This window comes from Epilithonimonas zeae (assembly GCF_023278365.1).
Lineage (GTDB): Bacteria > Bacteroidota > Bacteroidia > Flavobacteriales > Weeksellaceae > Epilithonimonas > Epilithonimonas zeae_A.
The window spans coordinates 634,385-692,055 of record NZ_CP075338.1; the positions used below are offsets into that span (position 1 = coordinate 634,385).

Below are 57,671 nucleotides of genomic sequence, written 5' to 3' on the forward strand. Positions count from 1 at the left end.
CATAGCAGATTGTCCGGCATTCACAGAAGTGTTACCACTGATTTGACTTACCAAAAGATCTTTGTCAGGTACAGCGTCAATTCTTACATCATCAACTGCCCATCCATTGATAAAAAAGTTACTGCCATCGTAACGGAAGGCATATTGTATTTGTGTTGCATTTTCAGGAACTGTGATAAAGTAAGTGAAACGATCCTGTGGAATGTTAAGTGTCCCTAAAGGTTTTTCCCAAAGTGTTTGCCAGGTTTGGCCACCGTCAAATGTCACATCCGCTCCAATAGTTTCCCCTGCATCGCCAAGGAAATTAATTAGATATTGATTGTAAGATAAAGCCAGTCGCTTATGTCCTGCGGTATTGATCACCGGCGAAACCAATCGGCTCAAACCGACCTGCATCCCGTAGGTCATATAAAGTTCGGGGGCTGTTCCGCCTGATATCTGCGAATTATTGATAGACCAGCCCGGTGGTTGTTCTGCTTTGATTTCCCAACCAGGCGGCAGACCACCAGCAGGATAAGAAAAGCTTTCTGTATAAATCGTCTGCTGAGCAGATGCCAGACCTCCATAGAAAAGATAAGCAGGAAGGACTGAAAGCAAAGTAAAAATTTTCTTCATAACAATAATGATATGTGGTTAATGATTACAAATTAACTCTATTACTAACATTAAAACAATTCGTGATAGTTGCTAAATTTCAGTAGGTCAGCTAAGTACTGGTACTTAATTTTATCCTGAAGCCTTAAAAAAAACACCAATTTTCAGGATTTAACGCCATATTTGTATGATGCATTTGAAATGCTGAACATATGAAACGGTCCTATATTCTTACTTTACCCAGTATCCGCAAGCTTATATCTCTCAGCAAAATTATACTACTGCTGATTCTATGTCTATCCTGTGAGTATAAGAATAATAAATCAAATGACCATCAAGAAAATTACGACAGTCAATTTAATGAGATACATAAGCTCGTTTATGAGAACCCATCATTAGCTCGCCGAAGCGCTTCACAGATTCTAAAACAAATTTCTAAAGAAAATGTTGAGGCTAAGGTTATATGTCTGAAATACATCGGTTCGTCTTATGCATTTGAAACACAGTATTCAGAAGCGATCACATATTACAAAAAAGCATTATCGTTTGCAGAGAAGTTAAATTTCTATTATGAAATCGGCAATCTAAATAACAATCTAGGTACCATTTATAATGAATTTGGGAACTATAGAGCCGCATATATGTATTTTGTAAAGGCTCTTCAAAATTATGATTTGTCTGGACACAAAGAAAAAAAAACAGGAACACTTAACAATATTGGATTAACATACCTTAATCTTAATCATTACGATAAAGCGTTGGGTTATTTTAAAAAAGCCCTCAACTCAAGCACGATCAATAATGATAGCATCCTTACCGCTACCATCCTCAATAATATAGCGATATGCAATTTTTCTAAAAAGGATACCAATAGAGGAATGAAAAACCTTCGGCAATCAATACTATTATCTGAGAAAGCTCATAACCTATACGGAACTTGTGTATCTTATCAGATTATGGGCAATACTTATTTATCACTGAATGAAAAAAGCAAAGCTTATAATGCCTATTCAAAGAGTGTTGTAATAGCAAAAAACGCAGGCCTTGTTCATCTTCTTGCCGTCTCCAAAGTGGGGCTGGCCAGACTTGCGTTATCTGAAAATAATACTGCTAAAGCCAAACTATTAGCTGATGAAGTTATGGCGGTATCTGAACAAAATAACAGCCAGTCTCTAAAAGCAGATGCTCTTCAGCTTTTAGCTAGTATTTATGAGAGTAGGAAAGATTACAAAGAGAGCCTGAAGTATTTCGAAGCGCATACGAAACTGAAGGAAGAGATGACTAATAGCTCGATTGTTAATCAGATCTATGATGTGGAAGTAGATTATCTCAACCAGCTCAATCAGCTTCAGACACTAGAGCTGGAAAAGAAAGAGCTCGCTATCAGTAATAAAAATATTATACTGCTACTGATGTCTTTGGTATTTATGATTATTTTTGGAGGGCTCTATTTTCTATACCGTAACCATCAGAATAAGCAGAAAGTAAAACTTCAGGAAACCATCATCGAGTTGAACAGGCGAAAATCCAACGCGGCACTTGAAGCTGAGATCAGAGAAAGAAAAAGAATTGGACGTGAGTTGCACGACAGTCTCGGGTATCTGTTATCTTTAGCAGGTCTTAATGCCAGTGTTTTACAGAAACGCAACGATATTAATGAAATCAAAAAAAGTGAACTTATTGCAGCTCTAATGGAAAGTATTAATGAGGCATTCGATGAGGTAAGAAATATTTCCCACAATCTGGCTCCATCACTATTATCAGAACAAGGCATCAAAGGTGCTTTAAAAAATATCGCAGATAAGGTTAACCAAAGCGGTAAGATTAAAATGAGTTTTGATACCTTTGGTCTGCAGCAGCATTTAGATGATCTGATAGAGAATATCCTCTACCGTACCATTCAGGAAATAGTGAATAATACTATCAAACATGCGGATGCATCTGAATTATTTGTTCAGGTTGCCAAGGACTCCCATCAGATTACGCTGATCTCTGAAGACAATGGAAGAGGATTCGATGTTGAAAAACTTGAAGACGAAGCAAGTTTTGGGCTGGCACATATCAGATCGTGGATAGAAAACTTAAACGGTAGTATGCATATTGATTCAAAAATAAACAGAGGAACAATTATTAGTATAATGATTCCCATAAACATTGAATAACACGTATGGCAGATCACACAATAAAGGTTTTGATAGTGGACGATCATCAATTGATGATCGAGGGACTCAAAGTACTTCTTGAAGATGAATTATGGATCAAAGTAGTCTCTGGTGCAGCATCAATGGATGAAGCAATCAAAATTTTAGAGGAGCAGCAGGTTGATATTATTCTAATGGATATCAATATGCCTGAAATATCGGGAATAGATATGACCAAGAAGATCAGAGAACTCTACCCGGCAGTCAAAGTTATTGCTTTAACCATGCACGAAGATATTTCAGTTATTTCAAAAATGATCAAGGCTGGTGCTTCGGGCTACATTCTAAAAAGGACGAATATGCAAGAGGTAGTTGATGCTATTAGAGCGGTTCATCAAAACGGTCGCTACCTTAGTGCCAGTGTCCAGCACGTCATAATGGATAATCTGATGAGTCCCGAAGAGCTTTTAGATGCTGCTGAAGAAGACAAGCCTGTATTGTCGTCCAGGGAACTGGAAGTACTTCGACTAATTGCTAAAGAGTTTAGTAACGAACAGATTGGAGAAGCACTGTATATCAGTGAACGGACTGTAGAAGCACATCGGAGAAATATCTTTATCAAAACAAAAACCAAGTCTATCGTAGGATTAATTAAATATGCACTTAATGAAGGGCTTGTGGAATTGGATTAACAACTTAGGCTAATAAATTAATAACTTTTTAAATTTTTAATTACACAATGAGTGAGAAACAAAATAAAAAACCAGTTAAACTATGTTATGAACATATCGGTGGAAAGCTTGGTGAACTTTTACTGGAACGGTTTATAGCCAAGGGATGGATTGAAAAAGCTGATCCTAAAGAGAAAAATTATTTAATCACTGCAATAGGAGAGATTGAGTTCGCTAAACTAGGCATTGATCTATCAAAAATCAAATCATAACCCTTGACTTCACCTGACGATAACCTACAATTCCGTTTGGTAGAAGCCGACCAAGCTATTTCTGATTTTGTCTACTGTTTTTCGGCCTTCCATAACATAGCGGCAATTGAAGAAGGCATTATTATTCCTAACGGTAAGATAGACCTGGTATTGTCCCTTGATGATAAAGGGCAATTCCATATCAGTCTTTTAGGTCTGGAAACTGAGCCGAAGATGACACCGAAGCAGACGTTTACCAAATTCTTCTCTATCAGTTTTGAACCGTTGGCGGTTGAATACATCCTTCGAACTGAGGTTGCTGACCTGCTTAACAGCGGTAAGAAAATGCCTGATAATTTCTGGGGATTCACAGCTGAGGATCTTTCTGACTTCGAGGTTTTCTGTTTAAAAGCATCCCGCGTCATCACCTCTCTCATTCCTAATGAAGTAGATCAGAGGAAACAGCTTCTTTTTGCAGAATTACGGATGGCAAATGGAGAAGTTAAAGTAGGAGAAATTGCAGAAAAGCTGGGTTGGAGTTCCCGACAGATCAATCAATATTTCAATCGTTTCTTAGGCGTTTCATTAAAAACCTACTGCAGAATTCTGCGCTTTCAGTCTTCATTGCGACACATCTGGGAGGGTGAATTATATCCGCAGCTAAGCTACACAGACCAATCCCATTTTATCAAAGAAGTAAAAAAATTATCCGGCGTATCACCGAAGGAACTCAGCCGTAATGAAAATAGCCGATTTTTACAATTTTTAGTTTACGATAAGAAATAGCTTTGCCGGAAAAAGTAACAAGATGCTATTAGAAAATAAGAAAGTTGTCATTATCGGTGCGGGTCCCGGAGGTCTTACACTTGCAAGACTTCTCCAACAAAAGAATATTAAAGTCCAGGTTTATGAGAGAGATTATGATAAAAATGCCAGAGTAAAGGGTTCGCCATTAGACCTGCATCAGGATTCGGGACTGGCAGCACTGAAAGAAGCTGGTCTTATGGAGGCGTTCCAACAAAATTTTCTCCGTGGTGCAGACCGTGAAAAAATTATGGATCAAAACTCAGAGATCCACTACAGCGACCATCACCATAAAAAAGAAGACGATTTTAATAATAAATATTTTCGTCCCGAGATTGACCGCGGCGTGCTTCGCAGCATTTTACTTCAATCCCTAATGCCGAATACTGTCGTGTGGAACAGTCATTTTATCTCGATGGAACCTCAGGACAATGGTTGGCTACTTCACTTTAAAGATTCTGCTTCAGTTTACGCTGATTTGGTAATTGGTGCAGACGGTGCTAACAGTAAAATTCGCTCCTATATCACTGATATTAAACCTTTCTATACAGGTATTACAATGCTGGAAGGACATATTGAGGATGCTTCCCGCAATGCACCTGTTATTAATACACTTTTGGAAGGGGGCAAAATTATGGCATTTGGCAACAATCAAAATCTTTTGATGGGACAGAAAAGTAATGGTGATATAGGATATTATGCCAGCTTTAGAGCACCAGAGGATTGGAGAAGACATAATGGAATTCTTCATTATAACAACAATGAGGTCTTGCAGTGGTTTCAGTTAGCTTACAGTCAGTGGAATCCTATCTGGGAACAATTATTTACTGCTGCCACACCGCCGCTTATTCCAAGACCGATCTATTGCGTGCCATTGGATCAGTATTGGGTTGCTAATCATAATGTGACCGTTTTAGGAGACGCTGCTCACGTGATGCCGCCTTTTGCAGGCGAAGGCGTTAACATGGCTATGCTTGATGCTTTGAAATTGAGCCAATTGCTGACTGCAGATGCTAAAACAAATATGCTGGAGACCATTGCTGCTTACGAGGAAGAAATGAGAGCAAGAACATCTGTTATAGCTCAAGAATCCCTTCAAAATGGAGAAATCATGCATAACGAAGATGCCCTGAAGTCCATGGTTGAAATGTTTTCAAGGCATTAGATATTTGATGATTTTGTAATTATTATTCGACATTGTTTTGTATTTCTCGGCAACGTTGATGTAATGTATGGATTTTTTTGAATCTGATTTTCCTTCTTTTAGCTTAGTTAAATTATTCAAATTAGGACATCCTGAAGAACAATTTTAGCAATTTAAAATTAGTCGCCTTATCGTGTAAACTTAATAGAATGCTACTCGGACTATTTGTTAAAAGATATTGATAATTATTTGAAGCTATTAATACATCATTAATGTTGATAATGCATCTCATTACAATTAATTGTATTAACAGAATTTAACTGTCTGATAAAAGAGATTCACCCGCAATTTTATTCTTTTTATTAATAAAATAAGCCACAAAAATATTGGGAATCCAACAGAGCCAGGCAACAGTAATGTATGAAATTGAATTATCATCGGTTATTTTTACTAAAAGTGGATACCATAGTCTCAAAGTAACGGCAGCAAAAGTACAGGCATAACTGTATATCATAAGCTGTTGGTGGGCTACTATATTTCCTTTTCTAATTGCTAAAAAAGCTGTAAGCGTCATTATAAACCAGACCAATCCTAGAGATATGAATCCCAATGCCGCGGCAGCACCTTCATTGGCATAAAATCCCAGATAGATTCCTGAAAGAGAACCTATCAATGCAGAGGTAATGTAGATTTTCCCCAACATTCTATGTAGTTTCAAATGTTTATTTCGGAATTTGCTGCCGAATTGCGTCCATCCGATCAGTAATGAAAGACCAGCGAAAATAATATGCAGGAAAAATGCAGCTTTCCAAACTAAATCAGCAAGAAGCTCTGGCGCTTTGGTGTGTAAGAAAGTATTTTTATGATCTACAAAAACATAGGTCAAAGGATAGGCACCAATCATAAGCGCAAGAATACAATTCAGGATAAACAGTAGTTTTCTCATATGGATTTCTAAAATTTCTGTAAAAGTCAGGATTACAGGTGATCAAAGTGTTCCAAAATGAAAGATGATACCTATTTTTGATAATTTAAATATAAAATAATCGGTATTTTGTAGGAAATAGTCTCAGGAAATAAGCTTCTGATCTTTTAAAAATTCTCGAGGTGAACAGCCTGTATATTTCTTAAAATTTCTATTGAATGAGGTTTTGGAATTGAATCCGCATTCGAATGCCAATGTCAGAATTGTAAATTTTTGATTTTCTGGTAATACAACGATTCTTTTAAATTCTTCGATGCGGTAGCGGTTGATGTAATCGTAGAAGTTTTTATTTTCGACAGAGTTGATGGTTTGTGACAATACATTGGGATGAACATCGAGTAGTTTTGCAATATGATTCAGATTGATTTCCGGATCTTTATACAGCTTCTGATCATTCATCATAGAATTTAATTTTTTGTAAACGCGTTGTATCGTTTCATCACCTGCAAAATTTTTCTGGTATTTTGGATATTCAACATCCTCGTCAGTATTTAAATTCTCATCGTTCTTCTTGTCGAGTACAGCCGGATTCAAAATACCAACTTTACTGATTCCAAAATAAGCGGCCAATACTACAAATAATACAACGAGGGAAAAAATAAGGATCTCACTTTTTATGATAACAGCCACCCAGATCGTCGATATCCCGATAATGAGGTAATATCCCCAGTTAAGATTGATTTTTTCGGTGTTGGAAAAAATATTTGATATCTGTCTCTGATATTTTTTTATCGTCAATGTACTCAAAATCACATAAAAAATACCTGACAAAGCAATTATTACGCTTATTATGGTACGCAATACTTTGTAAGAACCTCCATTATGTCGGTAAATCTCAATCTTATCGTGGGATGACATCAGAAAAAAATCAATCAAGAAAAAGTAAGTAATCAAAACAGGCGCAAGATGAAGAAACCACATTTTTCTTTTGGGATAATTTCCTGTAAGACAACTGATATACAAATATAGCATTGGACCGTGAACCAAAGGCAAAGGTATTTCTAATCCAAGGAGATAAGGAAATCTAATGTATGAATTCGAAAATATAAATAAAAAACAGATCAGATGGATCCCGATTAACAGGAACCACGCCGAAAGAAGATAATCTGCCAATCTTTTCTGAGGCTTCCCCAATAATAGAAAACAGGCAAAAAAAGCAATCAAAATTCCGGCTAAATAAAATAGTTGGGAAGAAAAAGATTCTACATCGAAACCCATTAAATTTAAAATGAACTGAAATATATTCATTTTAAATTTAATGAGAAAATGAAAACAAAGCTTCCTTATTTCATATCACTTTCCCAATCGTGTTTCTGAGTATAGTTTTAGGATATAATTTCAAATTTGGCATTGATATATTTTGAATGGAAACGTTATTTCTTTTATTTTAGGGGGATCAAAGATTTAAATGCTCTTCCATATGACTAAAAAACTGTTATTTATTTTGATGTTAAGCTTAATGTTTAGTTTACAGTCCAAAGCTCAAAACAAAGCAATAACTCCATCTGATCTACTGACGTTTCAGGTAACTGCCAAGAAAACGGTCTATAAAGGTAAAGACGCTTTAGCCTTGGAAATTCCTGGCCAAGCCATTGGAGACAATACATTAGCGATCTTGAAAGACATCGATTTTCATAACGGTATTATTGAAGCTACAATTTCCGGGCAGCCGCTTGCGAATGCGGGAGAAACGGCTCGTGGGTTTATTGGAATTGCATTCAGGGCAGCTTTGGATGCTTCTAAAATGGAAGTTTTTTATTTGCGGCCAACCAATGGAAGGGCAGAAGATCAGATTCGTAGAAACCACTCCAGTCAATATATTTCCATTCCGGGATTTCCTTGGGAAAAATTGAGAAAAGAAACACCGGAAAAGTACGAATCATACGTAGATATAGTGCCTGCAGAATGGATCAAAATAAAAATTGTTGTAAAGGATGATACGGCAAGGTTGTATGTTAATGGTGCTTCTCAGCCTACCTTGATCGTCAACGACCTGAAACAGGGGAAAGATGTTCGAGGAAGTATTGGATTATGGATAGGTCCCGGAACTTTAGGATACTTTACAGATGTTAAAGTGATCAAAGAAGATTGATATATATGACTTACAAATTCAAAATACATATCAAAAAATCCCCGCACTGATAAAAGTACGGGGATTTTTCATTTATTAAAATCTTCAAAATTATTCAGAACGGAATAAATTATAAATTTTCTTCCTGATTTCACCATTAGGACTTACCTTATAAATTTCTTGTAGCAAATCCAAAGTAATCGGTTTTTTAGGATATTGATTATGGAAAAGAAAACTTTTAAGTGCTGCATTTACCTTGTCTTCGCCAATTAGTTCGCATAGTTTCACCATAACCACCGCACCTTTTGAATAAGAAATATGCGTATTTTCACCGCTCACTTTGTATAGCGGCTGATTTTCAGATAAGCCTTTTTCATTATCAAAAATCTGTTGATGCACTTTTACTCTTTCCATCATTTTTTCTTTTCCGTGCATCTTTTTGTAGATCATCATTTCGGTGTACATCGCTAAGGTTTCAGTCAGCATCACTGCGCCTTCTCTGTCATCGGGATCGATCTGGCTGTTTCCCCACCAGAGATGCGAAAGTTCGTGCCCTGCAAGCTCATTGATGACATCCTGATTTTGATCAGCTTTAATATTGGTGTGGAAAAGCATATCTTCCGTCATAAAAATAGATGAAGGATAAGCGGTAGCTGCAAAACCTTTCGTAAAAGAAGAAACTTCCGCAAAGCTGATGGTTTTGAAGGGATATTTTCCAAAATTCTGTGTACAGTAATCCAACGTAATTTTTGCATTTTCAAGTAAATGATTAACGTTTTCCGAATGTTTTTTGTTATAAAAAATATTGATCGTAATGCCTTTATAAATCAAGCTTTTCACCTGATATTTTGCAGAGGAAACAGCAAAACGAAACGGAATTTTATTCGATCTGTAATGAAAATAGTTTCGGTTATCTTTACGGTAATGTTGAATCAGATCTCCGGTTCCTACAACGGTCTGGTCTTTTTCTGTGGAAACGGTCATATCCAGATTAATGAAATCTTTTTTGAATACTTCAGGAGCTTCTAATTTTTTTAATTCCGATCGTTTTCCCAGTTTAAATTCTGCCCGTTTTTCTTCATCTTCAATTTCATTATCAGCTTGATATCCGAAAGTTGGAAAATATCGGCTGATTCTCATAAAAGAACCATTTTCTATAATGGAATTGAAAGAATCGTGACCATTGACGGCAGACCAGTGATAGGAAATTTTAAAATCCAGACTGGCAGTTTCTCCAGGCTTTAAAGGGTTTTTCAAACCAATTTCAGTTACTTGCTGAGTAATTTTTCTTGATTCGTAAGCTGTATTGAAATGGGCTGATTCTATTTGAAGATCAGGATTGAAATTAATCAAAATCTTGTCAATAGGTTGATTGGTTTGATTTAACAACCTATATGTTCCATTAATCTTATAAGAATTTTCAGATGGATAAAGCTGTATTTCGGTGGTCACATCAGTAATGGTAGGTTGTGCAAGATCTTTATAATGTTTGAATTTCCTTTCATATTGAGCCGATTGTACCATCTTTTCATCTCCGTTTTGAGGAATATAGCCTTTCATAAAAACATTTCCGGCAAAAGCTCCAACAGATAATATAAAAACTGTGAGAATGAGTTGTTTTACATTCCATTTTTTTGTTTTGAAGCTTTTATTAATCAGCCAAAAACAAGCAATTAAACTTAGTCCGAACAGCAATCGTTCTGCAAAAGCTGACGCGTAAGGTCCGTATCCGTTAAAATCGCTGTAAACGCCTTTGTAATCTGAAAATATTCTCAATAATGGAATGGATATGATTTTTTTCGAGACAGGTCCTGCGAATGTAAAACCCACAAGCACAGAAATTCCCAGTGCTACAAATCGATTTTGGATATTGTCATTGATCAGCAAAATAAAAGCTGAAAAAAGGATCAGTGGAAAAGTATTAAAAAGAACGGTTCCCAAATAGGCATTCCAATCGATGTGAAAATAGCTGTAAATGAATTGAAATATCAATCCTTCGACAATTAAAATGAACGTAAGAAAGAAAAATAAGACACTGATGGAAAGAAAATGTCCGCCGAGTTTATTTTTAGAAAAATAAGTGCTTTTCTCAATCAGTGAAAACCCCGATGAATGGCTTCTCCAGTACAAATCATTAATAAAATAAATGGCGATCAGCATTCCAAATAGATGGAAATTTTCCGAAATGGTAGTCGACATCAATCCTGAACTTGCATATTTTTGAGGAAGACGAATTCCCTTTTCGATTTCAGCGTACATTTCCATTCCAACAAAAAATAAGAGTAATATTGAAATGGCTACAATAGTGATACTTTTAAAAAGGTAAATGAGGTCGATTTTTGCAAATGATAGTACGGATTTTATATCAGAAATAAATCCAAAAGAAGATTTCGCGGTTGTAAATGGTTTTAAATTTTTATTAAAAGAAATACTTGCGACCTTGTTTTTGCTTTTATTTTTGTTTTGGGAAGGTGGAGAGAATGAAAACAGTTTGTAAGTCAATACCAAAAGTAACATTGAAATAATTACAAAAACGATTCTGTTGATCAATAAAAATCCGGTAAATGGTACAATCAATTCATTCTTTTGTTGAGCCGATAACGTTCTTGCTTCAAAAAAATAAGATGAAATTCCAAAAGGGTCTATCAATGCTGATAATTGCTGTGTTTGCAATGATTGCGGTAAACTTCCTGCCATAAACGGCGAATTTGAAAAAACGAGGATCACCATATAAAGAACGTAAAGAAACAGTCCGCCGACAACAACCAGAAGTTTTTTCTTGGTGGTAAATGAAATGAAAAATAAAAAGCTGCAGACTACAATACAATTGATTCCTCCGAAAATAAGAAGAGGGTAGAAGTAATGCCAAAAATGAAAATGTTGCTGAATTTCACTTCCTGTTCTTAGATTTTGTCCGATTATAAATCCGATCATTAAAAATATAAAACTGAAGAAAGTCTGCAGAAAAAAATTAAGAAATTTTCCCTGCAGATATGTTCGTTTCGAAAAAGGATACGAGAAAATGAGAATATCAAATTTCGAATCCCAATCTTTAAAAAGCACCTGAATGGCAAAAATTATGGCAAAAAAGATGATAACCAGACTTAATAATCCTGTCATAAAACCAATTGTGTACGGAGAATTTAAATAAATTCCTTCTCCAACGGTAAGATTGAACTGATTTCCACAGAAAATGCCGATTAACAGGAGAATTAAGGTAACGAAATATGCAGACCAACGCTTGATTGTACGTTTGGCCTCAAATAAAAATAAAACATTCATAACTATGGTTTTTGAGTAAGCGTATGGAAATAAACGTGTTCCAACGATGGATAGACTGCCGTAAAATCTGAAAGCGGTAGTTCCGAAAACGCAGTGATATATAATTCTCTTTCAATCAGTTGTTGGCTGATGATCCTGTAATTGGATTGATAATCTTCCAGCTGATCTTTTTCAATTGGTTTTGACCAGATCTTATTTTCCAGCTCGGAGATCAGTTCGGTTGGATTTCCCTTTGTGAGAAGGTTTCCTTTGTTGATAATGGCTACTTCTGAACACAGATTCCGGACATCTTCAACCAAATGTGTGGAAAGAATCACGATCACATCATTGCTGATTTCGTTTAGTAAAGAATTGAAACGGTTTCGTTCCTCGGGATCCAGACCAGCGGTGGGTTCGTCAACTATAATGATCTTAGGATTTCCCAGCAAAGCCTGTGCAACACCGAAACGTTGCCGCATCCCGCCGGAAAAGGTATGGACTTCCTTATTTTTAAAATCAGAAAGATTGACTTTTTCCAATAGGTTTAGAATTTGGTTATTCCGTTCAGAATTATTGCTGATCCCTTTCAATAAAGCTATATGTTGTAAAAGATCATACGCAGATACTTTGGGATAAACGCCAAAATCCTGAGGCAGAAATCCGAGATTTTGTTTAATATGATCCGGATTTTCAGAAACATCGATTTCGTTAAAAATGATTGTGCCCGAAGTTGGTTTCTGCAGTCCAACGATGGTTTTCATCAATGATGATTTTCCGGCGCCGTTGGGTCCCAATAAACCAAACATTCCGTTTTCTATATTCAAAGAAATATCTTTAATAGCTTGAAAACCATTTTTGTAGGTGAGGGTTAGGTTGTTAATTGTTAAAGTATTCATAGGCTTGATTTTAGGTCATAGAATTCCTGGCAACGTTTCCATTGCTTTTAAAATTGTGCGTAAAAAATGTTGGTGGTAAAGCTAATTGACTAAGGTCACAAAAGCTTTTAATATTTAATTTATTCTTCTTTATACTCCAGAATATCTCCTGGCTGACATTCCAACGCTTTACAGATCGCTTCCAGTGTATCGAAACGCACACCTTTAGCTTTTCCGGTTTTTAGAACAGAGAGATTGACATTACTAATTCCTATTTTTTCTGCCAATTCTTTACTCTGCATTTTTCTCTTGGCAAGCATAACGTCTAAGTTGATGATAATCGGCATTTTATATAAATAGATCTTGTTCGTTTTGTAAATGTAAACCCTGTTTAAAGATATTGGCAAGGAAATAACAGAAAATTCCCAGCATAAAGTGGATAAAAACCAATCCCCAAATGATGCCTTCCACTTCTACAAAAAAACTTGCTATAATAACGATGGGTAAAGGACAGAAAATATTGTAGATGTAAAATCTTTTGAGGTGTATGATATTTCCTTCAGTAAATAATTTTGACTGAAAGAAAACCTTAAACACCTTTGCCGACAACCAGAAAAAGATTCCGTATGTTAATAGAACAAGCAAAAATGACAGGATGATATAGGGATAATTATTTTCGATGTTCAGAAAAGGCTGTTCTGTAAATGGGTAATTAATATGCAGATACAGATTTTGTTTGTAAGTCGTCACTGCAAAACCAGTCAACAGGCAAAACACCGAATATACAAATGTGATAAGATAACCTGCAGATAATACAATACACAGGTAATACAGGATTTTTGAAATATTTTTACTTTGATTCATAAGATAATCAATTAAATTGTTAATGCAAATATATAATTAATTATCGTAAAACATTAATTAATTAAAATTTTATTTAATAACATAAGCACCAAGCTACCATTTTCGATAAGTATAGATATTTTGGAAAAACTGAATTTTCTTTCAGGTAATGAGAAAAAAGCTAAAATTATTTTGGAGTTACTATGTTTAAAGTACAATCAACCAAAAAGAAAAAAGACTAAAACCTAAATGAGACTTCAAATCATTCAATACGATGAAATCTTTGTTGTAGCAAAAATAGTTGATCTAATACAAAATCGTTTACTGAAGCAATTGATCCATTATCGTATTTGAAAGCTGGTTCAGATCGCCTTGTGACTGGTCGGTCAGGATATTGGTAACCAGAAAAATTCCGGCTTTCTGGTTAGGATAAAGCGCGATCCAGGATGAATGACCTAATGTTCCGCCGTTGTGATACAGCATTTTTTTATTTTGATCATAATTATAAGTATTCCAGGCAAAGGCTCTTCCGTACTGTGGATTTCCTGCTAAACGATTCATAGTCTGTTTGACCACGGAATCATCGCTATCTAAGTACATTTTAATGTAATTAAGTATTGAGCTTGTAGAAGATTTCAGACCACCTGCATAATTATAAAATCCATTAATTAAAGGCATTGGAATCTTTTGACTGTTTTTGCCCAATGAGACATTCGATCTATCATTATAATCTACTTTGAATAAAGTGTTATCTTCATGAGACCGTGAAAAAATATATTTTTTAACCAAATCTTCAAAAGATGATTGATATACACTCTCCAATATATAACCAACCAATTGGACACCGGCATTGGAATAATGGTAGTTATTTCCTGTTTTGTCAATCAGGCTTAAAGTTTTAAGTCGATTAAAAAAATCATCTCTGGTAAAATGCTCAAAGCAGGATATCTGCTGTCCAGTTGTCTGGTCAGCAATATTACAGTTAATGGTTGGCGGAAATCCAGCAGTATGCGTTATCAAGTGTTTTAAAGTTATCGGAGTATTTTGCTCCAATTCCAAATCTGGGTATGATCCCTTCAAATATTTTCGTACATCGGTTTCTAATGATACTTTTTTATCCTGAACAGCTTGAGAAAGGAGTATTCCGGTATATGTTTTGGTTATTGAACCAATCTCATAAATTGTCTTGTCGTTAGCCAGCCTGCCATTCGACAATTTCCCGAAATGAAATTGATATGATTTCCCATTGACATAAACAACACCTGACAGATTTTCGTAGTTTTCTTTTAGGAACGCAGATGCTTCTCTGTTGATAGTTTTTTCAATCAGTTCCTGAGATATTTGAAGTGCTTCTTTTTGCGCTTTTACATCTTGTTTGCAACCTAAGAGTATGATGAAAATGAATAGGCTTATTGTTTCTTTCATGGTTAATTACTTTACGAGGATAAGACTTATTCTTAAAACTCTTGAATGAAATAAAATTTAAATGTTATTAGGAAGTAAAATTAACATTTAAAAATTAACAACATTTTATCCGAAATTATAAGTTATGACAGTCTCAAAATAAACTTTCTTATCCCTTTTTCTTAGTATATTACGTCCATAATTTCGGAATTTAAAATTGAAAAATATATTAGTAAGGAACCTAATTCTTTTTTTATTTTAAAGATACCTTATTGATTTGTGGCAAAATAATCAGAATAATAATTATTTGAAAAATAAACTTGAAGAAATATTAAAGTTCAAAACAGATGCGAAATATATCACTTTTTATTGCGATGAGCTTAGATGGGTACATTGCACAGCCAAATGATGACTTAAGCTTTTTAAAAATTGTAGAAAAAGAAGGAGAAGATTATGGTTATGCAGACTTTATTGCCAATATTGACACCATAATTATTGGCAGAAAAACCTATGATTATGTGCTTAGAGAAATTGGCTCATCACATTATGACAACGGACAACGAGATGTATATGTTATCACAAGAACCGAAAAACCAAAAGTTGGCAGAACGACCTTCTATACAGGCGATATAAGAGATTTGGTTAAACATTTAAAGTCTGAAAAAGGGAAAAATATTTATTGCGATGGTGGTGCGGAAGTCATCAATGAACTATTAAAACATAATTTGGTAGATAAGTTTATAATTTCGGTTATCCCCATTCTATTAGGAAACGGGACAAGACTTTTTAAAGTGGGAAGACCTGAACAAGAACTTGAGTTTGTTGAAGCCAAAACTTTTGAAACAGGATTGACCCAACTGCATTACCGGCAGAAAAAATAAACAACTAATAACCAAAGATCATTATATTAGCTTTAAAATCAACGACGTGAAAGATATTCTTATCGGTGTATTCATCTTAACTTTTTCTTTAAGTTATTCTCAAATAAAAAAAGTGGAAGAGGTTATTGATTCTTCTGTAAAGAAAGATAATTTTAACGGCGCTATCTTACTGGCTCAAAACGGGAAAACCGAATTGCTTTCTTACAAAGGTCTTGCTGACAGGCATTATAATATTAATTTTTCCGACGATACCAGATTTCATATTTTTTCTCTTACAAAAACGTTTACGGCTGTTCTCATTATGCAGCTATACGAAAAAGGCAAGATAGATTTAGACACTACAATTTCAACTTATTATCCTGAATATAAAGGGGAAGCAGCACAAAAAGCAACCATCAAAAATTTGTTAACTTACAGTAGTGGCAGAGAAAATAAAGATATCAGTACACCCGAATTGATTCATCAGGCATACGACAACACGATTTGGAATCTGGATGATTTTATAAACACTTATTTATCTGAAAAATTGATTGATAAGCCCGGAATAAAGTTTAGCTACAACAATGGTGACTATATTTTGTTAGGAAAAATTATTGAAAAAATTTATAAAAAATCTTTTGAGTAAGTTTTGAAAGAAGAAATTTTGATTCCTTTGAAAATGCAAAATACGGGGATGCTTCATCATAATGATATTATTAAAAACATTGATGACGGTTATTCTGCAGACGAATCTGATCCTTTTCTACTTCACACTCCCACAAATACTTATATTGATAATTTTTATTCTGCCGGAGCTATGTATTCTACGCCAAAAGATATGCTGATTTTTGATCAGGCAATTTTTAATAATATTCTATTAAAAAAATCAACTTTAGATTTAATGTTAACTCCATTTAAAAATCTTGAAGATACTGCTTTGGGTTTTTGGGTTTATCCTAAAAGCTTTGGGAAAATGAGTACTTTATTTGTAGAACGACAGGGTGAAGGATATGGGCACAGTGCCAATTGGGTACATTTGCCCGAAAAAAAACTCACGCTTATTATCCTATCCAATACAAAAGATATTAAGTATCTCAATAAAATGAGAGAAAGAGTAATCTCAGCATATTATGGGCAGTAAGAAATTTAAAAAGTTTATATTTTTAAGACAATTTTATATAAATCTTTGAGTTATATTTTATACCTTACAAATTAACTTGTGAAAAGAGTAGAATATATTCTGTCAGACATAAATCGTTGCAGATATAAGATAGCCAGAAGTAGTAGAATTTTAGAGGAAACCAAAGAAGGCAGGTTAAATATATTACCTCTATAAAGATATAATCAATCTTAAAAAATATATATCAGGTTATTCTTATGAGGAAGCCAGGATTTATGAGATAGAGATATTAATTTTAATGATTGAGGTGAAAATCCATATAAGCATAAACCTTTCTGTTTACAAATTATAAAAATAAGACTCCAAATCTGCAGTTTAGTTGCATTTATGATATGTGAAGACAAATGCATCTTATTGTTTTTTCAAGAGATTATGTAATAAATCAATTGTTATCTCTATTTCCTGTTCGTTCATTGATGCAAAACCCAAACGAAATGAATTTGATTCTTCATCTGTTCTGATGATTTTCAGTAGAGGAGTGTTTTGAAGTTGTTTCACAGAATAATCTTTTCTCAGGGTAATCCATACAGCCATTCCGCCATTTGGCACTGTAAATGAAATATATTCAGAAAGTTGACTTTGTAGAAGATCATTTAAAAAGTCTCTTCGGTTATGGTAGATTTTTTTAGTTTTATTGAGATGTCTTTTAAGTTCTCCAGTTTTTATTAATTCAGCTAAAGCATTTTGCATATAGCCGTCACCACCCACATCGATCATTTTTCGTAGCGCTGTACATTGTACTATAAAATTTTTAGGAGCTGCCATAAAACCAATACGCAGCGAAGGATCCAGTAACTTTGAAAAAGAACCGATGTAGATCACATTTCCCTGATGATTGGCACTTGCCAAAGGAAGATAAGGCGAGGATGCATAATGATAGTCGTAATCATAATCATCTTCTATAATGACAAATGAATATCTGTTGGAAAGCTCTAGGAGTTTCATTCGCCGCTCCACGCTAAGTGTTACTGTTGTTGGATAATGATGATGCGGAATAACATATACCGCAGTGATTTTTTTCTTTTTGCAAAGCTGTTCTATTTGATCTGTATTAATGCCATATTCATCCACAGAGACTTCAATAAGCTGAGTACCTGTTTGAATAAAGGTTTCGTTGGCAACGGTATAATTTGGTTTCCCTACAATAATCGTTGACTGTGTATTTAATAATAATTGTGCAGCAAGATAAATACTCATTTGTGCCCCGTGCGTAATCAGAATGTTATCAGTATTGATTGTTAATCCTCTGGTGATCGAAAGGAATTTAACCATTTCTTCACGCAGTCTGACCGTTCCTTGCGCAGTCCCTTTATTTGCACTTTTGATGGCTGGCTGTCTGGAGGTAAAAGAGCGGTATGTTTTCAGCAATTCATCAATCGGCGAGAGTCGTACGTCAGGATGTCCATCATCTATAATAATTTCGACAGTATCTCTTTCAACACACCAGGACTTGTCAATTATTCTGAAATTTATTTTCAGATCATTATCATAAGAATACGCTAATTCGGTTTCATCCCATTTTTTAGGATGCAGTAATGGAAGTTTTTCTGCAACCATTACATACTTTCTTGGGAAAACTGTGATCCATCCCTGCGCTTCTAGCTCATCGTAGGAAGCAATGACCGTTTTACGGTGAACATTTAAAATGGAAGCCATTTCTCGGCTCCCCGGGAGCTTAGTTCCAGGTTTTAGAACACCGTTTCGTACAGTATTTATAATTGAATTTGCAATCTGTTTATAAACAGCAATACTACTTTTTTTGTCGATTAGGATAATATTTTCGAAAGGAAGCATTCTGGACTATTTGTTATATTAAAACTGGATGACAAATATAGTCCAAGGTGTTAATATTTTTGTTCCATCATAAAAAAATAATTTTTACTATGGATTACAAAATTAAAAAAGCCAGTTTAGAGAATCTGCAGGAAACAGCGGAATTATTCAATCTTTATCGTATTTTTTACCGTCAGGAATCTGATTTGGAAAAAGGAAAACAATTTCTGAAAGAACGTTTCTTAAACAGTGAGTCGGATATTTTTTTGGTTATGGTAGATGATAAAGCGGTGGGTTTTGTGCAGTTGTATAAACTGTTTCATTATACCAAATTACAGAAACAATGGTTGTTGAGCGATCTTTTTGTTCATCCCGATTACAGAGGAAAAGGATTGTCGGTTGCACTTATAAACCGAAGTAAACAATGGTGCGAAGAAACCGGGGCTTGTGGTTTGATGTTGGAAACCGAAAAGACAAATGATATTGGCAATTCACTTTATCCTCGTTGCGGATTTGAATATGATACTTTACACAATTACTACCATTGGTGGATATAAAAAACTAAAAAGTAATTGATATAATTAACCGTAACTGTTAAGGATGAATATATTTGACCTGATAATAGACGATAAAGAAAAAATAAGGCTTGATGATATTTCTCTAAATGATGATAATCGACGTGTCTGTATACAAATAATAAAAGAAAACGCTTACAGCGAGGAACTTTCACGCTATGGGTTGCCGGTTAGCAATAAAATTCTGCTGCACGGCGCATCTGGATGTGGTAAGACAATGACAGCAAAAGCGATAGCTTGCGAACTTAATAAGAGGATACTTATTTTAAATCTCAGTAATGTGGTTTGCTCACGAATTGGTGAAACTTCTCAAAATATAAGACAAATTTTTGAGAAAGCAGCAAGGGAGAAAGCAGTTCTATTTTTGGATGAATTTGACCAGATAGGGAAATCAAGAGGAAGTGATGATAAAGATGTGGGGGAAATGCGAAGGCTCGTTAATACGATTATTCAACTGATAGATTATTTTCCGCAAAATGCATTATTGATTTGTGCGACTAATCATACTGATATTATTGACCCGGCATTGCTGAGGAGATTTCAAATAAAGTTAAAGTATGATTTGCCAGAAAAAGAAATCTTAAACAACTATTATGATGAAATACTGTCAGTATTTCCCGAATACGTAAGACATATTAAACGTAAATATACTGTTTCATTTGCTGAGGCCAAAGATCACGCTTACACAAAGGTAAAATCAATGCTCATAAACAAATGGGATTGAAATGAAAAAGAAGAGGAAATATGCGTGGCGAAATAATTAATAATTTGAATAGCATTTTAATTAGAATAGAAAATGCCTGTATTGCAGCCAATCGAGATCCTGATACAGTTAAGCTTTTGCTGGCTACGAAAACCGTTTCTGCTGACCGAATCATGATTGCTTTACAAAACGGACAGACATTGATAGCTGAAAACAAAGTCCAGGAAATCAAAGAAAAGTTCGATGCATTAAAAGATAGTAAGCATACTAATCATTTTATCGGTCATCTGCAAACCAATAAGATTAAAGATATCTTGAAATATGACATCACCTGCATACAATCCATAGATCGGATAAGTTTGGCCGAAAAACTACACCAAAGGCTGCAGCTGGAAAATAAAAGTATGGAGATCTTTATTCAGGTCAATACTTCAGGTGAGGAGAGTAAGTTTGGTACACATCCGGATGAGACCATAAACCTGATTTGTGAAATAGCTCAATTAAACACCCTTAAAATAAAAGGTTTGATGACCATCGGTCTGTTCAGTGCAGAAACCGAAAAAGTCCGTCGTTGTTTCCGTTTATTGAAAGATATCCAACAGCAGATCAACTCCTTGAATATTCCCAATGTAGAAATGATAGAGCTGTCTATGGGTATGAGTAATGATCTTGAGACAGCTATCCAGGAAGGGGCGACAATTGTTAGGGTTGGTACTGCGGTGTTTGGACAAAGAATGTATCCGGACAGTTATTATTGGAACGAAAATAAAGAAGATGAGAAATAAGGGTATTAGCTTCTGTAGAATGTTATATTTATTAGATTTGTATAAAAATATTCTTCATCAGGCAAGAATTAGGATTAAAACTATACAATGATAACTGCATTTAAAAATTATATATTGTCAAAAGGGGTGTTAACAGATGAAGAATTCAATTTTTCAGCTCAGTTCTTCAAACCGTTGCATCTAAAAAAAGGAGAACATTTCATTCAGGAAGATAAAATTTGCTTTTATATTGGATTTATTGTTGTTGGTGCTGTGAAAGCATATGCTATCGACAAAGATGGAAAGGAAAATATAACCTGCTTTAAGTTTGAAAATGATTTTATTACCTCATTTTCGGAGTTTGTGGCTCAGGAAAAATCCAGTAGGAATATCAGGACTATAGAAGATAGTGTGATTTATAGGATAAGCTACCCAGACTATCAATATCTCCTTAGTCGGGTAACCGCCTGGAACGGAATTATAAAATCAGTAATGGAGCAGGAGTATAATCTGAAAGAGCGTTATCTGCTGAATTACAACAATAAATCGGCTGTCGATAAATACCGGTATGTCATATCCAAAGAACAAATGCTTATTAAGCGTGCATCCACTCAGGATCTGGCGTCTTACCTGGGCATTACACAGCGATCGCTTACACGTGCAAAGAGACAACTGCTCAGGTTTAACCTATTATAGGACAAATGTCCTTATTCAATCCTGATCAGGAATGTAGTTTTGCAAAAAAAAAGATGTTGCGTCGAATTGCTCCCAAAGTTTATCAGATCTCATTGATGCCGCGAAATAGTATTAACTGTTATATTATAGAGAATATATTGGTAGACTCTGGGATACGGAGTTCGTATAATACTATAAAAAAAGCGCTTCAGAAAATACCTGTAACATGTACTAACCCACGCACATGCAGATCACCAGGGCTGTAGTGATGAGATATGTGATGAGTTTTCAATCCCGTTGATTTGTCACCCTGACGAAGTTCTCAGAACCCAAACTGGTATGGTAACTTCTGATTATCCAACGCCGCAGCATTGGATGGCACAACTACAGCAAAAGTATTGGGCAGGTCAGGGGCATAAAGTAGATCGGACTGTAGTTGAAAATGATCGTATAGGAAACTTTCGGGTAATAGAAACACCCGGACATTCGGCAGGTCATATTTCTTTATTCCGTGAGAAAGATGGAGTATTGATAATAGGAGATGCAGCGACTAATATGAACCTGCTAACTACAGCAGTTGGTCTGCGGCTTCCACCAAAGATATTCACTTCAGATCAGCAGCGCAATATCCAATCTCTCGAGAAGTTAGCTCAATTGAACCCTAAAATTATCTGCTTCGGCCACGGACCTGTCATGCGAAACACAAATCGTAAGTTTGAACAATTTGTTGATAAATGCAGTGTTGCTCTCTTTAAATAAGATAAAAAATCTAAGAAAAACTTTACTCTTGTACATTTTCTAATTGTCTTGTAGGAGAAATACTTTAATAAATTAATTACTTATTTTTGTGGATCGTATGATGAACAAAATTAAGAAGATAAACGTTTTTTTCAGTACAGGACGCATTTTGGCATTTCTGTGTCTATTTTTTTATAATTTTTTTTATACGCAGACCAAAAATGATGTTGTATTGCTGAGAGATGAGATTCTTAACAAAATGCAGTATGAAAATAAGAATGTAGAAGAACTTTTTAAGTATTATTCTAAAATAGCTCCATATGATTCAAAAATTTTAAATGTCAAATTTTTGCTTCTTAAAGGAGATTATGAGACGGCTCTGAATGGCTTGTTTGGATTGAAACCTTTGGCAATAGCAAATAAAAATTCAGAGAAGTTTTTTCAGTATCAATGTCTTTACGGACAGGTTTGTCAAAAATTGGGGCTTAAAGCTGAAGTTGAAAGTATTAAGAGTTATCTTTTGACTTCCAAATATTTAAAACAAAGTATTTTTGTAGATTTAGCAGTTGACAAAAATAGTTTTGACATTTTTCCATTCAACATCAGATTGGCACTTTTGAGATCCGCCATAAAAGATTATAATGAAAACAATAATACAACGGGGCTCTTTCAGGCAAATTTTTGGCTTGCAGAAATTTTGCAAAATAATCGTTCTCAATCTGGAATTGCTTTAGAGACGGCGTTGTCATTAGGAAATAAAGTTGATTCCGAACTGTATTCCAAAATATTTACGGATAATTATATTTCAAAAAATTATGCGAAGCAGGGTAATTTTAGAAAAGCATTTGATTTATTGGAACCGTACCAAAACACATTTGCAGAACTCTCTGATGTCAATTTCAAGGCAGATTACTTAAAGAACTTAGCCATATCCTCAGCCAATGTGCAAGCTTTTGGAAATTTGAATCGTATTAATTTATCTTACTTTCAAATAGTTGAAAACCAAAATGCTGAAATGGCTTCAGCGAGAGCTATTCTTATTAATAATATCAAGAAAGAAAATGAAGAAAAGCTGATATCAAATAATGATTTATTCAGAAATATCTGTATTTCAATTTTTGTTTTTTTAATCTGCTTAATATCAATCTATTATTTTTACAGAATCAAGAAAAAGAGGGCAAAAAAGTCTGCTACTGAGGAGGAGGATGCGAAAAATTTCGTCATACCGGATAAGACTGAGAAGAGAATATTAAGCAAACTGGAAGAGTTCGAGAAAAGTCAGAAATATATTCAGAAAAAAGTTTCTCTGAAGATGCTGGCTCAACAATTTGATACCAATCCAACATACCTTTCTGAGATCATCAACAAACACAAAAACTCGAATTACAATGCTTACATCAATAATCTTAGAATCGATTATATAGTCTCTAAAATCAATGAAAATCCGGAATATAGAAAATATAAAGTGAGTTACCTTGCAGATGAATGTGGGTTTTCTTCACACAGCCTTTTCACAACGGTATTTAAAAACAGAATGAATCTTTCACCCACGGAATATCTTCAAAAATTGAACGAATGACAAGATTACTTCACATATTGCTTCTGTTTGTCTGTCTAAAAACTTTTGCACAAAACACTGAAAATAAACAGTTGAAACGTGCAACAGATCTCCTATTCAGTGATCCTGAAAAATCGGCGAAAATCTCGGAGAAAGCGTTTGCGGAAGCTAAAAATTACAATGAGAAAATCAAGGCACTATCCAAATTGGTTAATGCTCAAATGGTGTTGGGAGATATTAGCCAGGTCATTAATAATTCAAGTCTAGGCATTAAATTATCTAAGGAGAAAAACGATACCATCAATCAGATTCGTTTTCTTTCTATGTTAGGTAATCAGTACCAGCAACTAAATATGAATACTGATGCTAAAAAGAATCTTGATGAGGCGGAAAACCTTATAAACATAGTTCATCTTCCACAGAATCTTCTATTTATCTCAGGCAATGTTTATAATGTTAAAGGTATTGTATTCAAAAATGAACTTAATTGTGAGTTTGCTGTCAAATATTTTAATAAAGCCCTTGAAGTCTATAATAAACTGCCGTACGAAGAGGTTGTGGTAACGAATAAGCTTCTCATAGATATTCAAAAAGCAGTTTGCCTGGAGGCACTTGGAAACTCAAAAGAAGCTGAAAGTATCTATAAATCAATTCTGGAAAGGGATGTTCGGGGTATAGGTTATAATAAATATTATGCGTCTTTAGGTCTGGCTGATATTTATTTGAAAAGAAAAGAAATTGATAATGCAGATAAAATGTTACAGAGTGTCAATATCAATGAATTTAAACAATACGATGCCGAACTCACAAGTCTTTTTTATAAATTAAAAGCACAGAGCAGTTACTTGAAAAATGACTCCAAATCGTATCTTTATTATTTTGAAAAGTATAATGAAAATTACAGAGAGATTTCGCAATCGCAGAATCAAATTATTTCTCGTTTAGAAAATATTTATGATACCAATTTATCAGAAAATAGCAGTTCTATATGGATGCGAAATCTGAGTCTTTTATCAATATTTCTTATAATATTTGTATCTGTAGTTGTGTTTTTTCATCATAAATTGAAGAAAGATGGGATTATATAGAAAATCATAAATTTTAAAAGTAACAATAATTAGCACAGTACTTTACGTATAGATTTATACTTTCATATTTATTCAAATTTGATAATTGTGACAGTCTATTTCTATGATCGTAGCTTTCACAATGATAATTTAGAGGTCTGAAGTCCAAGGGTAATTCATCTACACAAAGCACCGCCTTGCAGATAATTTTTCTTGGATATTTTCAAATGAATCGACAGGCTTACTAACAATTATCAATATGAAAAAAATCAACTTTTTGGCAATCATTTTAGGCGGACTTCTATCAGCACAGACCACTTTTACATTAGTGAAAGACATTAATCCTGGAACAGCCAATTCCGCACCCTCTAATTTTGCAATTCTTAACGGGAAACTTTACTTTAGCGCCAATTACAGTCCTACGGGTTCCGCAATTGGTACTGAACTTTGGGAGTCGGATGGAACAAGTGAGGGAACAAAACTGGTTGTGGATGCCAATCCGGGTGCGTTTTCATCTGGACCAACCAATCTTTTTGCATTTAATAACAAACTTTATTTTACTGCAACTCTGAATGTCAATGGAACTAATGTTTCCGGAGCACTCGCTTCCTATGACAATGTTGATGGTCTTAAAACAGTATCTACAACGGCAAAATTTGCCGCCAATTTCACAAAAATAGGCAACGGACTTTATTTCAAAGCTACTAATAGTAATGTAACGCCCAATACCCAAAGGCTTTTTTATCTTGATGAAACTTCTCAGGCGGTTATAGCAGATGATGATACCAATGTAATGATCATTGGAAGTTTTGGAGATAGATTGCTCGCCAATGCGCAGTTTAAGACCGCAACCAACCCTAACCTGTATCAGCTTTTTGAATTTAATGGGACGTCTTTTAGTAATTTAAAAACGATTAATCCATCAGCTACAGCATACCCTCAGAACTTTTTCTACAGTGCATCTATGGGAAAAACTTTTTTTGGAGCCAATGGAGGGAACGGAGTAGAACTATGGATGACAGATGGAACCAATGAAGGAACAGTATTGATTAAAGATATTAATACATTTAGTCCTACAGCAGGGTCTAGTCCTAATAATTTTACTGAATATAACGGTAAAGTGTATTTTTCTGCATCGGACGGAGCTACATCCGGCACAGAACTTTGGGTGACGGATGGCACCGAACAAGGTACTCATATTTTTAAAGATTTAATTCCTGGATCAGGGAGTTCTTTTCCTGAAAAAATGGTCGTCTTTAAAACTAAGCTTTATTTTCTAGCGAGTGGTACAACAGGGGATAAACAGATTTGGGAAACGGATGGAACTGAAAGTGGGACCAAAATGGTTGCAACTTTAGCAGCAGCATCCGGTATGCTTGTATACAATGATGATTTATATGTTTCTGCAAGGATATCATCTACTGATCAAGCAGGTATAGAGCTTTATAAGGTTAATCTTGCAACGGAAACACTTGGGATCTCTTCTGATTCTACTAAAAAACTTAATATTTATCCTAATCCTTCAAAAGGTGAAATTAATATTGGTAATCTGAAGTCCGGAAGTTTTAAACTCTATGAAATATCTGGAAAGCTTCTAAAAAATGGTGTATTCAATAATAATAAAATTACAGTGCAGGCTTTACCAGGAACCTATATTTTAAAAATAACATCTGATGATAAGAAGTTAACTACTTCTGAAAAAGTGATTATACAATAATTCTAAAGATTTAATTATATGAAGAAAATATTTTTACCATTGCTATTCTTAGCTAATTTGATAGATGCTCAAAGCATTACATTGCTAAAAGATATCAATCCGGGCGCAAATCCTTCCACGCCCGCTGAATTTTTTAAGTTGGATGGAAAACTCTATTTCAATGCCAACAACCCCACTTACGGCACAGAACTCTGGTCTACAGATGGAACTTCGGGAGGAACGAATCTGGTGCTCGATCTCAATCCAGGGACAGCAAGCTCATTGCCAACCTCTTTACTTAATTATAACAATAAATTGCATTTCAAGACCTTAATTGGAGCTACTGGACTATATTCGTATGATAGTAGTACAGGCTCAGCAACTCTGATACCTGGGATGCCGACTGCTTCAAATTTTCTAGTGGCAGAAGGGAAAATATTCTTTAGACAAAATACTAAATTCTCCTATTTTTTCCAAGGTACAGTCACTGAAATTGACACGCCAGTGATTGTTAACGGGCAAATGGGCGCGGTCAATGGAAAGATCATAACCGGAGCTTCTGCAACATCGGCAACAAATAATTTGCAGCTATACGTTTATGATGGAAATACGGTGTCTCTTTTGAAGGTCATCAACCCAAATGCTACTGCAAACCCTCAGAACTTCTATTACAGCAGTAATCTCAATACATTATTCTTCACAGCAGGTTCCAATACTGCTGGATTTGAGCTTTGGAAAACAGACGGAACAGCAGACGGAACGGTACAGGTTAAGAATATCAATCCTGGAACATCCAACTCGTTTCCAGGCAACTTTAAACAGATCGGCAATAAAGTATTCTTTGCCGCCAACAACGGCACCAATGGAAATGAGCTATGGGTAACAGACGGCACAGAAGAAGGTACTGTATTGGTAAAAGATATTAATCCTGGGTCATCTGCTTCCAATCCAAATAATCTTGTGGAAGTTAATGGTAAATTATACTTTTTAGCCAGTGACGGTTCCGGAGAAGCGAGACTGTGGGAAAGTGACGGTACAGCAGACGGTACAAAAATGACGTTGGAACTTAAGCCTGGTTATACCAATTTCGTGCTTGGCAAAATGGAGGAGTACAATGGTGCTCTTTATCTGTCGGCAAAGCTTAGCGTTAGTCAAGGGCAGGAGTTGTATAAAATCGAGGTTCCTACAGAAAATCTAAATGTCGGGAATCAAAACAAAAAAGAAATTAGCATTTATCCAAATCCTACAAACGGAAAATTGTTCTTCAATGGTCTTGAAAAAGGAACTTATGATCTCTATGATGTAAATGGAAGGCTTGTAAAAAAAGAAGGAAATATTATAAACAGTACGTTGCAGCTCAATGTACCGAAAGGTAACTATGTTCTGGTTACAAAAACAATCGACGGTTCTCTTAAAACAAATAAAATAATTGTAAAATAATGAAAAAATTAATATTGATATTAACTGTTTTTATGAGTGCTTACACTTCAAAAACAGGAGCTCAAACCATTAATTTTCCAGACGAGAATTTTCTGGAATATCTTCTGCTATATACCAGCATAGATGCCAATCAGGACGGTGAAATACAGGTAAGTGAAGCTGAAGCTTACACGGGAGACCTAACCATTACCCAAAAGATAAGTAATGTTACGGGAATAGAATATTTTAAGAATATCACATCACTTACATTTAATAAGTCGCCTGTTAGCACATTAAATATTTCCAATAACAAACTTCTGACAAAACTTTTTATTGAGGGATCAAATCTCTCAAATCTTGATCTTAGTTCCAACAGCAGGCTTGTCAATATGGATATCAAAAATAATAGTTTATTGGCTCAACTAACCTTAGGTCAGCATCCTCAGCTTCAGTATGCCAGCCTTATGTTCAACAACATTTCATCTATCAATGTAACACAATGCCCGATGCTAACTTTTCTTTTTATGGCATCCAATAACTTATCAAGCATTGACGTAACCAATAACCCGAGGCTTGCAGAACTTAATCTTGGTTCCAATCATCTGACTTCACTGGATCTGACTAAAAATACCAGATTGACCTATCTCCATGTAGGCCTTAATAAACTTCAGCAGCTTAACGTATCTAATAATAAACTGTTAGATACTTTTATGATACAGGGAAATCCTATGACATCAATTGATATTAGTAAGCTTGAGTTCTTGAGATCATTTGTGATGGACAGCACGGGTATTACTGCGATAGATCTTACGCCACATAATATGCTTCAGTTTTTCTATGCGAGCTACTCACAACTTACCGAAGTTGACGCTTCTAAGAATAACGCTTTGATATACGTGAATGCAGTTGAAAATCAAAAGATGAAATTCATCAACGTCAAAAATGGTAATAATACAAATGCTATCGGTTTTTTTGCCATAAACAGCCCTAGCCTGAAGTGCATACAGGTCGATGATGTTGCTTATAGTTCTTCACAACAACTTTGGCAAAAGGATGCCACTACTGTTTATGCCACTGATTGTAGCAGCATAATGGCAACTAACGAGTCAAGAAATCTGACAAAAATTTCTGTCTATCCAAATCCGACTTCTGATTATCTTTTTCTGCAAAAAGAAGCAAAAGATATTAGCATTTTCAATGCTGCAGGGCAGATGGTTGCGAGTTTCAGAAAGACAAAAATGGTAGATGTGAGCTATCTTCCTGTTGGTAATTATGTTATTAATGTGACAGATTCCGATGGTGTAGTTTCATCACAAAAGATCATAAAAAAATAAGTATTCAAAAATGAAATTATATATTCAAAATACAATAAAGTTAACGGTTGCAGCTATAGCATTGATGACTAGTAATTATGCCCTTGCCCAAAGTAATGACAGAGATATTATCGAGCAATATCTTGCGGCTGGCAAAACAACATTTGGAAAAACTTTTGACATTGTTCACACCGCCCAGAGAAAAAATTCTGAAGGTACCATAATCAACATCCAGCAGACTTACAACGGTGTGCCTGTTTATGGCGCCATATCTTCCGTATTGGTTCGTGATAATTCGGTAAAGTACATGTCGGACAATTTTATGGAAATTCCGGGGAATGTCTCTTTGTCGAAACCTTCTTTTGATATCAGAAAATATTTTTCTACTATCCTGTCTTCAGAAAAGTTAGCTGGTAATCTTACTGACTATACTTTTGAAGGACGTAAAAATAACACCGTCGTTTCCAAATTGGTTTATTTCCCTACAGATAAAGGAAGTATGCAGCTAGCGTATGCTATTAACTTTTTTGAGAAAGGAACCAATAATTACTGGGACATCATAATTGATGCAAACACAGGTAAAGTCATCGGAAAAACAAATCTGACGGTGTCTTGCCAGTTTCACGATCATTCATTTTCGTTAGAACATCAATTGGACACTTCTGGAAAATCAGATAATGTATCAATTTCAAAAGTTGCGAATAATAATTCTTCTGTTGTAGATAACGCTTCATACAGAGTATATGCACTTCCCATAGAATCGCCAAATTTTGGACAGCGTACTTTAGAGAGCAATCCTTGGCTTTTGGATGCTTCTCCTCTTGGTTGGCAAAATGATGGTGACGAATCCTACGATATTACACGAGGCAACAATGCTTATGCCTATTTGGATCTCAATGGATCCAATGATTTTGGAGCAAGTGCCAACGGAGGTTCTCAGAAATTATTTGATTTTCCTTTGGATTTGATTAAAACTCCGGATACCTACACCAATGCGGCGATAACCAACTTATTTTATGTCACCAATAAGATGCACGATATTTTTTACCGTTATGGATTTGATGAAGCTGGCCGCAACTTTCAGTCAAACAATTTTGACAAAGGTGAACCATTCACAGACTTTGATCCTGTTTTATCAGAAGCCAGAGATGGAGCGTCTCTTAATAATGCGAATTTTGCAACACCGCAAGATGGTTTTTCACCGAGAATGCAGATGTATTTATGGCGTTACGGTTATCTTATGAATTATAATGCGCCAAGCGATCTTGTCGGCAGAAAACCCGCATCTGGCTATAATGTTGATTTTGGGCCAGCTTTTCCTACCACTTCACCACTAACGGCTGATGTTGCAATAGCTGACCCTGCTGATGCATGTACAAACCTTAGCAATACAGATCTAACAGGAAAGTTTGCATTGATTCAAAGGGGAACATGCAACTTTGATGTTAAGTTCAAAAAAGCACAGGACAAAGGAGCAAAGGGCGTTATTATCTATAATCCTACGGCGTCTCAAAGTGTTATCAATATGAGCGGTACCGATTCTACAGTTAATATCCCAGGAGTCTTGGTTGATAATCAAGAAGGTGAATTGATCAAATCTAAATTAAATGCCGGAACAACAGTCAATGTCAGTTTCAAATACAACACTTTTGATATTGACGGAAGTTTAGATAATGGTGTTATTGCTCACGAGTATACCCACGGAATTTCCACCAGAAGCACTGGTAATGGTTACAGCTGTCTGAATACCAGTTACGCTAATGAGCAGATGGGAGAAGGGTGGTCCGATTTTTTTGCTTTGATGATTACCAGTAAAGCGGATGCGACAGCAGCCCATCCAAGATCCACAGGGTCCTTTGTAGCCAACCAAGGCGCTGATGGCTCGGGAATCAGACCAGCCAAATATTCCCCCGATTTCTCCATCAATGATTATACGTATGCTGATACCAATGGTAAATATCTAGATGCAGGAGATGGAAGTCTGTATGTTGATGTCCACGGTGTTGGTTTTATCTGGGCAACGATGCTTTGGGACCTTCATTGGAAATTCGCTGAGAAATATGGCTTTTCAAATGATATAGTCAATAATCCTGATTCCGGAAGTGGAAAAGTGATGAAATTGGTGATGGAAGCTCTCAAAATACAAGGCTGTTATCCTAATTTTGTGACTGGACGAGATGCTATTTTGGCTGCTGATGCCAATCTAAATAATGGCGAAAACAAATGTATGATCTGGAATACCTTCGCAAGAAGAGGTTTAGGAGTCAATGCTAAAACTGGATTGACGAGGGGGACATTGCCAGGTGCGATTTCAGATCAGGTTGAAGATTATACTGTTCCGGCAGAATGTTCTCTGGGAACTGCAGAAGTAGTTACTACCAAGAAAGTTACATTATATCCTAACCCTGCAAACAAAGAGGTTTTCATCAAAACAAACGGTGTAAAGATCTTAGGTAAAATCAAAGTTTCCATATTTGATCTATCAGGTAAAAAAATTGATGAACAAATCATTGATTCCAATGCCGATCAACCTGTAAACACGACAGGTTTGCCAAGCGGTGTCTATCTGATAAGCGGTGATGGTATTGGTCTAAATTTCAGCAGTAAGTTGATTATCAATAAATAGATTTTATCTTGACAAAAGCCAAATGGCGCCAACTGAAGACAGTTGGCGCCATTTGGCTTTTGGTGAACTTGACCGGACTTTATTCAAACCATTTATTAGTAGATATAGATGATATGTTCAGGTTCTAAACAATTAATAATATTAGTAGAAATGTGGGAAATTAGCTAGAATTTGACTTAGATTTTTTCGTTCATCAGCTTGTATCAAAAAATGAATTCAAACTTAAATGATAGACTCTTAGATAGTAAATAAATTATTGATATAAAAGAAGGCGAGTTGCCCCGCCTTAAATGTTTTGTTCGTTATTATTTATTGTTTTTAAATGAATTCACGAAACATTTAGAAATAAAAATACCCCGCAGGTAGGCGAGGCGCTAAATGTTTTCACAACGGAATAATCCTTATTGTGAATTGCTTTCGGATACAAATCTAAAAATTATTTTTTTAACTGTTTTATGGTTTTCCGTAAAATAATTATTTTTTTTCTCTTTATTTTTATGCTTTATCAAAACTAAAATAGCTATGACAAAAAATATACTTGGATTGGACTTGGGAGTTTCATCAATAGGGTGGGCTGTTGTTCAGGAAGATTCTAAAAATCCTGAAAACAATAAAATCATCAAATTAGGAGTTCGTGTGAATCCATTGACTGTTGATGAGCAACTGAATTTCGAAAAAGGAAAACCTATTACTACGAATGCCGGAAGAACTTTAGCAAGAAGTGCAAGAAGAAATCTTCAAAGATTTAAGCTAAGAAGAGTCAATCTTATTGATGTTTTAAAGAAAAACAATATTCTTAAAGAAACCGACTTATTGACGGAAGTTGGCAAAAACTCAACATTTCAGACTCAGGAAATAAGAGCAATATCAGCGAGACAAAAAATAGAACTTTCTGAATTTGCCCGGGTTTTACTTTTAATTAATAAGAAAAGAGGGTATAAAAGCAGCCGTAAAGCCAAAAACGAAGAGGAGGGACAAATTATAGACGGAATGGCTGTTGCTAAAAAATTGTATGAAGAAAACCAAACGCCCGGAGAATATTCTTATCAACTTTTACAACAAGGTAAAAAGCAACTGCCGGATTTTTACCGTTCAGATTTACAGGCAGAATTTGATAAAATCTGGAATTTTCAGAAACAGTTTAATCCTGAAATTTTTACTAATGAACTTTACGAAAGACTTCAGGGTAAAAATAGAAATGCAACCTGGAAAGAATTAGAAATTCCGTTTTCTCTTGTTGGTATCAAACAAATTGGGACAATGCAAGAGAAAAAGATAGAAAGATATCTTTGGAGAAGTGAAGCTGTGAAAAAACAATTGGATTTTGAAAGTCTGGCTGTTGTTTTTCAGGAGATTAACAGTAACCTCAATAATTCCAGCGGTTATCTTGGCGCAATCAGTGACAGAAGTAAAGAATTATATTTCAATAATCAGACGGTTGGAGAATATTTATATAATCAATTAAAAATTAATCCTCATACAAAACTTAAAAATCAGGTTTTCTATCGACAAGATTACTTGGATGAATTTGAAAAAATATGGGAAACTCAGGCAAAATATCATAAAGAATTAACCAAAGAATTAAAAGAGGAAATTCGTGATATTGTTATTTTTTATCAGAGAAAACTTAAATCTCAGAAAGGGTTAATCAGTATTTGTGAATTTGAAAACAGAGAAATTGAAATCACAGAAAACGGAAAAATTAAAAAGAAAACGGTTGGTTTAAAAGTAGCTCCAAAATCTTCTCCTTTATTTCAGGAATTTAAAATTTGGCAGGTTCTGAACAATTTACAGTTTCAGAATTTAGAAACAAAAGAAATTTTTCCGATTGATTTGGATTTTAAACAGTCGATTTTTGATGAGGTTAACATTAAAGGAAAGCTTTCTGCAAAAGATGTTTTAGATATTGTCGGTTATTCAGGAAAAGAATGGAAAACTAACTTTAAAGATATTGAAGGAAATTATACCAATGAGAATTTCTATACCGCTTTTTTGAAAATAATTGCCAGTGAAGGAATAGAGTTTCCAAAAGAATTTAAACTGACGATTGATGATGAAATCAAAGTTTCCAAAATAAATGCTTCTGCAGAAATTATAAAACTATTTGTCAGAGAAAAGTTTTCAGAATTAGGAATTGATACTTCTGTTTTGGATTTTAATCCAGAATTGGAAGGAAGTGATTTTGAAAAACAAGCTTCTTATCAATTGTGGCATTTGTTATATTCTTACGAGGGTGATGATTCTCCTTCGGGAAATGAAAAATTGTATGAATTGCTAGAAAAGAAGTTTGGTTTCAAAAAAGAACATTCCAAAATATTGGCGGAAATTGGTTTTCCTCGGGATTATGGCAGTCTGAGTTCTAAGGCAATGCGAAAGATTTATCCTTACATCAAAGAACATAAATACAGCGACGCTTGTAATTATGCAGGTTATAATCATTCTAAAAATTCATTGACCAAAGAACAATTGGAAAATCGGGTTTTAAAAGAGCAATTAGATATTCTTCCAAAAAACTCATTGCGAAATCCTGTGGTTGAAAAGATTTTGAATCAAATGATCAATCTTGTCAATGAAGTTTCAAAAGAATACGGAAGACCCGATGAAATAAGAATTGAGTTGGCGAGAGAGCTCAAGCTTAATGCAGAAGAGCGTGCTAAAATGACTTCTGAAATTAACAAAGCTACCATACAGCATCAGAAATATGCAGAGGTTTTGCAAAGGGAATTTGGTATAAAGAGTCCTTCTAGAAATGATATTATCCGATATAAATTGTATTTGGAACTATCCAATAATGGTTATAAAGATTTATACACCGATGTAAAAATTGAAAGAGAAAATTTATTCACAGACAAATATGATATTGATCACATCATTCCACAATCGCGATTCTTTGATGATAGTTTCTCCAATAAAGTTTTAGTTCCAAGAAGTGCTAATCTAAAAAAAGGAAATTCTACAGCTTTCGATTATCTTGAAAATGAAGGAAAAGAAAAATTAGAGAAGTTCCTCAATGTTATAAAAGATCTTTATGATAAAGGAATTATTACCAAAGCAAAGTATGAAAAACTGCAGAAAAAGGGCTTTGAAATAGGAGACGGTTTCATCGAAAGAGATTTACGAAACACACAATACATCGCCAAAAAAGCCAAAGAAATACTTTTTGGAATAACCAATTCTGTTGTTTCCACTTCGGGAAGAATTACAGATAAGCTTCGAGAAGATTGGAATCTTGTCAATACAATGAAAGAGCTTAATTTGGACAAATACAGAAAATTAGGTCTTACAGAAACGGTTATTAATTCAAAAGGAGAGGAGAAGCAAAGAATTGTAGACTGGACTAAAAGAAATGACCATCGTCATCACGCAATGGATGCTTTAACAGTGGCTTTTACGACCCATAATCATATTCAGTATCTGAATTATTTAAATGCAAGAAAAGACGAAAAGCATAAAGAACATCAGAATATTTTTGCTATTGAAAGTTTAATTACCAAAGTATTTGAAAAGAAAAATGGTAACAAGGAAAGGAGATTTAAAGAACCTATTATAAATTTTAGAATTGATGCTAAAAAACACTTAGATGAGGTGCTGATTTCTCATAAAGCTAAAAATAAAGTTGTCACTAAGAATATCAATAAAATAAAGAAAAAAGGAAGTGTCGTTGCAAAAACCGAACTGACACCAAGAGGGCAGCTTCATAAAGAAACCATATATGGAAGCTCGAAATTTCTTAAAACGAAAGATGAAAAAGTATCAGGAAAGTTTGATTTAGAAACCATCAATAAAGTTCAGAATGAAAAATTTCGAAATGCATTATTAGCGAGATTACAGGAATTTGATGGAGATTCTAAAAAAGCATTTACCGGGAAAAATGTAATTTCCAAAAATCCAATCTTTCTTAATGAAGAAAAGACGGAGCAATTGCCTGAAACTGTCACTTTAGCTTGGTATGAAACAGGTTACACCATTAGAAAAGTTGTGAATCCTGATAATTTTAAAGATTACAAAAACATTGAAAAAGTTATTGATAAAGGAGTTCGTGAAATTTTAATGAATAGATTGAAAGAATTTAATGGAAATTCTAAAGAAGCTTTTTCTGATTTGGATAAGAATCCGATTTGGCTCAATAAATCTAAAGGAATTGCTGTAAAAACCGTGACAATTAACGGAATTAATAATGCCGAAGCTTTACACTATAAAAAAGATCATTTTGGGAAAGAGCTATTAGATGAAAATGGAAATAAGATAGCGGTTGATTTCGTAAGTACGGGCAATAATCACCACGTTGGTATTTATGAAGACGAACGTGGAAATCTGCAGGAAAAAGTAGTAAGTTTCTATGAAGCAGTTGAAAGAGTGAATCAGGGACTTACGATAATTGATAAAGATTATAATGCTGATTTGGGCTGGAAGTTTCTTTTTACAATGAAACAAAATGAAATGTTTTTATTTCCATTAGAAGATTTTAACCCAAAAGAAATTGATTTGTTTGATGAAAAGAATCTGAGCTTGATTTCTAAGAATTTGTTTAGGGTGCAGAAGATTGGTACAAAAGACTATTGGTTTAGACATCATTTAGAAACAAAAATTGAAGAACATCCTAATCTTATTAATGTTACTTATAAGAGATTAAGAAATCCTAGTTCGTTAATTTATACTGTTAAGATACGTTTAAATCATTTGGGGAAAATTGTTCAGTTCGGTGAATATTAAAATTTTTAAATATGATTACCCGCTCCATCTACATCGGCAATCCCGCTTACCTCAAATTAAAAGACGAGCAGATGAAAATCCTATGTCCGGAAACCAAGACGGAAAAGGGGAGTGTTCCTGTGGAAGATTTGGGACTTTTAATGTTGGATCATTTTCAGATTACGATTTCTCATAATCTAATCCAAAAAATGATGGGGAATAATGTGGTGGTGGTAAGTTGTGATTCTCATCATCTTCCACACGGAATTATGTTGCCGCTGTATGGGCATACTGAACATTCAGATCGGGTAAAAGATCAGTTGGAAGCCAGCGAACCACTGAAAAAGCAGCTTTGGAAACAGACTGTCGAATGTAAGATTGAAAATCAGAAAAATGTTTTAATAAGATTGGGAAATTATTACGAGCCTATGATTGAATATCAGAAAAATGTAAAGTCCGGCGATATCACCAATATGGAAGGTATTGCAGCGCAGCATTACTGGAAATATTTAATCAGCCTTGATTTTCTTCGACAACGTTTTGGGGATTCACCCAATCAGTTTTTCAATTTCGGTTACGCTGTCCTGAGAAGTATTGTTGCGAGGGCTATTGTAGAAACCGGCTTACTTCCTGTTTTGGGAATTTTCCATAAGAATAAATACAATCCGTATTGTCTTGCAGATGATTTAATGGAACCTTACCGACCGTTTGTTGACCTTTTGGTGATGCAATGGCTAAAAATAAATCCTGAAACAGAAGAATTGACGAAAGAATTTAAAGCACATATTCTGCAGATTGCGACCAAAGATGTGATGATTGACAATAAAACAAGACCTTTGTTGGTGGCTGTGAAAACGACGGCTTCATCGCTTTATAAATGTTATACCGGCGAAAAAAGACTGATTTCTTATCCTGAACTGATATGAATGCCGAAAGGTTTAATGCATACCGAATTATGTGGGTTTTAGTATTATACGACTTGCCGACTGAGACCAAAGCTAATATGAAAGATGCTAATCGATTTCGTAAGGCTTTGATTGATGATGGTTTTACATTATTTCAGTTTTCGATGTATGTACGCCATTGTCCGAGCCGGGAAAATGCGGAAGTTCATATCAAAAGAGTAAAATTTATGCTCCCAAAAGCAGGGAAAGTTGCCATTATGTGCATTACAGATAAACAGTTTGGTGATATTGAAATCTTCTTCGCCAGAAATAAAGAAGAACCGCCACCAACCTTCCAGCAACTCGAATTATTCTGATTTTTCGAATCCTAAACAATTAATAAACCCACTGTAATTCAGTGGGTTAAATTTTGAGGTTGTGTTGTATCTCAAAGATACGGAAAAATGAAAGCAATTCACAACTCAGCTGATTACGCAATGAAAGCGGTTAATGTTGTGTTGTATCTCAAAGATACGGAAAAATGAAAGCAATTCACAACAGGCGACGGGATTTACGCTATTATTCGAATGTTGTGTTGTATCTCAAAGATACGGAAAAATGAAAGCAATTCACAACGCGTTTATTAAATGGTACTGAAATTCAAAAGTTGTGTTGTATCTCAAAGATACGGAAAAATGAAAGCAATTCACAACTATACCATTTAACACGTGAGGCGTAAGTTTGTTGTGTTGTATCTCAAAGATACGGAAAAATGAAAGCAATTCACAACTATAATTAACTTTCAACCCCCAACCAGAATGTTGTGTTGTATCTCAAAGATACGGAAAAATGAAAGCAATTCACAACATTTCATTAACAAGCTTATCCTGGATTGGTGTTGTGTTGTATCTCAAAGATACGGAAAAATGAAAGCAATTCACAACCCATTGATTGATAAAAAGCCAAGTCATCTTGTTGTGTTGTATCTCAAAGATACGGAAAAATGAAAGCAATTCACAACTAGTTGGTGTCAATATAAGCATTCACGCCAGTTGTGTTGTATCTCAAAGATACGGAAAAATGAAAGCAATTCACAACTATTTGAATATAGTTATCTCCATCGAAATAGTTGTGTTGTATCTCAAAGATACGGAAAAATGAAAGCAATTCACAACGCTAAAGGAAATTCATTCAAAAATCTCTCTGTTGTGTTGTATCTCAAAGATACGGAAAAATGAAAGCAATTCACAACAGAAATTGCGCTTCTACAAGTGATATTATCGTTGTGTTGTATCTCAAAGATACGGAAAAATGAAAGCAATTCACAACATGTGATAAGTCATAAGATTGAATATTTTTGTTGTGTTGTATCTCAAAGATACGGAAAAATGAAAGCAATTCACAACAAAACTGTAAAGGTAATGTTTCTCTATTTTGTTGTGTTGTATCTCAAAGATACGGAAAAATGAAAGCAATTCACAACCTGTGTATGTAGGCTATTACGGGACTGATGGTTGTGTTGTATCTCAAAGATACGGAAAAATGAAAGCAATTCACAACTTTAACCGCGTTACCGTGCTTCTTCATACTGTTGTGTTGTATCTCAAAGATACGGAAAAATGAAAGCAATTCACAACTAATGTTAAAGAGCTAGAATTTAGTAATAAGTTGTGTTGTATCTCAAAGATACGGAAAAATGAAAGCAATTCACAACCGGTAATTCGTTAAGTTTTTGAGAAACTTTGTTGTGTTGTATCTCAAAGATACGGAAAAATGAAAGCAATTCACAACATATGAAAAGTATAGGTGTAAAAAGATTATGGTTGATACAAATAACAGCTTAATTTTTTCAGAAATAATCTTGATAGATTTCAGATTAATAAAAAATTTTACCCTTTCTAATCATAAGAAGACCTTCACTTTCCAATTGTTTGATTGTTCTTATAACGGTTTCCACTCTTAAGCCTGTAAGTGATGCAATTTGCTGTCTTGTAAGCAATACTTCATCCGGATCGGTTGATTCATTTGATATTTTTAAATACCGAAGTAAATTTATAGTTTTCTCAGCAGGACTTTCTAAAGCAAATCCCTTCATCATATAGGTATAATGCAAGCTTTCGGCAATACTTTCATAGAGAACTCGTAGAATAGCTGGATTATCCTTCAGCATTATATCAAAATCCGATTTTTGCAAGATTAAAATCCGACAATCCTCTATTGCAATAGCACTTACCGAATATTGATGTTTTAAGAATAGGAACAATTCTCCCAAGCAATCTCCCTGATTAGATATATTGTGAATAAACTCATGGCCCGGCTTTTTCTGACTAACAATTTTTACACTTCCGGTTAGAAGCTGAAAATAGGAGAGTGCTTCTGTATTTTCCTGAAACACAAACTGATTCTTGGTATAATCTACAATTTTAGCACCAGAACTCATCAAAAGGTCTTCGTTTATCAGCATATGTCATATCTTCTAATCATTCAGGGCAAGCAGCTGCTTTCTAGTTGGTAAGGCTAAGAACAAAATATGAATGGAGTACAAGGCATTATAGGTTTAAAAATATTAAGACCATTTATCATCGTGCTCATTTCTTTTAATCTCTCTATTTATCTCGTCCACGTATGGTAATGGAAGCAGATATGTTTCATCAATATATTTTAAAATAGTTTGATTGGTGTCATTATCAATCTTTCTGATAAAAAGCTGATTCCTTTTTTTTAATGATTCAATAAAAGAAGTATGGTAAGAATTTTTATTAAAGATTATTTTTTCAATAGATGCCCTTTTATCATCATTTACCACAATATCTTTAAAAACAGTATTCATAAGAACCGTCTGAAAAAATGATTCTGCCGGTAAAAGTGTATGCAGGTAATAATCTTCAAAGTCCATCACCCGTTTATTGTTGGTCAAAAAAGAACAGGTTTCTCTTGTGAAAATAAACCATTTGCCTCCGATGTACGGTGTTACCCCTTCCATAAATGTTCTTCTATAAATTAATGAAGATATTTTATGGCTTAATTCGGTAAAATGATTCTGTATTCTCTTAAGCGTATCAGGTCTGTAAAATTTTTGGTCGTAATAGAACAAATAATTCCTGCCGTTATTAGCGGTAAGAAACTGACGAATAATATTCTGCGACTTTAACGGATAATCTTCGCCACTTAAGTTGATGAAATAATCCCATTCCGCGGTTACATTGAGTAAATATTCCATAGCATTGAGCTCTGCCTGAATAATACTGAAGCCTCCTGCCACAATATTCATACTCTCAAGAATATAGACATTGGGAAAATGGATGAGATATTGTTGAATTTCCTCCGTAAACTCTTCTTTGGCTTTTCTGTCTATATGAATCAGATAAAACTGATCACGGGTGTAGATTTTCTCAAACATTGCCTTAAAAACATCGGGTTTATGATGGATCATGATAAAATAAGCAATTCGGATCTGAGAATACGTTGGACTGTCTGACTTTCTTGTAAGGGGCTGGATTTGGGATGCTAAAGTTTGCATAGGCTGGAATTTTAAAATCATCCGCACTTTGCAAACAATTAGATTATGTGCGTAAGCTACGAATATATTTTTGATAATCAGTTAATTATATTGTATTGTTATTGGGTTGTTTTATTATACATTTGCAAAGTATCAATAAAAAAGGTTCCTGCCTCTGCTACTCTGCAATAATTTAAATCAGATTTTTATCATTCAGTTTTGCTTTTTCAGATTCCCGATTGTCAACTGATTTCTGTAAGGAAGGCTTTTATTTTTTAGCTTTCAATACGGAAAAAGTTTAAAGTAATGAAAAGCATATGGAATTAGTATTAATTCTTACCAATACAAATAATTCATTAAAAATGCACCTGCCGGAAAAAAGATCGGAAACTGCAAAAATTTATGATTAGTTTCAGGAATCTACAATTAATTAACCCCATAATCCGAGCGATTACAGAGTCGGGATATTCCCAACCTACTGAGATACAGAATGCTATAATTCCAAGTGTTTTAAAAAGAAAAGATGTTCTGGCTTCTGCACCCAAAGGAAGTGGAAAAAAATTAGCTTTTACGGTGCCGATATTACAATTGTTGGGAAGAAACCCTACTGAGCACACTAATATCCGGGTACTGATCATTGTTCCTACAGACGAAATCGGAGCTCAGACCGAAGAAAAGATTAAACAGTGCAGTAAATATCTTTCTCTTTTAACATTTAGAATTAATGATGAAAAGTCAGTTGAAAGTCAGCTTGCTGCCTTCAGAAAGAGAATAGATATATTAATTGCAACTCCCGAAGGACTTTTAGAGATTGCGAAAAAAAGACCTATCAATTTTTTAAAATTAGAAATTCTGGTTTTATATGATGCAGATAAAATGATTGAGAAAACATCAATCAACAGAATAAAAAATATTCAGAAACTAATTCCTAATCATATACAAGCTTTAATCTTTTGTACAGAAACTTCAGATTATCTAAAAAAATCTGTTTCTTCTTTTCTCAGAAATCCAGTAGAGATTGCGATAAACGCTAGGTCGGCATCAATAAAAAATATCTCGCAGTATGTATATTTTATTGAAAAAAGAGATAAGTCAGAGTTTTTGATTGATTTTCTCAGAAAAAGCAATATAAAAGGATTTATGGTTTTTACGCGCAGCAAATACATAGCCGATGAGTTGGTACAGCAGCTGGAAAATGCCGGTGTCAATATTGGATGGATTCATGGGAACAGATCAAATGCTGTGAGGAATAATGTAGTGGATGATTTCAAAAGCGGAAAAATTCAGGCTTTAGTCACTACAGATATTGCAGCAAAGGGAATCGATCTGGATAAGATATTTCATATCATCAACTTCGATCTTCCGGCTATTCCTCAAATGTATATACAAAGGATTGAAAGGATACGAAGGTTAGGAAGTGACGGTTCTTTAATATCATTCTGTACCGCAGATGAACACATGGATTTAAAAAATATCCAGAGTCTGATAGGTTTTACGATGCCTGTCGGTACATTTTAAAAATAAAGCTGTAAAGTTTACAGATTATACATACAATTTTAATAATAATTACAATGCAACAAGGCACAGTAAAGTTTTTCAATGAAGCAAAAGGCTTCGGATTTATTTCTCCTGCAGATGGGAGTAAGGACGTATTTGTACATTCTTCAGGGTTGGTTACAGGATCTATCCGTGAAAATGATAAAGTGAATTTTAATATTCAACAAGGCGACAGAGGTTTAAATGCTGTCAATGTGAAATTAGCATAAGGTGAAACGACTTCATGCTTACAAAAGTTAAAGCTTTTTTTCTCATCTTTAGTAGATTAGACTGTTTTTAATATTTGTTTGAATGAAATAGGGATATAACTACATCCGTTTTTTTCACGTTCATCCAACCTCTTGCAATTTTGCGAGAGGTTTTTAAATGATTTAATAGTACAATACTTTAATCTATTATTTTTATATAAAATGATTATTATCAACAATTTTGACGAATATAAATTGCTGGAGGGAACTATGGTCGGAGCATCATCTTGGCATAGGATCGATCAGAACCAAATTAACCTTTTTGCAGATGCCACTTTGGATCATCAGTGGATTCATACCGATGAAAAGAAAGCAGCAGAAGAAAGTCCCTATCATTCTACCATTGCCCATGGCTATTTAACACTTTCGTTGATTCCTTATCTCTGGAAGCAGATTGCTGAGGTCAGAAACATCAGTATGGAAATCAATTACGGAATAGAAATTTTTAGATTTGGCCAACCGGTAAAAGCTAATGATGAAGTAAGTCTTGAGGCAACTATTAAAACGGTAAACAATCTTAAAGGAACCATAAAAGTAGTGGTGGGCGCTAAACTGGTTATCAAAAACCAGGCAAAACCAGCTTATACGGGAGATGTGGTGTTTCTATATCATTTTTAGAAGGAAGGTAAATGTAAGTAGACCATAAGTGATATATTAATAATACTTTTTCTTCAACCACAAACTCGCCTTTACCAATAAGATAAGCACAGGAACTTCCACTAATGGTCCTATAACTCCTACGAAAGCCTGCGGAGAATCGATTCCGAAAACGGCTATTGCTACAGCTATCGCTAATTCAAAGTTGTTCCCTGTAGCGGTAAATGCGATTGAGGCATTTTTATCATAGGGGATATTTAAAGATTTATTGATAAAGAAGCTGACAAAAAACATCATTAAAAAATAGATAACCAACGGTACGGCAACTTTTATCACATCCATTGGCAGCTCCAATATTTTGTCTCCTTTCAGACTAAACATTATTACAATGGTAAATAGTAAAGCATACAATGTAACAGGTGATATTCTTGGAACAAATTTTCTATTATACCATTCTATACCTTTTGATTTGATAAGATAGTAACGACTTAGAAAGCCTGCCAAAAATGGAATCCCTAAATAAATCAATACACTTTCTGTAACATCTTTCATTGATACCGTTACGTTGAAGTTGGCCAGTCCTAATTTACCTGGCAATACATTGATGAACAGCCAAACTAAAAAGCTGTAAGAAACCACCTGAAAGATACTGTTCATTGCAACCAGCATAGCAGTGTATTCTCTGTTTGCTTTAGCTAAATCACTCCAAACGATAACCATTGCAATGCATCTCGCCAGGCCTATCAATATCAGGCCTGTCATATAATCGGGTTCATTTCTTAGAAATAAAACGGCTAATCCGAACATCAGCACCGTGCCGACAAACCAATTGAGAAATAATGAAAGACCTATTACTTTTTTATCTTTGAAAGCTTGGGGTAATAATGAATAATCAACTTTTGCCAAAGGTGGGTACATCATCAAAATAAGACCAACTGCCAATGGAATATTTGTCGTTCCTACGGACATTGCATTTGTAATTTGTGAAATTGAAGGAAAGAAATATCCTAAGCCTATACCTGCTACAATTGCAAGGAATATCCATAAGGTAAGGTAGCGGTCAAGAAATTTTAGCTTTGGTTGCATAAAAACTATTTTTTTATCTTAGAGAAAACGTAGAACATTTCAGAAGCAATATGCAAACTTCTTTCTGCATATACCAGTGGCTGCTGCGCTGTGTTATCGGAGATTTTAGGATCTTCGAATGTGATAGGGATTCTTTTCTCTGCTCCTGCTATGAAAGGACAACCACCGTCTGCTTGTGAACAGGTCAGAATTGCGGCAAAACCGGATGTAGGATTGAACGCACTATCATATCTTTTTGAAAATCCAATTATAGGTAACGAATCATCATTGTACTTGATAACATATACAGGGTTATTTTCATCCGCAATTTTGAAAATATTAAAGCCTTGATTTACGAGTGTCTCAGCCACTTTCGGAAATAGTGCTGTTTCTTCCGTACCTCCCGAATAACAATGTACATTTGGAATATTAAAATAGGCAGCTCCAACTTGCGCCCAGATTTGTGAGAGGTGGCTTCTGCGTGAATTATGGGTACAAATGAAATTGATGTTAATATCTTTTCCTTCATCCATTTTTTGCTGTACAAAATCAATTAATGGCTGCAATGTGATTTTTCTCTCCTCACTAATGCTTTGATGTTGCAATTGCTGTATAGTATTGGTTAATTCTGGATACATAGTCTTTATTTAAGCTTTATTCTTATTAATCTATTCCGATATTTTTGCTTCTACGTTCCATAAGGACGTTATCTTTCCAAATCCCATTTTTCTTACCGATCTTTTCTCGGTAACCTACTAATCGGAATCCGCATTTCTCGTGTAGCTTGATACTGCTTTCATTTTCAGCGAATATACCGGACTGTAATGTCCATATCCCGTTTTCTTCGCTTTGTTGGATTAATTCTGTCAAAAGAGTTTTTCCGATTCCTTTACCTCGTGCATCCGTTGCAACATAAACGCTTACTTCAGCTAAACCCGAATAGACACATCGGCTTGAAACCGGTGTCAAAGCGGTCCATCCCAACATTTTATTGTTATTAAAAATGCTGATTCTACAAAAATCGAGATGTGTTTTATCCCATTCCTCCCATTGTGGAGAATCGTTCTGAAAAGTAGCTATATTGGTTGCTAATCCCTGTTTGTAGATTTCTATGACTTCCGAAAAATTGTCTTTAGTTATAGGTCTGATTTCCATTATGCATTCTTTTTTTAGCAACAGCCCGAATTAGGAGTACAGCACGAAGTATTCAAATCAGAAAGTTTGACATTTTGTTTTCCTTCAGGAATTCCGCAAGCCTCATTAGCCAGACAAGCAGTTTGTTTATTTTTTAGAACAAAATTATTTCCGTTAAAATCCAAATCATATTTTCCGATGGTCGTGCTTTGATATTCAACTTCTATCTCTGAATCTTCGATTCCCAGTTTGTCTTCGCATAGTGATATGATATCAAGAAGTTTGGTAGGCTTCAATCTATGTTCAAAGTCGTTCGCATTCCACAATTGAAAATTGACAACCTTTTCTCTTCTTGTATTACCACCACAGTCTATGAAATGTTTTGTAATAACTCCTATTTCTGTAACGTGAAAATGCTCAGGAACAAATTTCCCGTTCTCTAACTGAAATTCTACATTGTTCAATGTTGGTAAGATTTCTTTGATTTTTGATAGCTTCATAATAATTAATATTTAGGTTGTTTTAATTTTATATTGCAATATGACGATAATAAAAACTATAAAAAAAGTTTTTAGCAGCATTGCCCAACTTTTACATCCTGTTCAAAAAACTGATTAAGCAATCCCTGAACCTCTTTCCATTTTTTATCTTCAATACAATAGCAAACAGATTTTCCTTCAATAGTCCCTTGAATAATCCCGATACTTTTCAATTCTTTCAAATGTTGCGAGATGGTTGCTTGCGCTAATCCTAACTCGTCTACCAAATCATTACAGATACAAGCTTTCTGATTAATGATGTGTTGCAGAATTGCAATTCTGGCAGGATGCGCCAAAACTTTGAAAAGAGAAGCCAGGTTATTTTGCTCGGCTGTGAATATTTCTGTTTTAGTAAGTCCCATAATTAATATTTTAATATTGCAATATTACGATATTGTTTTGAATTTGAAATTTTTTTAATTAAATTTTTCTGTCAACCAAAAATTAATATCCCAATTAATTAATTAGTAAAACAAAGCCTTGCCATCAGATAACTGACGGTAGATTCTGCACCCTGATTGAGATTTACATTTTTTTCCTCAATTCCGTCGTAGCAACCTCCTGTTGCAGGGTTGTAAACGATCTGATTCAAATGATTTTTTCCCAAAAACCAGTTAAAAGAATTCTGCATCATTTGTAAATATTTTTCATCATTAAAAGTTTTGTAAAATAATGATAATGCCAAAACCGTGTAAGCAACATCGATAGGCTGTTCTCCGCCAATTGGAGTATCATTTTCTGTGTTTTTTTTTTGCATCCAACCTTTATTGGAAATTACTTTTATACTATTATCAATCATAATTTTAGATAGTAAAAACCCGAAAGATTCTTCCGCAATTTGTTTGTAAATCTCATCTTTTGTTGAAATCCACGCGTACAGTAAAGCTTCCGGTAATACGCTGTTTCCGTAAGTCAGATAATTCTCAAACCAATGCCAATCGTCTTTTGCTTCGTGTTGATACATTTTCACTAGACGATTCGCTAATCCTTTTAATAAGGGAAAATTTTTTTCTGAATTTTGATAATGCAATCCTTTAATAATAAAAGCCATTGCTCTTGTAGAATGGATTTTTTCTGCCCGGATAAGATTTTTTTGAATGATTTTCTCTGCAGTTTCGGAAAACTCCTGCGGCAAAATTTCTTTTAATGAAATCAAATAGCCTAATGCCCAGATTGCTCTTCCGTTGGAGTCTTCAAGATTAGTTTCATAGTTTTGACTAGTGAATTGTTTTTGTTTATTTACATAATTCAGAAAACTTCCGTCTTTTTGCTGGCAAAATTTAATAAAGTTTAAATAAATTGAAATTAATTGCAGATCTGCTTTGTCTTTATTGATTTGAAAATGCCTGCAAATAGCAATCATCGCCCGCGCGTTGTCATCCAGTGTGTAACCTGAATTGATATCTGGTTTACTGATCTTTGAAAACTGAATCATCCCGAAATCGGTTGTCATATTTTGAATATGCCCAAGATTGATTTCCGGTAGAGTATAATTGAGTTCTGTTTTATTATTTTTAAATTTCTGAAATAACAGAGCGTGTAAGATAGATGAATTTTCCCAAGCCGTTGGAGCCATTTTTTCGAGTGATTTTGAACGTAAATTTTCCCGTTTGCTTTCATTTTCTAATAATGTGTTTACAGCAACAGATAACTGCTCCGGAGCTTCAAAATCAATAATAATTCCGGTCTCTTCCTTTAAAACTTCCAAAGCGTGTGGAATTGGAGTGGAAACAACGGCGCATCCACAGCTGATTGCATAGGAAAATGTGCCGCTCACTGCCTGATTTCTGTCTTTTGACGTGAAAAGATAAACATCGGTAAGCTGAAGATATTCTAGTAATTCCGGGAGTGGCAGATAATCATTGATAAAACGGATGTTGTTTTCCAGATGAAGTTTACAAGTGAGATCTTCTAAAAAATCACGATATTTTTCGCCTTCGTGCCTTACTATGGCAGGATGTGTTTTGCCAAGAATTAAAAAAATAACATCAGGATTTTTAGCAATGATTTCCGGTAAGGCTTTCAGTGTCGTTTCAATATTTTTTCCCGAACTTAATAATCCGAAAGTTGAAAGAACCTTTTTGTTTTTAAGATTATACTTTTCTTTCAGAGCAATTTTGTCTGTGAATGGCAAAAGGTGTGTTCCGTGGGGTATTACCGTAATTTTATCGAAAGGAATTTCATAATCATTCGAAAGAATTTCCGCAGAAATACTAGTCATTACAACAAGAGATTTTGCAAAACCGGCGATTTCTTTCACCTTTTCCTTTAGCTCTTTATCAGGTTTTGGCAGAACAGTGTGAAAAGTGATAATAACATCTTTTTTTAAGTTCTTGAGAAAAAGATACAAACCATTTCGGGTTTCATTAAAAAAGCCGAATTCGTGTTGAAGCATCACCAACTCAACTGTATCGTTTTTATTGATCTTTGCCGCCAATTCCAAATAAGAAACGGCATCTGAGATATTTAATTTATACTCGGTATATTCATTATACTCATAATTTTCCTCTTCTGTTTCTATCGGGCAAATCATCGCATTGAATGATTCTCCGAATTTCGAATGAAGAGATTTTATAAGATCCTGTGTATAAGTGGCAATTCCGCATACCTTTGGAGGAAAAGTGCTTACAAAGACAATGTTGGTTTTATTATAGGTTTTGTGCTTTTTGTCATTATAAGATTGTCTAATTGCTTTATCCTCCACGTCTGAATTAATATTTTTATTCATTTTTAATTTTTTCTTTAACCATATTCTGCCTAATCATCTTTATACAGCGTACATCATTAATTCTTTCAAGAGTTTTGAAATATTGAGTGATGCAACAGCTATTCTTTCGTCTGCAGCTCCATAATAGATATACAGTCTGTCATTTTCTACAATGGTTCCTGTCGGGAAACAGACATTGTTGACTTCACCCTTCAGTTCCCATTCTTCTTCGGGTTTGAAAAGCGGATAGGGAAGTCGGGAAATTTCTTTTTCCGGGTTTTCAAGATCCAATAAAGCTGCACAGGCGTTGTAAACATAACCGTTAATGGTATCATAAACACCGTGATAAATCATTAGCCAGCCGTATTCTGTTTCTATTGGCGGACATCCGCCTCCGATATAACTTGATTCGTGATCATATTTCGGAGATAAAAGAATATGGTCTTTAAAATGTGAAAAGTAATCCTGCCAGAAATCAGAATTGAGATCTTCGATATTTTTTACGCTGACGATCTGAATTTCAGGTCTTATCCTGTGAATGAAATAAAATTTATCGTTTATTTTTCTGGGGAAGAAAATCAGATTTTTATCCCATAAAAAGATGGGGTCACTGTCAGGATGATTGATTTGAAATTCATTGTATCTTCTATATTTATCAGGGATTGAACCCTCTGATTCCGATAAAAGCTTAAACTCTTTATAAGAAATTTTCGGAACAATAATTTTTTTGTTTTTAAAGTATTTAAGATCGTTTGAAGTCGTTAATGTTCCTAAGGCATTGATGCCGTCATAACTTGTATAGGTCAGATAAAATACATCATCTATTTTTACAATTCGGGGATCTTCTACACCGTGTTTTTCGTATTCAGATTCAGGAACAATGATTGGCGTATCTGACCGTTTTTCTACCGTAAGCGGATCTGACAATATACAATGCCCGACAGTTGAAAAATTACCTTTGGCAACAGCGCGGTAAAATAAATGTATTTTGCCATTTTCCTTAATAACAGCAGGATTCAGAACTCCTTCGTTTTCAAAATTTAAGTCGGTTTTTCTGAGTATAATTCCTTCTTTTTTTATTTCTACCATTTAGGTTGTTGCGTTGCGACTTTCATTTTCTTTGTCTTTCCTTTTGTTTTGTTTGTCTTCCCGCTTCTCTTTTAGTGATTTTGCCGCAGGTGTTTTATCTGTTTTTTTCTTTGTATCCTTTTCTTTTGCCATTTTAAAATATTTTTATTGTATGTAAAGGTCATCCATTAAAAAAAGAAAGGTTTGTAATAGTCTTTCAATTTGTTACATAAATCATAGATATTAAAATTTAAAGGACTAACTTTGAAAGAGTGGCTGTCAACATATAGATTGACAAACTCTAAATACGGTAGGATAATGAAGTTATATATAAAATATATGGTAAGCCTGCGCTGCAAAATGGTGGTTCATCAGGAGCTTGAAAAACTGAATATAAGAAATGCCGTAGTAGACCTTGGACTTGTAGAAATATTGGATGATATTACGGATGAACAGCGACAGCTGTTAAAAGAAAATCTCCTCAAAACCGGACTTGAGTTATTGGATGATAAAAAAAGCATTCTGATCGAAAAAATAAAAAATGCAGTCACAGAAATGATCCATTATTCCGAATCTCTTCCTAAAGAAAATTTCTCAGATTATATCAGTGAAAAGCTTGGCTACGATTACACTTACCTTGCCAATACATTTTCTGAAGTGAAAGGTATGACTTTGCAGCACTTTATCATTATCAATAAAGTGGAAAGGGTAAAAGAGCTCCTTTTGTATGATGAACTCAATCTTACTGAAATCTCTTATAAACTCAATTACAGCAGTGTTGCGCATCTTTCCAATCAGTTTAAAAAAATAACAGGACTTTCTCCTTCTTTCTACAAACAGCTGAAGCAAAAACGGCTGAAAAATTTAGAAGACTTATAAAAAGTGTGATATATGCAAATCTACTTTCGAAATGTATAACAGGATAAGATTAAAATATATCACCTTTGGCTTGTAATAATTCTGTTACATATAAATTCGAATTATGAATACAAGTCACAATAAAGCTAATGAGGCTTTTAAAATTACAGGAGATTGGAAAGAACAATCGAAACAATTAAAAGAAAAATTTTCACAGCTTAAAGATTCAGATTTAGTGCTTGAAAAAGGAAAAGAAAATGAATTGCTGGGAAGATTAGAAAATAAACTAAGCAAAAGCCGTGAAGAGGTTATTAAGATTCTTAATAATACTCAACTTTCATAATGAGCATATTAAATCCAGAGAAATAGTACATATGTTTTGATGGATTTAATAGAAAAAGGGGCAGGTGCTTTTAAAGCCCTGTCCTTTTTTATTTGAAAATATCCTACTATGTTATGCTCCATTTAAATAAAAAAAATATGAGACCACCGGATAATTTACAGAATCTTACAAGAAAGATTTTTAAAGTGACGGGTAAAATTCAGTCTTCACATCCAGAATTGTATTTCCTGTTGAATGAAACGCCTCTGTTTATGTCTATAAATCAGGAAGATATTACGGTTCAGGATCTAAAGCAATATCTTTCGTCTATTAGAATGCAGCTTGTTACCTTTGAGAAAGAAAAAATAAAAAAATGAAAACAATTATATTATATAAATTTAAAAACTCTGTCACGCAGAAAATGCCTCTTCTGAAAGAAAAAAGTCTGCTTAGTTCACTTAATGATCTGATGGCAATTGATCTTCTGGATACAGAAATATTAACGGAATATACAGTGGATGTTCCAGACGATTTTAATTTTGAATACCACAGCGATGAAGAATTGTTAGAATTATGCAAGACTTCTAAAAGTTTTGTTGATTATCATTTTGTAACAACTTTGAACGACTATGATGTTATCTGATTTTACGAACCAAAGTTTTCAATCATCAGATAATTAAAATGATATGAAAAAAAAGATCTACCTTTTAGGCTGGACGATAATTGTTCCCATATTGGCTTGGATAGCCTATTTGCTGCATTATTCGCTAACGGGGCATTTATATTCTTTAATCCTTACATTCTTTCTTATAGGAGCCGTATTAGCGGCGGTTTACCATTCGGAAATCATTGCTTATCGGGTAGGCGAGCCTTATGGAACATTACTTTTGGCTTTTGCGATAACCGTGATAGAAGTTTCTCTTATTATTTCGATAATGCTGAGTTCAAAAGGTTTGGAAACAATCAGTCTTGCGAGAGATACGGTCTTTGCTGCTGTGATGATTATTCTTACAGGGATTATCGGTATTTGTATTGTCGTTGGATCAATACGTTATAAACAACAGGTTTTTACGCTGCAGGGTGTGAGTACCGCAATGATTACACTTGTTGTGATTGTTGTATTTATACTTATTCTTCCAAATTACACGACAAGTCACAGCGAAGGAGAATATACTTCATTGCAATTGATCTTTATTTCTGTTATCTGTTTGTTATTATATATAGGTTTTACAATGGTTCAAACCATCAGACACTGGATATGCAAACAAAATTTCCAGTATAAGTTAAGCTACATTTTGATAAATTTTGTTTTGATTGTTAAACTCTTCAATAGTTTGATAATTCAAGGCACTGTGGCGTCTTTTTTTGTTGTACCATATTTCAATATATTCAAATATTTCCAGCTCCATTTTTTCTTTTGTAATAAGCTTGTTTCCATAAATCAGTTCTGTTTTCAAAGATTTGAAAAAGCTCTCTGCCACAGCGTTATCCCAACAATTTCCTCTCCGGCTCATGCTTCTTGTAACTCCATAAAATTCCAGAGTATTTGCAAATTTTCTGCTTGCATATTGAACGCCTCTGTCGCTATGAAAAATTAGACTTTCCCCTATTTTTCTGTTTTTGACAGCCATTTTCCAGGCAGAAAGACTTGTCTCTTCGGTGCTCATTCCGTTGCTTAAACTCCATCCAATGATTTTCCGATCATACAAATCAATCACTGTTGTCAAGTACAAAAATCCTTCTTTGGTTTGAATGTAGGTAATATCAGAAACCCAAACTTGCGCAGGTTTTTCGGCTATAAAATTCCTGTCCAGCACATTTTCTACCACCAAATAATTGTGTTTAGAGTTTGTAGTCACTTTAAATTTCTTGCTCAGTTTACTTCGCAGTCCAAGCTCTTTCATATATTTAGCCACTGTGACTCGGGATATTTTGTAACCCAAGGAATTTAGCTCAGACGTAATCCTAGGGCTGCCATAGCGCTGTTTTGATGAAAAATATATTGAAGTGATTTGCTGTTTTATTTTTTCCTTCAAAAGCAATTTCTTGCTGCAAGGCCTGTTTTTCCATTTGTAATAACCACTGGAACATAGTTTTAAAACATTGCACATCTTTTCAATCGGGAAAATAGATTCATTATTTTTTATGAATTTATATTTCAGCGACCGCTCTTGGAGAAGATGCCGATTGCTTTTTTTAATATATCTCGTTCTAATTCTGCATCCTTCAACTTTTTTTCCAGCTCATGAATCTTTTCCTGTTCGGGTGTCAGTTTCAGTTTTCCATTCCCTGGAAAACTTCTTTCTCCAAATTCTTCGTACTCCTTACGCCATTTGTAAAGCAGCGTGACTGCGATTCCCAGCTCCCTTGCGAGTTCTGACACATTAGTTCGTTCTTTGCTTAGCTCAACAGCTTTGGTTTTAAAAGCAGGATCGTAGATTTTTCGCTCTCCTTTCATAGGTTAAAATTAAGGTTTTATGCTTAACTTTAACTGGAAGCTAAATTAGTACATCCAAACAAAGAGTTTGACGAAATGGAAGACTATTTTAGTCAGTTTCCGATTTTTAAAAATTTAGTTGCGCTAGTAACAGACGAAATTCAAGTAAAAAAGTATGCTAAACCGAGCTTGTAAGCTTACCGATTTAAAACGGGGCTGATTGCTTCGATCGAATGTTTTCCGAAGTGTCGAGACATCGATGCTAAAATCCTCAACACAAAGCCAAATAAAGTTATTTGTTAAAATAAGATGAATTTTGAAAAGTTAAACATAGATATTTCTTATCCGCAACGAATAGAAATAATAATTGAATTTTTATTGAAAATATTAGGTAAATACAATGGTTTGGGCAATTTGGATAAAACCTGGGACGACAACATAATGCCAATTATTAATCAATCAATAACTGAGAGCGGAGCTTACATAAAAAAAAGTAAATTAGAGATAACCAGAAAATCAGTCAAAGAAAAACTTTCTTATAACTTATCACTGATTGTTAATGCTCTTTCTTTAAATCTTAGTTGCATTAAAGATGATTTGACAAAGCATAATTTTCAAACTAGTTTACGCATTATTAGAGTATATGAAAATGGAAATCTTGAGACACTATATGCTGATACTTATTATATAGACAAACATTATATAGACAAACAATATTAAAATGTTTAGTTATCAGATTATTTAATGAATTTATTCTCGTTAATAAAAATATTGAAGTAACTAAGAAAATTAATTTTGAAAGATCAGAAAGCTGATCGGCTAGTAGTTCTAATTGTTCTTTGCATTTCAATCTGATATGAAGTAATCCGAAATGGAATTATATATCGTAAATAACATTTTATGAGATAATGAATGTGGATGTACTAATTTAGCTTCCAGTTAAAGTTAAGCATAAAACCTTAATTTTAACCTATGAAAGGAGAGCGAAAAATCTACGATCCTGCTTTTAAAACCAAAGCTGTTGAGCTAAGCAAAGAACGAACTAATGTGTCAGAACTCGCAAGGGAGCTGGGAATCGCAGTCACGCTGCTTTACAAATGGCGTAAGGAGTACGAAGAATTTGGAGAAAGAAGTTTTCCAGGGAATGGAAAACTGAAACTGACACCCGAACAGGAAAAGATTCATGAGCTGGAAAAAAAGTTGAAGGATGCAGAATTAGAACGAGATATATTAAAAAAAGCAATCGGCATCTTCTCCAAGAGCGGTCGCTGAAATATAAATTCATAAAAAATAATGAATCTATTTTCCCGATTGAAAAGATGTGCAATGTTTTAAAACTATGTTCCAGTGGTTATTACAAATGGAAAAACAGGCCTTGCAGCAAGAAATTGCTTTTGAAGGAAAAAATAAAACAGCAAATCACTTCAATATATTTTTCATCAAAACAGCGCTATGGCAGCCCTAGGATTACGTCTGAGCTAAATTCCTTGGGTTACAAAATATCCCGAGTCACAGTGGCTAAATATATGAAAGAGCTTGGACTGCGAAGTAAACTGAGCAAGAAATTTAAAGTGACTACAAACTCTAAACACAATTATTTGGTGGTAGAAAATGTGCTGGACAGGAATTTTATAGCCGAAAAACCTGCGCAAGTTTGGGTTTCTGATATTACCTACATTCAAACCAAAGAAGGATTTTTGTACTTGACAACAGTGATTGATTTGTATGATCGGAAAATCATTGGATGGAGTTTAAGCAACGGAATGAGCACCGAAGAGACAAGTCTTTCTGCCTGGAAAATGGCTGTCAAAAACAGAAAAATAGGGGAAAGTCTAATTTTTCATAGCGACAGAGGCGTTCAATATGCAAGCAGAAAATTTGCAAATACTCTGGAATTTTATGGAGTTACAAGAAGCATGAGCCGGAGAGGAAATTGTTGGGATAACGCTGTGGCAGAGAGCTTTTTCAAATCTTTGAAAACAGAACTGATTTATGGAAACAAGCTTATTACAAAAGAAAAAATGGAGCTGGAAATATTTGAATATATTGAAATATGGTACAACAAAAAAAGACGCCACAGTGCCTTGAATTATCAAACTATTGAAGAGTTTAACAATCAAAACAAAATTTATCAAAATGTAGCTTAACTTATACTGGAAATTTTGTTTGCATATCCAATGATGAGAGTTTAGCGAGTTTATCCAAATCTTCAACAAAAATGTTCGGAAAATGTACCTCTGCGGTCACAATTTATTTTTTTAAATCAAAAATGCCAGATAGCAACAAGCTATCTGGCATTTTATTTGGGTAATTAATATGCATTATTAATTTATGTTCATTCCGAATAAAAAATTCGAAGAAATTAAGATCATCCATCAGTCAAAGAAACAGATAAATTTCAGACTTCTTCTAATGATAGTTTTAAGGCTAAGACATGTGAAAAACGATCTAAATGATGATTAAGCATCCAGTTTCTTAATCACTTTCAACATATCAACACCTTTTCCCAAAATGGGTTTAAAAAGATCACCTTTTTCTTTCAATCTTTCCAAAGAATTATAAATAGTAAAATCAGTGAGTTTCAATCCATTTTTTACTTCTTCCCATTCCAAAGGCATCGAAACGGTTGCTCCTTTTTTTGGTCTCAAGCTGTAAACACTTGCCAAAGTTTGCCCACGACGGTTTTGGAGATAATCGAGATAGATTTTATTCTTATTGCGTTTCTGTAGACTTCTTTCCAGTGTTGTCAAATCCGGTAATTTCTGCTGAACCATTTGCATCAGAAGGTGTCCAAAATCCTTGACTTGATCATAAGAATATTTGGCATTCATAGGAATATAAATGTGGATTCCAGAACTTCCTGAAGTTTTGGGATAACCTTCAATTTCTGCTAAATCCAAAACTTCTTTCACAGCCTGAGCCGTTTCTATTACGTCTTCAAAAGTATTTTTTTCAGAAGGATCAAGGTCAAGAACCAAGTAATCCGGATTGTCTGCTTTTTGGATTTTACTTGTCCAGATATTCAACTCAATACATCCGAGATTGTTGAGATAGGCTAAGGTTTCTTTATCATTACAGATGATGTAATTGATATATTTATCTGAACTTTCTGAGAAAACTTTTTGTGTTTCTATCCAATCGGGTGTTTCTTCAGAAGCATCTTTTTGGAAAAAACTCATTCCATCGATTCCATTGGGATAGCGGTTCATAGATTGTGGCCGATTTTTCAAATGTGGAAGAATGTATTTTGAAATGCTTTGATAATAATCAATCACATCACCTTTTGTCACGTCATCGTCGGGAAAATAGATTTTATTTTGATTCGTCAGCTTCAATTCCTGTTTTCCAATTTTCTTTATCAAATCCTCTTTTCCTGCTCTTTTTTTAGGTTCAGCTTTTTTCATAATTTCTTTTTTTAATTGATTTTCAGAACTGAATTCAACATCTTTTGGTTCAATATCATCACGAAGCCTAAGAAAAATGGGATGACGATAAACGTGGTCTTTGGTGAGTTCTGTAAATTTAATTTCGGCAATTAATTCGGGGTTTATCCAAGTCGCTTTGGTATTGGTTTTTGGAGTGATTTTGAAAACAGATTTCGAAGTGATAAGCGGTTGCATCTTGTCATACATTTCAGAAAGTGACTTTTCATTAAAACCACCTCCGGTATGACCACAAAAAACCATTTCACCATTGAGATATTTTCCTAAAATCAAAGCGCCAAATTTTTTCCGTGAGCCTTTTGGGTCGGTAAATCCACAAATAATGGCTTCATCACTTTTATGGATTTTGATTTTCAGCCATTCCGAACTTCTTAGGTTTTCTTTGTAAAGACTTTCGGTTTTTTTTGCAACAATCCCCTCCAATCCCAAATCTTTTGCGGCTTGGAAAAATTCTTTTCCGTTTTCCAAAATATGGTCACTGTATTTGAGGATTTCATTTTCCACCAAAGCGTCTTTTAATAATTCTTTTCTTTGCAGATAAGAAAGATTTTCGGTTGAATGGCCGTTAAGCCATAACAAATCAAAAACCTGAAAAGTCAAGGCCAGATTTGGATTGTCACCAATTTGTTG

General features: G+C 34.5%; 50 protein-coding genes, 3 pseudogenes and 1 CRISPR repeat array (2 of these 54 running past the window's edge). Of the genes and pseudogenes, 32 read left to right on the forward strand and 21 right to left on the reverse strand.

What is annotated here, in order from left to right:
• Positions 1 to 615, reverse strand: partial view of a T9SS type A sorting domain-containing protein gene (locus tag KI430_RS02595; RefSeq protein WP_248876727.1) — the start only. 1,068 nt of this gene lie to the left of the window's left edge; 615 of the gene's 1,683 nt are visible here — the first part of the coding sequence; the start codon lies at positions 613 to 615; the stop codon falls past the left edge of the window.
• 191 nt (positions 616 to 806) lie between these two features.
• Between KI430_RS02595 and KI430_RS02600 the strand changes: the two genes are divergently transcribed.
• The 5 genes from KI430_RS02600 to KI430_RS02620 are packed head-to-tail and all read left to right on the forward strand — an operon-like array spanning position 807 to position 5,626.
• The gene (locus tag KI430_RS02600) at positions 807 to 2,756 is read left to right on the forward strand and encodes a sensor histidine kinase (RefSeq protein ID WP_248876728.1); all 1,950 of its coding nucleotides are present in this window, start codon (positions 807 to 809) and stop codon (positions 2,754 to 2,756) included.
• Between the two features lie 5 nt (positions 2,757 to 2,761).
• On the forward strand, positions 2,762 to 3,427 hold the full coding sequence (locus KI430_RS02605) for a response regulator transcription factor (RefSeq protein WP_248876729.1): 666 nt from the start codon (positions 2,762 to 2,764) through the stop codon (positions 3,425 to 3,427).
• 47 nt (positions 3,428 to 3,474) lie between these two features.
• Positions 3,475 to 3,678 carry an ArsR family transcriptional regulator gene (locus KI430_RS02610; RefSeq protein WP_248876730.1) on the forward strand — a complete coding sequence of 68 codons (204 nt, stop codon included), beginning with the start codon at positions 3,475 to 3,477 and terminating at the stop codon, positions 3,676 to 3,678.
• Positions 3,679 to 3,714: 36 nt separating this feature from the next.
• Complete coding sequence (locus KI430_RS02615; protein WP_248876731.1) at positions 3,715 to 4,443, forward strand: helix-turn-helix domain-containing protein; 729 nt, start codon at positions 3,715 to 3,717, stop codon at positions 4,441 to 4,443.
• A 22-nt stretch (positions 4,444 to 4,465) separates the two neighbouring features.
• Positions 4,466 to 5,626 carry an FAD-dependent oxidoreductase gene (locus KI430_RS02620; protein ID WP_248876732.1) on the forward strand — a complete coding sequence of 387 codons (1,161 nt, stop codon included), beginning with the start codon at positions 4,466 to 4,468 and terminating at the stop codon, positions 5,624 to 5,626.
• 295 nt (positions 5,627 to 5,921) lie between these two features.
• On the opposite strand, the gene KI430_RS02625 is transcribed toward KI430_RS02620, so the two are convergent.
• Together KI430_RS02625 and KI430_RS02630 are read right to left on the reverse strand one after the other, a co-directional pair.
• Positions 5,922 to 6,551: a DUF2306 domain-containing protein gene (locus KI430_RS02625; RefSeq protein WP_248876733.1), complete on the reverse strand. Its 630-nt coding sequence runs from the start codon at positions 6,549 to 6,551 to the stop codon at positions 5,922 to 5,924.
• Between the two features lie 123 nt (positions 6,552 to 6,674).
• Entirely contained in the window at positions 6,675 to 7,838 is a 1,164-nt protein-coding gene (locus KI430_RS02630) for a helix-turn-helix domain-containing protein (RefSeq protein WP_248876734.1), read from the reverse strand.
• A gap of 172 nt (positions 7,839 to 8,010) precedes the next feature.
• On the opposite strand from KI430_RS02630, the gene KI430_RS02635 reads away from it, so the two are divergent.
• Complete coding sequence (locus tag KI430_RS02635; RefSeq protein ID WP_248876735.1) at positions 8,011 to 8,682, forward strand: hypothetical protein; 672 nt, start codon at positions 8,011 to 8,013, stop codon at positions 8,680 to 8,682.
• A gap of 90 nt (positions 8,683 to 8,772) precedes the next feature.
• On the opposite strand, the gene KI430_RS02640 is transcribed toward KI430_RS02635, so the two are convergent.
• The 5 genes from KI430_RS02640 to KI430_RS02660 form a co-directional block, all read right to left on the reverse strand.
• Positions 8,773 to 11,943: an ABC transporter permease/M1 family aminopeptidase gene (locus KI430_RS02640; protein ID WP_248876736.1), complete on the reverse strand. Its 3,171-nt coding sequence runs from the start codon at positions 11,941 to 11,943 to the stop codon at positions 8,773 to 8,775.
• 2 nt (positions 11,944 to 11,945) lie between these two features.
• Positions 11,946 to 12,818: an ABC transporter ATP-binding protein gene (locus tag KI430_RS02645; RefSeq protein ID WP_248876737.1), complete on the reverse strand. Its 873-nt coding sequence runs from the start codon at positions 12,816 to 12,818 to the stop codon at positions 11,946 to 11,948.
• A 119-nt stretch (positions 12,819 to 12,937) separates the two neighbouring features.
• Positions 12,938 to 13,144 carry a helix-turn-helix domain-containing protein gene (locus KI430_RS02650; protein WP_074234565.1) on the reverse strand — a complete coding sequence of 69 codons (207 nt, stop codon included), beginning with the start codon at positions 13,142 to 13,144 and terminating at the stop codon, positions 12,938 to 12,940.
• A 1-nt stretch (position 13,145) separates the two neighbouring features.
• Entirely contained in the window at positions 13,146 to 13,661 is a 516-nt protein-coding gene (locus KI430_RS02655; RefSeq protein WP_248876738.1) for a DUF2975 domain-containing protein, read from the reverse strand.
• A gap of 300 nt (positions 13,662 to 13,961) precedes the next feature.
• Entirely contained in the window at positions 13,962 to 15,065 is a 1,104-nt protein-coding gene (locus tag KI430_RS02660; RefSeq protein WP_248876739.1) for a serine hydrolase domain-containing protein, read from the reverse strand.
• Between the two features lie 326 nt (positions 15,066 to 15,391).
• Here KI430_RS02660 and KI430_RS02665 point away from each other — a divergent pair, with 326 nt between their 5' ends.
• Together KI430_RS02665 and KI430_RS02670 are read left to right on the forward strand one after the other, a co-directional pair.
• A complete protein-coding gene (locus KI430_RS02665; RefSeq protein WP_248876740.1) occupies positions 15,392 to 15,925 on the forward strand; it encodes a dihydrofolate reductase family protein in 534 nt (177 codons plus the stop codon).
• Positions 15,926 to 16,037: 112 nt separating this feature from the next.
• A pseudogene (locus tag KI430_RS02670) lies at positions 16,038 to 17,045 on the forward strand (serine hydrolase domain-containing protein).
• 390 nt (positions 17,046 to 17,435) lie between these two features.
• Here KI430_RS02670 and KI430_RS02675 read toward each other — a convergent pair.
• The gene (locus KI430_RS02675) at positions 17,436 to 18,878 is read right to left on the reverse strand and encodes a PLP-dependent aminotransferase family protein (RefSeq protein WP_248876741.1); all 1,443 of its coding nucleotides are present in this window, start codon (positions 18,876 to 18,878) and stop codon (positions 17,436 to 17,438) included.
• Positions 18,879 to 18,967: 89 nt separating this feature from the next.
• On the opposite strand from KI430_RS02675, the gene KI430_RS02680 reads away from it, so the two are divergent.
• The 14 genes and pseudogenes from KI430_RS02680 to cas2 all read left to right on the forward strand — a co-directional run bounded on the left by KI430_RS02680 (position 18,968) and on the right by cas2 (position 37,944).
• Positions 18,968 to 19,414 (forward strand): GNAT family N-acetyltransferase, encoded by a 447-nt coding sequence (locus KI430_RS02680; protein WP_248876742.1) that lies wholly within the window; start codon positions 18,968 to 18,970, stop codon positions 19,412 to 19,414.
• Positions 19,415 to 19,457: 43 nt separating this feature from the next.
• Positions 19,458 to 20,156, forward strand: a complete 699-nt coding sequence (locus KI430_RS02685; RefSeq protein ID WP_248876743.1) for an AAA family ATPase — start codon at positions 19,458 to 19,460, stop codon at positions 20,154 to 20,156.
• A gap of 20 nt (positions 20,157 to 20,176) precedes the next feature.
• Complete coding sequence (locus KI430_RS02690; RefSeq protein ID WP_248876744.1) at positions 20,177 to 20,920, forward strand: YggS family pyridoxal phosphate-dependent enzyme; 744 nt, start codon at positions 20,177 to 20,179, stop codon at positions 20,918 to 20,920.
• A gap of 87 nt (positions 20,921 to 21,007) precedes the next feature.
• Complete coding sequence (locus KI430_RS02695) at positions 21,008 to 21,595, forward strand: Crp/Fnr family transcriptional regulator (RefSeq protein ID WP_248876745.1); 588 nt, start codon at positions 21,008 to 21,010, stop codon at positions 21,593 to 21,595.
• Between the two features lie 53 nt (positions 21,596 to 21,648).
• Positions 21,649 to 22,333: pseudogene (locus KI430_RS02700) on the forward strand (MBL fold metallo-hydrolase).
• A 238-nt stretch (positions 22,334 to 22,571) separates the two neighbouring features.
• Positions 22,572 to 23,891: a helix-turn-helix domain-containing protein gene (locus KI430_RS02705; protein ID WP_248876746.1), complete on the forward strand. Its 1,320-nt coding sequence runs from the start codon at positions 22,572 to 22,574 to the stop codon at positions 23,889 to 23,891.
• Positions 23,888 to 24,958 (forward strand): tetratricopeptide repeat protein, encoded by a 1,071-nt coding sequence (locus KI430_RS02710; protein WP_248876747.1) that lies wholly within the window; start codon positions 23,888 to 23,890, stop codon positions 24,956 to 24,958. Before KI430_RS02705 ends, KI430_RS02710 begins: the two co-directional genes overlap by 4 nt.
• Before the next feature lie 238 nt (positions 24,959 to 25,196).
• Positions 25,197 to 26,654, forward strand: coding sequence for a T9SS type A sorting domain-containing protein (locus KI430_RS02715; protein WP_248876748.1), 1,458 nt, complete (start codon positions 25,197 to 25,199; stop codon positions 26,652 to 26,654).
• An 18-nt stretch (positions 26,655 to 26,672) separates the two neighbouring features.
• A complete protein-coding gene (locus tag KI430_RS02720) occupies positions 26,673 to 28,073 on the forward strand; it encodes an ELWxxDGT repeat protein (protein WP_248876749.1) in 1,401 nt (466 codons plus the stop codon).
• A complete protein-coding gene (locus KI430_RS02725) occupies positions 28,073 to 29,386 on the forward strand; it encodes a leucine-rich repeat domain-containing protein (protein ID WP_248876750.1) in 1,314 nt (437 codons plus the stop codon). Before KI430_RS02720 ends, KI430_RS02725 begins: the two co-directional genes overlap by 1 nt.
• Positions 29,387 to 29,396: 10 nt before the next feature.
• Positions 29,397 to 31,991 carry a T9SS-dependent M36 family metallopeptidase gene (locus KI430_RS02730; RefSeq protein WP_248876751.1) on the forward strand — a complete coding sequence of 865 codons (2,595 nt, stop codon included), beginning with the start codon at positions 29,397 to 29,399 and terminating at the stop codon, positions 31,989 to 31,991.
• Positions 31,992 to 32,513: 522 nt separating this feature from the next.
• Positions 32,514 to 36,704 carry a type II CRISPR RNA-guided endonuclease Cas9 gene (gene cas9, locus KI430_RS02735; RefSeq protein WP_248876752.1) on the forward strand — a complete coding sequence of 1,397 codons (4,191 nt, stop codon included), beginning with the start codon at positions 32,514 to 32,516 and terminating at the stop codon, positions 36,702 to 36,704.
• An 11-nt stretch (positions 36,705 to 36,715) separates the two neighbouring features.
• On the forward strand, positions 36,716 to 37,609 hold the full coding sequence (gene cas1, locus KI430_RS02740) for a type II CRISPR-associated endonuclease Cas1 (protein ID WP_248876753.1): 894 nt from the start codon (positions 36,716 to 36,718) through the stop codon (positions 37,607 to 37,609).
• Positions 37,606 to 37,944 carry a CRISPR-associated endonuclease Cas2 gene (cas2, locus tag KI430_RS02745; RefSeq protein ID WP_007842732.1) on the forward strand — a complete coding sequence of 113 codons (339 nt, stop codon included), beginning with the start codon at positions 37,606 to 37,608 and terminating at the stop codon, positions 37,942 to 37,944. Before cas1 ends, cas2 begins: the two co-directional genes overlap by 4 nt.
• 58 nt (positions 37,945 to 38,002) lie before the next feature.
• Positions 38,003 to 39,358: direct repeats of the CRISPR family, unit length 47 nt; unit sequence GTTGTGTTGTATCTCAAAGATACGGAAAAATGAAAGCAATTCACAAC.
• Between the two features lie 85 nt (positions 39,359 to 39,443).
• Here cas2 and KI430_RS02750 read toward each other — a convergent pair.
• Both KI430_RS02750 and KI430_RS02755 read right to left on the reverse strand, forming a co-directional pair.
• Entirely contained in the window at positions 39,444 to 40,031 is a 588-nt protein-coding gene (locus tag KI430_RS02750; RefSeq protein ID WP_248876754.1) for a Crp/Fnr family transcriptional regulator, read from the reverse strand.
• A 102-nt stretch (positions 40,032 to 40,133) separates the two neighbouring features.
• Positions 40,134 to 41,087 carry a beta-1,6-N-acetylglucosaminyltransferase gene (locus tag KI430_RS02755; RefSeq protein WP_248876755.1) on the reverse strand — a complete coding sequence of 318 codons (954 nt, stop codon included), beginning with the start codon at positions 41,085 to 41,087 and terminating at the stop codon, positions 40,134 to 40,136.
• Between the two features lie 381 nt (positions 41,088 to 41,468).
• On the opposite strand from KI430_RS02755, the gene KI430_RS02760 reads away from it, so the two are divergent.
• From KI430_RS02760 to KI430_RS02770, 3 genes are all read left to right on the forward strand, one after another.
• Positions 41,469 to 42,584: a DEAD/DEAH box helicase gene (locus tag KI430_RS02760; protein ID WP_248876756.1), complete on the forward strand. Its 1,116-nt coding sequence runs from the start codon at positions 41,469 to 41,471 to the stop codon at positions 42,582 to 42,584.
• Between the two features lie 53 nt (positions 42,585 to 42,637).
• The gene (locus KI430_RS02765; RefSeq protein WP_248876757.1) at positions 42,638 to 42,832 is read left to right on the forward strand and encodes a cold-shock protein; all 195 of its coding nucleotides are present in this window, start codon (positions 42,638 to 42,640) and stop codon (positions 42,830 to 42,832) included.
• A 201-nt stretch (positions 42,833 to 43,033) separates the two neighbouring features.
• Positions 43,034 to 43,489 (forward strand): MaoC family dehydratase, encoded by a 456-nt coding sequence (locus KI430_RS02770; protein ID WP_248876758.1) that lies wholly within the window; start codon positions 43,034 to 43,036, stop codon positions 43,487 to 43,489.
• Between the two features lie 36 nt (positions 43,490 to 43,525).
• Here the strand turns inward: KI430_RS02770 and arsB are convergent, their stop codons facing one another.
• The 8 genes from arsB to KI430_RS18015 all read right to left on the reverse strand — a co-directional run bounded on the left by arsB (position 43,526) and on the right by KI430_RS18015 (position 50,134).
• On the reverse strand, positions 43,526 to 44,554 hold the full coding sequence (arsB, locus tag KI430_RS02775) for an ACR3 family arsenite efflux transporter (RefSeq protein WP_248876759.1): 1,029 nt from the start codon (positions 44,552 to 44,554) through the stop codon (positions 43,526 to 43,528).
• Positions 44,555 to 44,559: 5 nt separating this feature from the next.
• Positions 44,560 to 45,171: a protein-tyrosine-phosphatase gene (locus KI430_RS02780; RefSeq protein ID WP_248876760.1), complete on the reverse strand. Its 612-nt coding sequence runs from the start codon at positions 45,169 to 45,171 to the stop codon at positions 44,560 to 44,562.
• A gap of 25 nt (positions 45,172 to 45,196) precedes the next feature.
• A complete protein-coding gene (locus KI430_RS02785) occupies positions 45,197 to 45,688 on the reverse strand; it encodes a GNAT family N-acetyltransferase (RefSeq protein ID WP_248876761.1) in 492 nt (163 codons plus the stop codon).
• Between the two features lie 14 nt (positions 45,689 to 45,702).
• Positions 45,703 to 46,167: a DUF6428 family protein gene (locus KI430_RS02790; RefSeq protein WP_248876762.1), complete on the reverse strand. Its 465-nt coding sequence runs from the start codon at positions 46,165 to 46,167 to the stop codon at positions 45,703 to 45,705.
• 71 nt (positions 46,168 to 46,238) lie between these two features.
• Positions 46,239 to 46,568 carry an ArsR/SmtB family transcription factor gene (locus KI430_RS02795; protein ID WP_248876763.1) on the reverse strand — a complete coding sequence of 110 codons (330 nt, stop codon included), beginning with the start codon at positions 46,566 to 46,568 and terminating at the stop codon, positions 46,239 to 46,241.
• 98 nt (positions 46,569 to 46,666) lie between these two features.
• The gene (locus KI430_RS02800) at positions 46,667 to 48,934 is read right to left on the reverse strand and encodes a glycosyltransferase (protein WP_248876764.1); all 2,268 of its coding nucleotides are present in this window, start codon (positions 48,932 to 48,934) and stop codon (positions 46,667 to 46,669) included.
• 39 nt (positions 48,935 to 48,973) lie between these two features.
• Positions 48,974 to 50,002 carry a pesticidal protein Cry7Aa gene (locus KI430_RS02805; protein ID WP_248876765.1) on the reverse strand — a complete coding sequence of 343 codons (1,029 nt, stop codon included), beginning with the start codon at positions 50,000 to 50,002 and terminating at the stop codon, positions 48,974 to 48,976.
• Positions 50,003 to 50,134, reverse strand: a complete 132-nt coding sequence (locus KI430_RS18015) for a hypothetical protein (protein WP_262494428.1) — start codon at positions 50,132 to 50,134, stop codon at positions 50,003 to 50,005.
• A 165-nt stretch (positions 50,135 to 50,299) separates the two neighbouring features.
• Here KI430_RS18015 and KI430_RS02810 point away from each other — a divergent pair, with 165 nt between their 5' ends.
• The 5 genes and pseudogenes from KI430_RS02810 to KI430_RS02830 form a co-directional block, all read left to right on the forward strand.
• A complete protein-coding gene (locus tag KI430_RS02810) occupies positions 50,300 to 50,860 on the forward strand; it encodes a helix-turn-helix domain-containing protein (RefSeq protein ID WP_248876766.1) in 561 nt (186 codons plus the stop codon).
• Positions 50,861 to 50,963: 103 nt separating this feature from the next.
• Positions 50,964 to 51,182 (forward strand): hypothetical protein, encoded by a 219-nt coding sequence (locus KI430_RS02815; RefSeq protein WP_105700755.1) that lies wholly within the window; start codon positions 50,964 to 50,966, stop codon positions 51,180 to 51,182.
• 137 nt (positions 51,183 to 51,319) lie between these two features.
• A complete protein-coding gene (locus KI430_RS02820) occupies positions 51,320 to 51,538 on the forward strand; it encodes a hypothetical protein (protein WP_089859432.1) in 219 nt (72 codons plus the stop codon).
• Complete coding sequence (locus KI430_RS02825; protein WP_248876767.1) at positions 51,535 to 51,804, forward strand: heme oxygenase; 270 nt, start codon at positions 51,535 to 51,537, stop codon at positions 51,802 to 51,804. The genes KI430_RS02820 and KI430_RS02825 overlap by 4 nt, the downstream gene beginning before the upstream one ends.
• Before the next feature lie 43 nt (positions 51,805 to 51,847).
• Positions 51,848 to 52,345 (forward strand): annotated as a pseudogene (locus KI430_RS02830) (ionic transporter y4hA); the annotation flags it as partial.
• A gap of 99 nt (positions 52,346 to 52,444) precedes the next feature.
• Here KI430_RS02830 and KI430_RS02835 read toward each other — a convergent pair.
• Positions 52,445 to 53,619 (reverse strand): IS3 family transposase gene (locus KI430_RS02835; RefSeq protein WP_248874265.1). Its coding sequence is split into 2 segments (ribosomal slippage): positions 52,445 to 53,361 and positions 53,361 to 53,619, totalling 1,176 coding nucleotides; the frame shifts between segments, so codons are not numbered across the junction.
• 288 nt (positions 53,620 to 53,907) lie between these two features.
• Between KI430_RS02835 and KI430_RS02840 the strand changes: the two genes are divergently transcribed.
• Positions 53,908 to 54,318, forward strand: coding sequence for a hypothetical protein (locus KI430_RS02840; protein WP_248876768.1), 411 nt, complete (start codon positions 53,908 to 53,910; stop codon positions 54,316 to 54,318).
• A gap of 252 nt (positions 54,319 to 54,570) precedes the next feature.
• Positions 54,571 to 55,745 (forward strand): IS3 family transposase gene (locus KI430_RS02845; RefSeq protein ID WP_248874265.1). Its coding sequence is split into 2 segments (ribosomal slippage): positions 54,571 to 54,829 and positions 54,829 to 55,745, totalling 1,176 coding nucleotides; the frame shifts between segments, so codons are not numbered across the junction.
• A 312-nt stretch (positions 55,746 to 56,057) separates the two neighbouring features.
• Here KI430_RS02845 and ligD read toward each other — a convergent pair.
• A protein-coding gene (gene ligD / locus KI430_RS02850; RefSeq protein WP_248876769.1) for a DNA ligase D crosses the window boundary here: on the reverse strand, positions 56,058 to 57,671 show its 3' portion. 249 nt of this gene lie beyond the right edge of the window; 1,614 of the gene's 1,863 nt are visible here — the last part of the coding sequence; its start codon lies off the right edge, out of view; it ends in the stop codon at positions 56,058 to 56,060.

Coding starts and splice junctions, on each gene's coding strand:
- KI430_RS02635 (WP_248876735.1), top strand. CDS start 8,011: ATGACTAAAAAACTGTTATTTATTTTGATGTTAAGCTTAATGTTTAGT.
- KI430_RS02660 (WP_248876739.1), bottom strand. CDS start 15,065: ATGAAAGAAACAATAAGCCTATTCATTTTCATCATACTCTTAGGTTGC.
- KI430_RS02725 (WP_248876750.1), top strand. CDS start 28,073: ATGAAAAAATTAATATTGATATTAACTGTTTTTATGAGTGCTTACACT.
- KI430_RS02625 (WP_248876733.1), bottom strand. CDS start 6,551: ATGAGAAAACTACTGTTTATCCTGAATTGTATTCTTGCGCTTATGATT.
- KI430_RS02630 (WP_248876734.1), bottom strand. CDS start 7,838: ATGAATATATTTCAGTTCATTTTAAATTTAATGGGTTTCGATGTAGAA.
- KI430_RS02795 (WP_248876763.1), bottom strand. CDS start 46,568: ATGGGACTTACTAAAACAGAAATATTCACAGCCGAGCAAAATAACCTG.
- KI430_RS02785 (WP_248876761.1), bottom strand. CDS start 45,688: ATGGAAATCAGACCTATAACTAAAGACAATTTTTCGGAAGTCATAGAA.
- KI430_RS02790 (WP_248876762.1), bottom strand. CDS start 46,167: ATGAAGCTATCAAAAATCAAAGAAATCTTACCAACATTGAACAATGTA.
- KI430_RS02675 (WP_248876741.1), bottom strand. CDS start 18,878: ATGCTTCCTTTCGAAAATATTATCCTAATCGACAAAAAAAGTAGTATT.
- arsB (WP_248876759.1), bottom strand. CDS start 44,554: ATGCAACCAAAGCTAAAATTTCTTGACCGCTACCTTACCTTATGGATA.
- KI430_RS02770 (WP_248876758.1), top strand. CDS start 43,034: ATGATTATTATCAACAATTTTGACGAATATAAATTGCTGGAGGGAACT.
- KI430_RS02610 (WP_248876730.1), top strand. CDS start 3,475: ATGAGTGAGAAACAAAATAAAAAACCAGTTAAACTATGTTATGAACAT.
- KI430_RS02605 (WP_248876729.1), top strand. CDS start 2,762: ATGGCAGATCACACAATAAAGGTTTTGATAGTGGACGATCATCAATTG.
- KI430_RS02690 (WP_248876744.1), top strand. CDS start 20,177: ATGCGTGGCGAAATAATTAATAATTTGAATAGCATTTTAATTAGAATA.
- KI430_RS02695 (WP_248876745.1), top strand. CDS start 21,008: ATGATAACTGCATTTAAAAATTATATATTGTCAAAAGGGGTGTTAACA.
- KI430_RS02730 (WP_248876751.1), top strand. CDS start 29,397: ATGAAATTATATATTCAAAATACAATAAAGTTAACGGTTGCAGCTATA.
- KI430_RS02840 (WP_248876768.1), top strand. CDS start 53,908: ATGAATTTTGAAAAGTTAAACATAGATATTTCTTATCCGCAACGAATA.
- KI430_RS02810 (WP_248876766.1), top strand. CDS start 50,300: ATGAAGTTATATATAAAATATATGGTAAGCCTGCGCTGCAAAATGGTG.
- KI430_RS02620 (WP_248876732.1), top strand. CDS start 4,466: ATGCTATTAGAAAATAAGAAAGTTGTCATTATCGGTGCGGGTCCCGGA.
- cas9 (WP_248876752.1), top strand. CDS start 32,514: ATGACAAAAAATATACTTGGATTGGACTTGGGAGTTTCATCAATAGGG.
- KI430_RS02815 (WP_105700755.1), top strand. CDS start 50,964: ATGAATACAAGTCACAATAAAGCTAATGAGGCTTTTAAAATTACAGGA.
- KI430_RS02755 (WP_248876755.1), bottom strand. CDS start 41,087: ATGCAAACTTTAGCATCCCAAATCCAGCCCCTTACAAGAAAGTCAGAC.
- KI430_RS02720 (WP_248876749.1), top strand. CDS start 26,673: ATGAAGAAAATATTTTTACCATTGCTATTCTTAGCTAATTTGATAGAT.
- KI430_RS02640 (WP_248876736.1), bottom strand. CDS start 11,943: ATGAATGTTTTATTTTTATTTGAGGCCAAACGTACAATCAAGCGTTGG.
- KI430_RS02655 (WP_248876738.1), bottom strand. CDS start 13,661: ATGAATCAAAGTAAAAATATTTCAAAAATCCTGTATTACCTGTGTATT.
- KI430_RS18015 (WP_262494428.1), bottom strand. CDS start 50,134: ATGGCAAAAGAAAAGGATACAAAGAAAAAAACAGATAAAACACCTGCG.
- KI430_RS02710 (WP_248876747.1), top strand. CDS start 23,888: ATGACAAGATTACTTCACATATTGCTTCTGTTTGTCTGTCTAAAAACT.
- KI430_RS02780 (WP_248876760.1), bottom strand. CDS start 45,171: ATGTATCCAGAATTAACCAATACTATACAGCAATTGCAACATCAAAGC.
- KI430_RS02680 (WP_248876742.1), top strand. CDS start 18,968: ATGGATTACAAAATTAAAAAAGCCAGTTTAGAGAATCTGCAGGAAACA.
- KI430_RS02705 (WP_248876746.1), top strand. CDS start 22,572: ATGCAGTATGAAAATAAGAATGTAGAAGAACTTTTTAAGTATTATTCT.
- KI430_RS02825 (WP_248876767.1), top strand. CDS start 51,535: ATGAAAACAATTATATTATATAAATTTAAAAACTCTGTCACGCAGAAA.
- KI430_RS02805 (WP_248876765.1), bottom strand. CDS start 50,002: ATGGTAGAAATAAAAAAAGAAGGAATTATACTCAGAAAAACCGACTTA.
- KI430_RS02645 (WP_248876737.1), bottom strand. CDS start 12,818: ATGAATACTTTAACAATTAACAACCTAACCCTCACCTACAAAAATGGT.
- KI430_RS02800 (WP_248876764.1), bottom strand. CDS start 48,934: ATGAATAAAAATATTAATTCAGACGTGGAGGATAAAGCAATTAGACAA.
- KI430_RS02600 (WP_248876728.1), top strand. CDS start 807: ATGAAACGGTCCTATATTCTTACTTTACCCAGTATCCGCAAGCTTATA.
- KI430_RS02765 (WP_248876757.1), top strand. CDS start 42,638: ATGCAACAAGGCACAGTAAAGTTTTTCAATGAAGCAAAAGGCTTCGGA.
- KI430_RS02760 (WP_248876756.1), top strand. CDS start 41,469: ATGATTAGTTTCAGGAATCTACAATTAATTAACCCCATAATCCGAGCG.
- KI430_RS02820 (WP_089859432.1), top strand. CDS start 51,320: ATGAGACCACCGGATAATTTACAGAATCTTACAAGAAAGATTTTTAAA.
- KI430_RS02750 (WP_248876754.1), bottom strand. CDS start 40,031: ATGCTGATAAACGAAGACCTTTTGATGAGTTCTGGTGCTAAAATTGTA.
- KI430_RS02650 (WP_074234565.1), bottom strand. CDS start 13,144: ATGCCGATTATCATCAACTTAGACGTTATGCTTGCCAAGAGAAAAATG.
- KI430_RS02665 (WP_248876740.1), top strand. CDS start 15,392: ATGCGAAATATATCACTTTTTATTGCGATGAGCTTAGATGGGTACATT.
- cas1 (WP_248876753.1), top strand. CDS start 36,716: ATGATTACCCGCTCCATCTACATCGGCAATCCCGCTTACCTCAAATTA.
- cas2 (WP_007842732.1), top strand. CDS start 37,606: ATGAATGCCGAAAGGTTTAATGCATACCGAATTATGTGGGTTTTAGTA.
- KI430_RS02715 (WP_248876748.1), top strand. CDS start 25,197: ATGAAAAAAATCAACTTTTTGGCAATCATTTTAGGCGGACTTCTATCA.
- KI430_RS02685 (WP_248876743.1), top strand. CDS start 19,458: ATGAATATATTTGACCTGATAATAGACGATAAAGAAAAAATAAGGCTT.